We start from the raw sequence: 56,332 nt of genomic DNA on the forward strand, positions 1-56,332 counted from the left end.
CGCTATTCGCCGGCATATGTGATCGTGAATGCTGCCGGCGAAATGATGCACAGCTCAGGCGGCACGGGCAAATATCTGGAGCTCGCTTCCGGCGCCCCCAGCCACAGCGTCTTTTCCATGGCGCGTCGCGGGTTGCGCATGGATCTGAGGGCCGCGCTCCACAAGGCCGTAAGCACCGGACAGGTGGCAGTCCAGAATAAGATCAGCATCGGCACCAATGGCGGGCGTCAGACGATCAGCCTGGCTGTACAGCCGCTGCCGGGCGATGGTTCTTCCGACCCCCTCTATATGCTGGTCTTCCGGGATGTCGGCGGGATCAAGCCTGAAGCCGAGGACGACGCCATCCACATAACCGACGATGTTGAAAGCGCCAATGTCAGCCAGCTCGAAAGGGAGCTGAGGGAAACCAAGGAGCGTCTGCAGATCACGACGGAGGAACTCGAATCCTCCAACGAGGAGCTGAAATCCTCGAACGAGGAGCTTTCCTCGATCAACGAGGAGTTGCAGTCGTCCAACGAGGAACTGGAGACCTCGAAAGAGGAGCTCCAGTCGATCAACGAGGAGTTGCACACCGTCAATGCCGAGCTCAGTCTGCGCGTCGACGAGCTCACCCGCGCCAACAACGATGTGGCGAACCTGCTCGAAAGCACGCAGATCGCCACCGTCTTCCTCGACCGCGACCTCTGCATCAAGAACTTCACACCGACCGCGCGCGACCTGTTCCGGCTGGTGGAAAGCGATGTCGGACGGCCGCTGGCGCATGTCCGTCCACGCTTCCCGGCCGACGGCCTGCAGGCCGACATGGAACAGGTGCTGCAAAGGCTTGGCACGATCGAGCGGCAGATCGAGGGCATAGACAACGGCAAGAGCTATATCATGAGGGTGCTGCCCTACCGGACAGTCGACAACATCATAGCGGGCGTCGTCGTCACCTTCGTCGACATTACCCAGATCACGCAGGCCGAGAAAACGATCGGCGCACTCTCGCACGACCTGCGCAACCGCGTCGAAAGCCTCGGAACCCTGCTCGACCTCGTGCCGATCGGCATCTTCATCGCCGAGGATGACGCTGGCGTGCAGATCCGCGCCAACCGGCGCGCGGCGGAGCTGTTGGGTCGGCCCGCTGCCGGCACCAAGCTGATATCCGTGCCCGCAATCCTGCCGCTGACGCTCAATGGAACCAAGGTAGGCACCGACGACCAGCCACTGCTCAAGACAATGCGCACCGGCAGGGCAATTCCCGGCTATGAAGCGAGGGTCCAGCATGAAGACGGCACCGCAATCGACGTCATGATGTCGGCCAACCCGCTGTTCGACGAAAAGGGCAAGGTCCGCGGCGCCATCGCGGCGCTGGTCGACATATCCAGCCACAAGGAGGCCGAGCGCAGCCAGGAAAGGCTGCTGCACGAATTGCAGCACCGCGTGAAGAATATCCTGGCCACGATCACCGCGCTGACATCTCGCATGGTTCGCACATCCAGTTCGATGGGCGATTTTTCCACGTCCTTCCAGCAGCGGCTGCAGGCAATGGGTCGAACGCACGACGTGCTGTCTTCCTACAACTGGACAGATGCCGATCTCGAGCAGTTGCTGCGGGCAGTGCTGTCGCCTTACAGCAGCAAGCTGCGCCAGAATATCATCATCCTGGGAAGCCCTTTGCAGCTTGGCGCGAGCGCGGCCGCGACACTCGGCATGGTGTTCTTCGAGCTTGCCAGCAATGCCGCGAAATACGGGGCCCTATCGACAGAGGACGGTCGCGTCGAAGTAGCCTGGAACACCGACAAACCGGGCATTCTGTCGATCCGCTGGAGGGAAATCGACGGACCTGTCGTCGAAGAGCCGCCAAGGCGGAATTTCGGAACGAGCTTCATCCAGCAGAGTTTGGAGTACGAGCTGGGAGGGAAGGTCGATCTGAGGTTCGAACGCTCCGGGCTTGAATGCGACATAAAAATTCCGCTTGCGTCAGGCAAGGGTCGCTGACATTTGCCGCTGAGCGATGAGGAGTGGACACAACATGCTCTTGTCCGGCCTGAATGTCCTTGTGGTCGAGGACGTATTTATGCTTGCGGAGGATCTCACCGACCGGTTGACCCAAGCAGGATGCACAGTGATCGGCCCGGCACCTACGGTCAGACAGGCGCTTGCACAAATCGATGGTGTTGCCCTGGACGGAGCCGTGCTGGATGTGAACCTTCGAGGGGAGCAAAGCTTTCCGCTGGCCGAGCATCTCACGCTCGGCCGTGTCCCTTTCATTTTCCTTACCGGCTATGACAGCGTCACCGTCTTTCCCGACCAGTTTCGCGACAAGCCCAAGCTGTCGAAGCCGGTCGATTACAACCTGTTGATCGAAGCGGTGTCGCGGTTCCGCAAGAGCGATGCGCCGGACTGAGAAAGCCTGGCCTACGACGTGGTGCGATCGCCTATCAACCGGCTCGCAAGTTCGACCAGATGCCGGATCGGCGCAGGTTTCGGCAGAAAAGGCGCGCCATGGAAGACAGGGGACTGGAACGCCGGATCGTAGCCCGAATGGACGACGAAAGGCACACCCGCTTCCTTGAGGCGAGCGGCGGCGGTACCCCGTTGGCCGTCGAGCAATTTAATGTCGATGATGGCCAGATCGGGGTGGTTGTCGTCCAGCCATGTCGCGGCTGCCCGTTCCGAGGCCACGCACGCCACCTCGAAGCCGAGCGCCCTTAAGCCATCCGCCACGTCGCAAGCGATCAAATATTCGTCTTCAATGATCAGTGCCAAGGGCGCTTGCATAACGATCTCCTCAGACACGCTTACCTCCTCCTGGCACACGGCTTGATGTACTCCGCCGGCCAGGGAAGCGCACAATGTTTCGCCCGCAAACGGCTGCGCGGCTGCCGATAGGATTCGGGCCGGCTTGGTCCAAGCCTGCGTCCTCGCCCCGGCTAAGTTGGATCACGTCGGGGTCTGACAAGGCCGCGCGGGCCTCGAACAGTCGAAGGAATTGCGACCTCAGCCCATCGCCCCTTGCGGCGGCAATCGCGTGCAAGGGCATAAAGAGATTTATAGTCCGATCCTTCACAGACTTGCCTCCATCACAACGCCGCGGCCGCCTTTTCCCGCTTTGCCTCATCGATAGCGATGGACAAGATTACATCGCCGTCGCCGCCCCGAACCGCCCAGCCCTCCCGCCGAGGTTCGGCAGCCGGATCGTCGAGCAGATCGATCGCCGAGCGCAGCGCTTCATCATGTACAGCTTCGACGTTGGGGAATTCCACCCCATCAAGCCGCCTCAAACTGCCACCCTCGCGATATTCGAATGTATAGAGACCCACGTCGATTGGCCGCTCGTCGGCGGGCCGGACGGCATCCACGGTGCCGTCCTGGCTACCTTGCGCAGATCGGCCGCCGAATGCCGCGCACTGAACCATCAACTCTTTGGCGCGATCGACAAGTGCGGCATCGCCAGGCAAGCGGTCGGAGAGAACCATGGTGACAGCGATGTTTTCCCCGTCCTCGCCGAGAAATTCGACCGTCACGTGTCCAGTACCGGCATGTATCGCTGTGTCGAGAACTTGCATTCCTGCCTCTTCGTCTGCGCGTCGGGGATACAAAGCTCCCCTGCTCCCGAAAGTTCCGCCCCAGTTCAAGAATCGACTTAGATAGCCGCGCCTGACATCCCCAAAGCGCTCGCGATGAACTCGAAGGCGGCTCCCTGATCGATATCCATCCTAAAGGCCCGCTTGGAACAGCGGGGTCGGAAGCAGGTTTGGAAACAAAGGAGGTGCCGAATGTCACCCAACCAACGCACACCCGCCGAGGCCCGCGGCGAAATCCAGGCCGGCAGGACGCAGGACAAGACCCCCGGGTTCGACCCTGCGGCGGCGCCGCAGGAGACGGATGCCGAGGCCGGCGATGTCCCGACTTCCGCCAAGCCGGCCGGGCCGCGCAAACCGAGCTTCACCAACCATACAAGCTTTGCCAACGCGATGCGGCCGCCAGAGAACGCGCCCGGCCTGCAACCGCGCAGGAATGGCCCGGTGCTGGTGATCGTGGCGCTGGTTGTACTGGCCGCGGTTGTGTTTCTGCTCGCCGCGGTCTTCCGCCAGGTATGAAAGGAACATCATTCCCCGTCCCAGGTTGGATGGCGCAAGGAGGTAATTGCGATGCCGCGCTTGAGACGTTTGTTTCGTCATCTGTGGCGCTGGAAAGCACAGCCAACAACACACCCCTCTCCAGTCGACGCCATTGTGCGGGTGCTGCGCGAAGCCGAAAAGCAGCGCGGATCCCGACGTTCGGGGTGACAGAGCCCCCGCGGGTAGTGTCTCCGGGATCGAGCCGGAGTCACTTCTCGTCAAAGATATGCTCGTGGATGATGCCGAGGATCTGCAGCTTGACCGTTTCCCGCGCTTCGGGCTTCACGAAGGGCATCAGCAGATCGACCGTTTCCTCCACCCGCCGCGGCAGGTCGGCGCTCGGATCGCTCAGATAGCTTCCATGAGCATATAGGTTCTCGGTCAGCTTTTTGCTCAGGTCGGAAAAGAGTCCCATGCCATTGCTCCTTGCTGATCCAACAGCCTGAGCGCCCACGCGGTTCCCTCGGCCGACCGCATAGCAATCGGCCGCGCGCAAATCCTCCTTGCCCGAAATCCTACCCGCCCGAGGAACATTCGGTCCAACCGGATGTTCGGCCGAACCACTCAGGAGGATCGAATGGGAAACAGGAAACTGGCGGTCGTCACCGGCGCCTCGAGCGGCATCGGCAAGGCGCTCGCGAAACTCTGCGCCAAGGACGGCTACGATCTAGCCATTGTCGCCGATGAGCCGGCCATCGAGCAGGCCGCCGAGGCGCTCCAGTCGCATGGCGTCTCGGTCGACGCAGTGGAGGCCGACCTTGCAAGCGAGGACGGCGCCGACAAGTTGATCGCCAAGATCGGCGATCGCGACGTCGATCTTCTCTTCCTCAATGCAGGGCGCGGCCTGGGCCGCGGCTTTGTCGACCAGGACTGGAGCGAGGCACGCCGCGTAATCGACACCAACATCACCGGCACCGTCTATCTCGCCCATAAGCTCGGCCGCAAAATGGTGGAGCGCGGTCGCGGCCGGATCCTGTTCACCGGCTCGATTGCCGGCTTCATGCCGGGTACGTTCCAGGCGGTCTACAACGGCACCAAGGCTTTCATCGATTCCTTTGCCATCGCGATGCGCCACGAGTTGAAAGACAGCGGCGTGAGCGTGACCGTGCTGATGCCGGGGGCCACGCAGACGCGCTTCTTCGAGCGTGCCGACATGATGGACACCGAGGTCGGAACGCAGGAGAAGGACAACCCCGCGAATGTGGCGAAAGACGGCTACGATGCCTTGATGGCAGGCGAAGAACAGGTCGTCAGCGGCTGGAAGAACAAGATGCAGGTCGCCGCCGCCCATGTCACGCCGGCCGGCACGCTGGCCGAACAGCACCGCGAGATGGCCGAGCCGGGTTCGGCGAAAGAGGGCTGAAAATGATCCGGGGACATTCCCGCTCAGCGTCAGTTCCGCCGCATCGCTAGGACCCACAATTCATAGGAACAATCCCAATGAAAGCCCTGACATGGCATGGCAAAGGCGACATTCGTTGCGATCAGGTCGCCGCTCCGGCGATCGAGAACGACCGCGATATCATCATCAAGGTCACCTGCTGCGCCATATGCGGTTCGGACCTGCATCTGATGGACGGCTACATGCCGACGATGAAATCGGGCGACGTGCTGGGCCACGAGACCATGGGCGAAGTGGTGGAGGTCGGCCGCGCCCATACGAAGTTCAAGAAGGGCGATCGCGTCGTCGTGCCCTTCAACATCTCGTGCGGAGAATGCTGGTTCTGTCAGAACAGCCTGTTCTCGCTCTGCGACCGGTCGAATCCCAACGCCGAGCAGGCTGCCAAGGTCATGGGCCAGTCGCCCGCGGGCCTGTTCGGCTATTCGCATCTGGTCGGCGGCTACTGGGGAGGACAGGCCGAGTATCTGCGCGTTCCCTTCGCCGATGTCGGCCCCATCAAGGTGCCCGACGGCATCGATGACGAGCAGGTGCTGTTCCTCTCCGATATCTTTCCGACCGGCTACATGGCGGCCGAGAATGCCGGCATCCAGGAAGGCGACACTGTCGCCATTTGGGGTTGTGGACCGGTCGGCCAGTTTGCCATCCAGAGCGCGTGGATGCTCGGCGCCGGCCGCGTCATCGCCATCGACAAGGTGCCGGAACGGCTTGCCATGGCGCGCGACTACGGCAAGGCGGAAACGCTCGATTTCAGCAATTCCGATATTTACGATGCCCTGATGGCCATGACCGGCGGGCGCGGGCCGGACAGTTGCATCGACTGCGTCGGCACCGAGGCCGATGCCACCGCAACGACCGATTCCATGCTCGATAAGGCCAAGGCCACCGTCTATCTCGGCACCGACCGGCCGCATGTGCTGCGCGAGGTGATCTATTGCTGCCGCAAGGGCGGCACCATCTCGGTGCCCGGTGTCTATATCGGCCTGGTCGATCACATTCCCTTCGGTGCGGCGATGAACAAGGGGCTGACATTCCGCATGGGCCAGACCCACACCCAGCGCTATCTCGAGCCGCTCCTTCAAAAGGTCGAGAGCGGCGAGATCGACCCGTCCTTCGTCATCACCCACCGCGCCGGCCTCGAAGACGGACCCGGCCTCTACAAGACATTCCGCGACAAGCAGGACGGCTGCATCAAAGTGGTGATGCGCCCGCACGGCTGATAGCGCCGATAGCGAATGATAGGCTTTGCAGATCTCTGACTGAACCAGGAAGGTTCGAAATGGCTCAAGCGAAAGATACGTCCAAGCCTCCAGTGAAGTCGCCCGACCGCGGAGGTCTTCCACATCCGCGTCGCGATGCGCAGGGCAGCGATGCAGGCGCGAAGCCGATCGCTCCGAAGACCGCAGGCGCCCCGGAGCCATCGTCCTCGCCGCTCGATAACCGTGTTGCCAGCCGCAATGCTGGCCGGCGCCGCGAGGCCGGGCCGACACCCAGGCCGACGGACAAGCCGCTCGATTGAGCGGGACGAACAAATGCGGCAGCCTGACCGCCTGTCGCGGCGCCGTTGCAGGGTCTCCTCTCCCTTCAACGGCGCCATGACACTATCCTTGGCCGTCAGCTCTTCCGGCTGCGCTCGACGAATTTGTTGAAGCGGCTCGTTCCGCCGCCAGCTTCATCCTGATGCAGGAAGGCGAGATCGTTCTCGTCGAAGATGCGGAAGAATTCGTCCCATTCGATCGGTTCGAGCGTGTCTTCGGGCTCGCCGAAATCGATGCGCAGAATGCCGCCCTTGCCTTTCGTGCGAACGACAGCCGGCTGGCCATTCCGTTCTTCTACCCACTTCCGGATTTCGTCGTGGTTGGTGGTCGTCTTGGCCTCGGACATGGACTTTCCTTTCTGCAGCGGGGACCGATGAGCGGTCCTAACAGCAGCCAACAGGCAATGTTCCAGATGGTGGAACGGCTCTCTGACAAAGCTGCGGCACCTCCTGGGACGGGAACTTTGTTGAAGCAGGGAACAAACCTTTTGCCGCGCAGTTCGGGGCGCCGAAGCCAAATCCGCAAGGGAGTCATCGTGAAACGTGTATTGGTTACGGGAGGTTGCGGCTTCATCGGCCGCCACGTCGCCCAGGAACTCACCGACCATGGCTATCAGGTGCGCCTGCTCGACGCGCTTGTCGATCAGGTGCACGGCGCCGAAGCCATCAACCTCCCTACGGGGGCCGAACTGATCAAGGGGAACGTGCGCGACCGCGACGCTGTCGCTGAGGCGGTTTCAGACGTCGATGCCGTGATCCATCTGGCGGCCGAGGTTGGCGTCGGCCAGTCCATGTACGAGATCGCCCGCTATGTCGGCACGAACGATCTCGGCACGGCGGTGCTGCTCGAGGCACTCATCAAGAAGCCGGTCGAACGGATCGTCGTGGCGTCCTCCATGAGCATCTATGGTGAAGGCCTCTATCAGACTCCGGACGGCGAGCGGATCGACAATGCGCGCCGCAAGCCTGCCGATATAAGGGAGGGCCGCTGGGATTTGCTGTCGGCGACCGGCCAAACACTGTCGCCTCTTCCGACGGACGAGGAGAAGCGGCCTGATCTCGCCTCGATCTACGCGCTGACCAAGTATGCGCAGGAACGCGCGGTGCTGATCTTCGGCCAGGCCTACGGCGTCGATGCCGTTGCACTGCGCCTGTTCAACGTGTTCGGCGCCGGACAGGCGCTTGCCAATCCCTACACCGGCGTTCTCGCCAACTTCGCCTCGCGCCTTGCCAACGGCAAGCGGCCGACGATCTTCGAGGACGGCGAGCAGAAGCGCGATTTCGTGCATGTGCGCGATGTCGCCACCGCGTTCCGGCTGGCTCTGGAGCAGCGCCAGGCCGCCGGCCATGCCATCAACATCGGCAGCGGCCACGCCTATTCGATCAGGGACGTGGCCCGTCTTCTTGCCAAGGCTATGGGCATCCCAAAGCGGCCGCCCGAAATCCTCACCAAGGCGCGCTCCGGCGATATCCGCAACTGCTTCGCCGACATCGCCAAGGCCCGCGAACTGCTGGGCTTTGAGCCGAAGCGTCGGCTGGAAGATTCGCTCGGCGAATTCGCGGCATGGGTCCGCAACAGCGTCGTTATCGACCGGGGCGCGGACATGCGGCGCGAGCTGGAAGAGCGGGGATTGGTCTCATGACCCAGAGCCACCGCCATCCGCGGAAGGCACCGATAGCCGTCATTGGCGGCAGCGGCTTCATCGGCTCCAACCTGGCCGACAGCCTGCTATCCGATGGCGAGGCCGTGCTTGTCGTCGACAATCTCAGCCGCCCGGGCGTCGAGCAGAATCTCGACTGGCTGGCGCAAAAGCACGGCGACCGGCTGAGCGCCGAAACAGTCGACATACGCGATGCCAGCGCGCTGGCGGCGGCGCTGGCGCCGGCAAAGGCGATCTTTCACCTCGCCGCCCAGACCGCCGTGACGACCAGCCTGGTCGATCCCGCGCAGGATTTCGAAATCAACCTCAAAGGCACGTTCAACGTGCTGGAGACCGCTCGCAGCACCGGCGTCCCGGTAGTCTTCGCCAGCACCAACAAGGTCTATGGCGGCCTGCCCCAGATCGCGGTGCGGCAAGCCGACGATCACTGCGAGCCGCTTGACGAGAAGGTGCGTGCGAGCGGGGTCGATGAGAAGGTGGGCCTTGATTTCTGCACGCCCTATGGCTGCTCGAAGGGCGCGGCCGATCAGTATGTGCTCGACTATTCCAAATCCTACGGACTCCCGACAGCGGTGCTGCGCATGAGCTGCATCTACGGGCCGCGCCAGTTTGGCACCGAGGATCAGGGCTGGGTCGCGCATTTTCTACTCAGCGTCTTGTCCGGCCGGCCGATTACCGTTTACGGCGACGGCAGGCAGGTGCGCGACATCCTGCATGTGTCCGATGCCGTAGCCGCCTATCGCGGCGTGTTGGCCAGGATTGAGGACCTCAAGGGCCAGGCGTTCAACCTGGGCGGCGGCCCGAACAATGCGGTCAGCCTGCGCGTGCTGCTGGCGGAGATAGCCGAGATGACGGGCAGCGACGTCGCGCTTCGCCACGACCGCGAGCGCGTTGGCGACCAACCATTCTTCGTCGCCGACACGCGCAAGCTGCAAGCCGCGATCGGCTGGCAGGCGCGTATCCCATGGCGCGAAGGCGTCTGCGATCTCGCCAGCTGGCTGGTGCGACATCGGCTCCAGTCGCGCCCGGAAGCCACGAGGTACGTCGCATGAAAGTCGCCTTGGTCAATCCGTTCTGGACGTATGAGCACAGCATCTATTTCGGCTGCCGGCAGCCGCATCTGCCGCTGGAGCTCGGCTATTCGAAGGCAATGCTGGAAGCGGATGGTCACGACGTCCTGATGCTGGACGGGCAATTGCAGGTCCTCGACAACGCGGCGCTGGCAGAGCAGGTGGCGTCATTCGCGCCGGCCATGACCGTGGTCACCACCGCGCCGACCTATCTGTTCTGGCGCTGCGCGCCGCCTGAACTGCGCGTGCCGGGGGAATTCCTCAGCCATCTCGCCGGACGCGGCGGACGAACCGTGGCGGTCGGACCGCATGGCTCGGCGACGCCTGCACCGACCCTACGCAAGCTCGGCGTCGATGTCGTCGTGCGCGGTGAATGTGAGGACGTCGTGACGGAGCTTGCACGTCAGAGCGACTGGAGCAAGATTGCGCATACGGCCCGGCTCCAAAACGACCTTCCAGTGTGCAATGGCGGCGTGCATGCCAGCCCGTTCGTCGATCATGCTGCGCTCGCCTGGCCGTCCGACTGGATCGCCGCGCATGGCCACCACCACCACAGGTTCGATGCCCATCAGAAGGGCGCCGGCGCCGAGGTGGAAGCGTCGCGCGGCTGCCCCTATAATTGCAGCTTCTGCGCCAAGATCGATTTCCGCGATGCATATCGGCGCAGGAAGCACGACGCCGTCATGGCCGAGATCGACGGTTTGATCACTCAAGGGGTCGGCTATATCTATTTCATTGACGAGATCTTCCTGCCGCAGAAGGCGCTGCTGGAGGCCTTGGTCGAACGCGACGTCCAGTTCGGCGTCCAGACACGTATCGACCTCTGGAAGCCGGAACTGCTCGAACTGCTTGGCGCGGCCGGCTGCGTCTCGATCGAGGCCGGTCTTGAAAGCCTGACCGTCGAAGGCCGCGCGATGCTCGCCAAGCGCTGTCGGCTCGACACAGAGGATCTGGCTGCGCTTCTGGTTGACGCCCGCCGTCATGTGCCTTTCGTCCAGGCCAATCTGATTGGCGTGGTCGAGGACGACCCGACGCTGGTGGACTATTGGCGCAAGCACCTCATCGATCACGGCGTCTGGGCGAACGAGCCCGTGCCGCTCTATCCCTATCCGAGCTCTCCCAGCTACCGCGAATTGTGGGGCGAACCCGACGACCTCGCCTGGGAGCGCGCCCATGAGCACTACCTCGCCTCCTTCCGATCCTTCAGCGACATCCAGGACCAGCGGCCGCATGCGCTGGCTGAGTTGGAGTCCTCATGCTGCAATCACTGACCCATCGTCCGCGGCGCATCCTTATGACGACCGACGCCGTCGGCGGAGTCTGGCGCTATTCGCTCGATCTGGCGCGAGAGCTGGTGGCCAGCGGCGACAGCATCGTGCTTGCCGGGCTGGGACCCGAGCCTTCCCCCGAACAGGCTCGGGAAGCGCGGTCCTTCGCCGCGCTGGTTTGGCTGAAATGCCCGCCGGACTGGATGACGCGCGACACGAAAGATCTCGACCGGTTGCCTGGCGAATTGCAGGAGCTTGCGTCGGACTATGCAATCAATCTCGTACACCTCAATGCGCCGGCGCAGGCAGCCGGTCTCGAGCTGACTTGTCCGATCGTCGCGGTATCCCATTCCTGCGTGGTCACATGGCTGCATGCAGTGCGGGCGCAAATGCCCGAGGGCGATTGGGCGTGGCAACGAGAGCGCAACCGCGCCGGATTCGACCGCGCCGAAGCCATTGTCGCGCCGAGCCGAAGCCATGCCGCCATGCTCGGAGCTTGCTACGGTCCGATCGCGGGCTTGAGCGTCGTCCACAATGGTGCGCTCCCCGGCCCGGCAAGCGCGCATCGTGAGTCCTTCGTTCTCGCTGCCGCCCGCTGGTGGGATGAGGGTAAAAACGGATTGGCGCTCGATGCCGCGGCTGCCTTGTGTGGCCCTCCCGTTTTCGCCGCAGGCGAAACTGAAGGTCCGGATGGACAGCGCCTGTTCTTCGATCATTGCATCTCGCTTGGCTCGATCAGCCATTGCGAGGTTCGGCAATTGATGGCGCGGGCCAGCATGTTTGTCTCGCCGTCCATCTACGAGCCTTTCGGGCTGGCCGCCCTGGAGGCAGCCTCTGCGGGCACCCCCTTGGTGTTGGCGGACATCGCGACCTACCGCGAGATCTGGGAGGGAGCAGCGACGTTCTTCGACGCGCGCGATCCCCACGCGCTTGCCGGCTGCATCGCCAGGCTCTCGCGTGACGAAAGCTTGCGACGCCAGTTCGGTCAGCGCGCCGCCCGACGGGCGCGCAAATTCTCGCTCAGCGCCCAGACGGCGCGGATGCGAGAGGTCTACGATCGGGCGGCGACGGCCATGGCAGGGCTTTGACCATGCGCTTCGTGTTCTACACCCATTCCGCCGTTTCCGACTGGAATCACGGCAACGCGCATTTCCAGCGCGGCATCATGCGCGAGCTCGTCGCGCGCGGACATGAGGCGGTCGCGCTGGAACCCGCCGACGGCTGGAGCCGATCGAATCTGCTTGCCGAGCAAGGCCCTTTCGCCGTCGAGCGCTTCCGCAAGGATTTCCCGGAGCTGATCGCGCTGAGCTATGGCCCCGGCTTCGCGCACGAAGCCTGGCTCGCCGGCGCGGATGTCGTGATCGTCCACGAATGGACGGACAAGGATCTTGTCGCGCGCATCGGACAGGCGCGAGCCTATGGCAATTTCACGCTCCTGTTCCACGACACCCATCACCGCGCCGTATCGGCGATGCAGGCGATAGCGGCACTTCAGCTCGAGCATTACGACGGGGTGCTGGTCTTCGGCGAGGTGCTGCGCGAGAGCTATCTTCGCGCCGGCTGGGGCAAACGGGTCTTCACCTGGCATGAGGCGGCGGACGACCGGCTGTTCAAGCCGTGCCCGGATGTCGACCCCGTCTCCGACCTCGTCTGGATCGGCAATTGGGGCGACGACGAACGCAGCGCCGAGATCTCCGAGTTCCTGATCGAGCCGGCGAGCGCTCTCGCGCTGTCGGGAACCGTGCACGGCGTGCGCTATCCGACCGATGCCCGAGCCGCGCTTGCCGAGGCAGGGCTGCGCTATGATGGCTGGATTGCCAATGCCGACGTGCCGAAGAGCTTCGCCCGGCATCGCGTCACCATGCACATCCCCCGCCGGCCTTATCGGGAGAGCCTGCCCGGCATTCCGACCATACGCATGTTCGAGGCGATGGCCTGCGGCATTCCGCTGGTCTCGGCGCCATGGTCGGATGTCGAAGGACTGTTCCGTGCCGGCACGGATTTCCTGTTCGCCCGGAACGGCGCCGAGATGCGGGGTCACCTTCGCGACGTGCTGAACGACAGCCAGCGCGCGGAAGCGCTGGCCGCGTCCGGCCGGGAAACCATCCTTGCGCGCCACACATGCCGGCACCGCGTCGACGAGTTGTTCGACATTCTCGCCGCATGCGGCAATCGCGAGGTCGCTGAAATCAAACCTGCAAGGGAGGCCGTCGCATGAAGATCGCCTTTTACGGATCGAGCCTTCTGTCGTCCTACTGGAACGGCGCGGCCACCTATTATCGGGGCTTGCTCAAGGCATTGTCGAAGCGCGGCTATGACATCGTCTTCTATGAGCCCGATGTCTACGATCGCCAGAAGCATCGCGATATCAAGGCGCCGGACTGGTGCAGCGTCGTCGTCTACGAGCCGACAGCGCATGCGCTGATGCAGGTCGCCTCGCGCGCCGCGCAGGCAGAAGTCGTGGTCAAGGCAAGCGGCGTCGGCTTCGAGGACGAGGCGCTGCTGCATGCGGTTCTCGACAACGCTCGCCCGGATGCGCTGACCGTGTTCTGGGACGTCGACGCGCCAGCGACCCTAAGCGAGTTGCGCAATCATGCCGAACACCCCCTGCATGAGACGTTGAAGAGGATTGGCCTTGTTCTGACCTATGGCGGCGGCGATCCCGTGGTTTGGGATTATCGCGCGCTCGGCGCCGCGGAATGCGTGCCGATCTACAACGCGCTCGATCCCGAGACACATCATCCGGTCGCCGCAAATCCGGGCTTTGCCTGTGACCTCGCTTTCCTCGGCAATCGGCTGCCCGACCGCGAGGCGCGCGTCGACGCCTTCTTCTTCGACCCGGCCCGTGTGCTTGGCAGCCAACGCTTCCTGCTCGGTGGATCCGGCTGGGGCGACAAGCCCTTGCCGGCGAACGTTTCGTGGCTCGGCCATGTCGGTACGCGCGATCACAACGCCTTCAACGTCACGCCGAAGGCGGTGCTCAACATCAGCCGCGACAGCATGGCGGCCAACGGGTTTTCGCCCGCGACACGCGTCTTCGAAGCGGCGGGCGCGGGTGCATGCCTAATCACCGATGCCTGGCTCGGCGTCGAGCTGTTCCTGACCCCCGGCGAAGAGATCCTGGTCGCGCGGGACGGTGCCGACGTCGCCGAGATCGTGCGCACGCTGACGCCGACACGGGCGAAGGCGATCGGCGCCGCAGCGCTGCGGCGCGTTCTGGCCGAGCATACCTACACGCTGAGAGCCCGGCTGGTGGACGACATCTTCAAGGCGCATTTCGAGCGCCGGGCAATGGAGGCCGCGGAATGACGAAACCGCTCGACATCGTTTTCCTCGGACTTTCGTTATCCTCATCCTGGGGCAACGGCCACGCGACGACTTTCCGGGGGCTGCTGCGCGCGCTCAACGAGCTCGGCCATCGCGTCACCTTCCTCGAACGCGACGTGCCCTGGTACGCGCATCACCGGGACCTGCGTGACCCCGATTTCTGCGACTTGCGCTACTACCAGACGGTCTCCGAGCTGCGCCGCAATCACCGGCAGGAGTTGCAGCGGGCCGACGCGGTGGTGATAGGCTCCTTCGTGCCGGAAGGCAGGGTCATCATCGACGACCTCGCTTCGCTGTGCACTGGACAGTTCTGCTTTTACGACATCGACACGCCAGTGACGCTGGCGCGGGTTGCCGAGGACGATTGCGATTACCTTGCCCGCAGGCAGATCCCCTATTTCGACGTCTACTTCTCCTTCACCGGCGGACCGACGTTGCAGCGCCTCAGATCGGAGTTCGGCGCCCTCCGAACGGAGCCGCTCTACTGCTCGGTCGATCCAAAGCGACACCATCGCACCGGAGACGCGATCGAATGGGATCTCGGCTATCTTGGAACCTACAGCGCCGACCGGCAGCTCGCCCTCGAAACGCTGCTGCTGGAGCCGGCGCGGTGCCTGCCGGACCGCCGCTTCGTCGTCGCCGGCTCGCAATATCCATTCGACATCGCCTGGCCGGACAACGTCCAGCGGATCGAGCACCTGCCGCCCGCCGAACATGCCGCCTTCTACAGCCGCCAGCGTTACACATTGAACCTTACGCGGGCGTCAATGATCGCGGCAGGATGGTCGCCCAGCGTGCGGCTCTTCGAGGCCGCCGCCTGCTGCACACCGATCATCAGCGACCGCTGGCCCGGTCTCGATAGCTTCTTCCCCGAATCGACGATCGAGACCGCAGCCAGTGCCGGCGACGTGCAGGAAATCCTCACAGCGAAATCGGAGCGGGCCAGACTCGATATGGCCCGTTCGGCACGCGAGGCGGTGCTTGCAAGCCACACCGGCGGCGCTCGGGCGCGTGAATTCGTTCTGACTTTGACTCAGTCAGTCCATACGCGCGCGGCGATCGATCTGAACGTGGAAAGTGCAGCATGAATAGCAGACAGGAGACTTTGCAGATGCGGCGATCAAGAAAGGTTCAGCAGACACGGACGGCGCTTGTCGCCGGCGGTGCCGGTTTCCTCGGTTCGCATTTGTGCGAGGCCCTGCTTCACGACGGGTATCGCGTCATATGCGTCGACAACTTTCTTACGGGCCGAATGGAGAATGTCAGCTCGCTAATCGGCCAGGCCCGGTTCCGGCTGATCGAGCAGGACGTTTGCGTCCCGCTGGAACTCGGCGAGGCTGTCGACCGCGTTTTCAACCTGGCCTGCGCGGCATCGCCGCCCCGCTACCAGGCCGATCCGGTCCACACAACGCGCACCTGTGTGATCGGAACGCTCAATCTGCTCGAGCTCGCGGCAAGCAACGGCGCCCGCTTCCTGCAGGCCTCGACCAGCGAAGTCTACGGCGATCCAGAACAGCACCCACAGCGCGAGGACTATGTCGGCCACGTCAACTGCACAGGACCGCGCGCCTGTTATGATGAGGGCAAGCGCACCGCGGAGACGCTCTGCTTCGATTATCTGCGGGCCGAGATGGCCGATATTCGCGTCGCCCGCATCTTCAACACCTATGGTCCCAGAATGGACCCAGCCGACGGCCGCATCGTGTCCAACCTGGTCATGCAAGCGATCGAGAAACGGCCGCTGACGATATTCGGCGATGGCCGGCAAACCCGCTCATTCTGCTATGTCAGCGACATGATCGGAGGATTGCGACGCCTTATGGATGTCGATCCCAATCCGCGACAGCCGGTCAATCTGGGCAATCCCGGCGAGTTTTCGATCCTCGAATTGGCAAGGCTGGTTCGGGAACTGACCGGCAGCAGATCACCCGTGAAATTCCTGCCCTTGCCGCAGGACGACCCGCGCCGCCGGCGGCCCGACATAGGCCGCGCAAGAGCGCTTCTCGGCTGGTCACCGAAGGTGCCTCTCAGGCAAGGCCTACTGCAAACCATCGCCTTTTTCTCGAGGCTCGACGACCTTGCGATGGAGGCCATCGTACCGGTCAACAGGACTGAGGCCGGAAAAGCTCAGAACCTTCAGCTCTGAGGCGGTGGCTTCCTTCACCGTAGCGGAACAACCGACCGGGATTGCGGTTGGACATGACAACCGTCATGGAGAAGAACTGTGCAGCCGAAGCGACCAATCAAGGACATCGACCAGATGGCGGCGGCCGAAACCGCCGCGTTCCTGCGGCGAGCCTCCATCACCTATCTCGAATGTTGCGTCAGCCTGATGATGACACATCTGCGGCGCGAGGAAGTGGCCACAATTCTGGAGGAGGAAGCGGACATGCTGCGCAGGCTGGACTGATCAGGTCCTCGCGCGCTCGATAAAACGCGAAAGCCTGGTTTCGTAGCGGTCGGCGGCGCGCGTGGCTCTTATCCGCTCATCGCCGTGTGTCGACTGTCGGGCCATCGTCCACAGCCCAAGCTGGAAGGCGAGATAGCAGGGCTCCATGTAGTCCACCAAGGAATGATCGACGGCACGCGACATTTCTGCCTCAACGCCTTGGATGAGCCGCGAAAGCTCGGCGTCGGAAAGCTCATATTCCACCGTCGCGCCTGCAATGTCCCACGTTATGTCCTGACAGCCGACAATGTCGTGCGAGCGGCAATGGTCGACGGCGTCCGTCTTGAGCAGGGTTCCCTCCGGCCGAACCAGAAATTCCCACGGGTGCAGGCGTCCGTCGATCTCGATCCTCCGCAGGAAGGAATGTGAGGAGTGGCGGGCGAACCAACCCTTTAATGCTTGGGCCGGCTCTTCCCCCAAGGCTTCCCTGCAGTTTTGCATGGCCATGTCTGCAAGCCTCTCCAGCGACGCGCCGGCCTCTTCCGTCTGCAACTCGGCAGCGCGCCAGCCGAGATAGCGTCCAAGCCATTCGACCAGCAGGTCCCTGGCCAGCTCTGTCCGATCCAGCCTGTCCGCGTCTGTCCAACGCTCGATCAGGAAGCCGTGGCAGAGTCCGGCAGGCTGCGTTCCAAAACCGGCCCTGTGCACCGACCTTGCCGTGTGCAGCTTGTGCTGCCCGGTCCCGCCGAGACCGGCGAACTTGACCAACCAACGCTCCGTGCCCGCCAGTGCCAGGAATTTTCGCCGCTCAAATCCGGCAAACACCGGAGGCCAATGCTCCGGCGCCGTGGAAATATGCTTGCGCCATTCGCCGCCGGAAATGTCGCTGAGTTCGACATCGGCCTTGCCGAGGAGGTTCGCCACCCATCGGCGAAGGTTCGGCGCGACGCATCCATCGAAGGCCGCTTCGAAGTCCGCGACATGGCGCGAGCAGTGACTCCAAATAGCCTGCATGTCTGCCGAAGCTTGCACGCCCGGCCCGCCGCGGTGGCTTGGGAACAGATGAATGCGCTCCCGGTCGATGTCCTGCCGGCGCAGCCAGGCAACGACAGCATGAAAGGAACTGCCGGAGAGGCCCGGACCTTCATCAACGATGGCAAATTTGGCAAGAGGTCTGTCGCGCCAAGAGCCGAGGAGTTCGGGCGCGGCGCAAATGTGCCGGGAAAACGGATGGCCGATCGGTCGCACGCTAACAGGCGGCGGCGCATGCAGGGCGGCGGCGACCATCGCCGCCAAGCCGAGACCAATGCTGCGGATGCCGATGACGCATGTGTTTGCGTCGAGTCCCGACTGCAGCGCTGCAAGCAGATAGGTTTCCGGATATAGCGCATAAAGCGCGTAGCCTTCGGCCGGGCCGGTGGTTATTTCGTTGCCACAGTCCATACCGGCAAGCTTCGCAAGCAGCGACGCATCGAGCACTCCATGCCGGACAAATCCTTGTTGCCAGGATCGCAGCACTTCCTCCGACAACTCGACGAGAATTTCCGACCCCAGCTTCTGTCTCGAGGAATTCCAATCGCCGCCCTTGATGTCGAATTCCGCATCGGCAAGGCCTTGTATAAGTTCGGAAGCGCCGACGAAAAGATCGACCAGGGCAGCGTGGCGCTCGATGCCCGCGGGCAGATCGCCGATCGCTCTCGCGGCGGCCAACACAGCTTCCCTGAGCTGTTGTGCGCTGTGCGCTCGCTTGTGGTCGCCGAAGACGATCATGCGGCTCCTACCCGGCTGTCTGCCGCCAACGCGAACCGCGTCTCTTTTGATCCGCAACCCAGCCCAGCAATTTTCGGACGCCGGGCAATTTTTCGCGGCGCCACGGAACATTCGAGGCCGCTCCCGGTTCGGCGGCGAGGAACTTACCTCGAACCAAAAGGGGCAGCGGTTTCGTGACATCGAAGAAAGTTCGTATCGGCATCGTCGGCGTGGGCAATTGCGCGTCATCTCTTGTGCAAGGTCTCTCCTACTATCGCCACGTCAACGGCAACGAGCCGATCCCCGGGCTGATGCATGCCGACCTCGGCGGCTATCATGTCGACGACATTGAGGTCGTCTGCGCCTTCGATGTCGCGAAAAACAAGGTTGGACGCGATGTGGCGGAAGCGATCTACACCGCGCCCAACAACACCTTTCGTTTTGCTGATGTCGCGCCGACCGGCGTTCGTGTGGAGCGCGGTCCAACACTCGACGGCATCGGCAAATATCTCCGAGAGGAGATCGAAGAGTCGGATGAACCGGCCGCAGACGTAACCACCCGGCTCCGCGGGAGGGGGGTCGAGGTGCTGATATCCTATCTTCCGGTCGGCTCCGAACAGGCGACGCGCTTCTATGCCGAATGCGCGCTTGAGGCCGGCTGCGCTTTCGTCAATTGCATCCCTGTCTTCATCGCCTCGCGGCCGGAATGGCGCAAGCGCTTCGAGGAACGTGGCCTTCCCCTGGTCGGCGACGACATCAAGAGCCAGGTCGGTGCAACCATCGTGCATCGGCTGCTCGCCAATCTCTTCCGTGAGCGCGGCGTGCGCATCGATCGCACCTATCAGCTCAACTTCGGCGGCAACACCGACTTCCTCAACATGCTCGAGCGCGAGCGGCTGGAATCGAAGAAGATCTCGAAGACGCAGTCCGTCACCAGCCAGATCGACGTCCCGCTTGAGGCCGGCAACATCCATGTCGGACCCAGTGACCATGTCCCGTGGCTGACCGATCGCAAATGGGCCTATATCCGTGTCGAAGGCACTACTTTTGGAGGCGTGCCGCTCAATGCCGAGCTCAAGCTGGAGGTCTGGGATTCGCCCAACTCGGCCGGCGTCGTCATCGACGCCCTCCGCTGCGCAAAGCTCGCCCTCGACCGCGGCATCGCCGGCGCGCTCACAGGCCCCAGCAGCTACTTCATGAAGTCGCCGCCGGAGCAGTTCACCGACGCGGAAGCGCGCCTGCGCACGCTCGCCTTCATCGCCGGTAACGACAAGCCTATGCTGGACGCCGCCGAATGACCACGACGTTCTTTCTCATCCGCCACGCGGCGCATGATCATGTTGGCTCATACCTGGCCGGGCGGCTCGAAGGCGTTCGCCTCGGCGAAGCCGGCCAGGCGCAGGCACTGCACCTCGCGCGGCGACTGACGCGAGAGCCGCTCGCGGCGATCTTGAGCAGTCCGCGCGAGCGCACGCTGGAAACAGCGAAGCCGATCGCCATCGCTTGCGAGATTGAGAAGATCGCGATCTGCAAGGAACTCGACGAGATCGACTTCGGCGAGTGGTCCGGCAAGACATTCGAAGAACTGAGCGGCGATGCAAGCTGGCGGCTTTGGAACGACCAGCGCCAGAGCGCCCGCACGCCGAGCGGCGAGACCATGCTGGATGTGCAGCACAGGATGGTCGGCCTGATGGACGCGCTGCGCGAGAATGGACAGGGTCAGTGCATCGCGCTTGTCAGTCATGCCGATGTGATCAAGGCGGCTGTCTGCGCGATCCTCGGCCTGCAGCTTGGCGACTGCTTTCGCTTCGATATCGCGCCGGCCTCCATCACAACAGTCGTCCACGGCGACTGGGGCTCCAAACTGATCCGTTTGAATGAAGTTGCCTGAGGGAGTGGTCGCCCATGCGCATGGTCATATTCGGTCTGACCGTTACATCGTCATGGGGCAATGGGCATGCCACGCTCTGGCGGGGACTGATTAGCGCGCTAGCACCGCTTGGCTGGTCGATTAGCTTCTTCGAGCGCAATACACCGTACTATGCCGGCGCCAGGGACATCGACCGGTTGAGCGGCGGCGGTGTCGTTCTTTACCCGGATTGGGAAGATATCCGCCAAGAGGCCGAGGCCGCGATACGGCAGGCCGACGTCGTCATCGTCACCTCCTATTGTCCAGATGCCATGGAGGCCTCGCGGCTCGCCAACGACCGCTGTCGCGGCCTGAAAGTATTCTATGACCTTGATACACCGATGACGCTGGCGAGCATCGAGCGAGGTGACTATCCGGCCTATTTCGAGCCGGAAGGATTGCGCGATTTCGATCTGGTCCTCAGCTATACAGGAGGGCCGGCGATCGATGCGCTGAAGCGCATTCTCGGCGCGCGCCACGTCCTGCCGCTCTACGGCCATGTCGACCCCGACCGTCACCAGCCAGCGCAGCCAAGGCCCGAGTTCGAGGGCGACCTATCCTATCTCGGGACCTACGCCGAGGATCGGCAGGCAGGCGTCGAAATACTGCTTGTCGCTGCCGCCGCCCGGCTTCCAAACCGACGTTTCATCATCGGCGGGGCGCAATACCCGCAGGACTTCCCCTGGAGCGGCAACATGTATTTCGTCCGGCACCTGCCGCCCGCCGATCACCCTGCCTTCTTTTCCTCCTCGCGCCTGACGCTGAACGTCACCCGTGAAGCGATGGCGCGAAAGGGCTGGTGCCCATCAGGGCGTCTGTTCGAAGCAGCCGCATGCGGCGCCGCGATCATCTCCGACGACTGGGCCGGCCTGGACAGCTTCTTCACGCCCGGCAGCGAGATTCTGTTGGCACACACTACCGACGATGTCGTCGCCGCGCTTGGCCTGTCGGACAGCGAAATCGAGGCGCTTGGCCGCCGCGCCCGTGAACGCGTTCTCGACGAGCACACGTCCGCGCACCGCGCCGCCGAACTCGATCGCATCTTGAACGCCGCCGTGTCCACGGCAGGTGGAGCAATGGAGGAAGTCGTCTGATGTTGGGCATCGTGCCTGCCGCAGGTCGCGGCAGCCGCATTCAACCGCTGGGTTTTTCCAAGGAACTGCTGCCGGTCGGCAGCCGACTGGATGGCCAGACCGAACGCCCTTGCGCGGTGAGCGAATATCTGGTGCGGCGGATGGTCCGTAACGGCGTCGACCGCATCTGCTTCATCATCGGTTCCGGCAAGTCGGACATCCTCGAATACTACGCCGCCGGCTATGACGACGCCACGGCGATCTTCGTGGCGCAGCCTTCTCCGGTTGGACTGTGCGACGCGATCTTCCGCGCGACACCGCTTGTGACGCCGGAAGAAACGGTCCTGATCGGCCTGCCGGACACGATCTGGTTTCCTGAAGACGGCTTCTGCCACCTGGCCGACGACCAGCTTTCTTTCCTGATGTTTCCGGTCGATCGCCCCGACCTGTTCGACGCCGTCGTCCTCGATCGGAACGGGCGGGTCGAGCAGATCCAGGTCAAGCAAGCTGACGCAGCGACAAACTGGGTTTGGGGCGCCTTCAAGATGCCGGGTCGTATCTTCCTTCAACTGGCGGCACTGTGGCGCCAGCGCGACGGCGTGGACGAGTATTTGGGCACTCTGGTCAACGCCTATCTCGCCGGCGGAGGCGAGGCTTACGGCGTCAAGGCCGGGACGGCTTATGTCGATGTCGGTACTTTCAACGGCTATCGCACGGCACTCAGGCTGCTGGAAAACAACGGCGCCGCGGAAGACGAAGTCCCGCCGATGTTCGCCCGGCAAGACCGCTCGCCTGTGCCACTCCTCCCAAGCGAAGGAGCTTAGTCATGCCCCATTCCAGCACGGAGATACGCCGCCGCATCGACGCATTGGGGCCCTGGTTTCACAATATGGAGCTCGCGGGCGTGGAGACCGCTCCCGATCATTTCCTCGGCAACTACCCGCTGATCAAATGGCGCAAATTCGCGGATGCCATTCCGACTGATCTTTCGGGCAAGTCGGTGCTCGATATCGGCTGCAACGCCGGCTTCTACTCGATCGAAATGAAAAAACGCGGCGCCGCTCGCGTGCTCGGAATCGACTTCGACCAAGCCTATCTCGCCCAGGCCCGCTTCGCCGCCGAGATCGCCGACTGCGACATAGAGTTCCGAGAATTGTCCGTCTACGATGTCGGGGCGCTCGGCGAACGCTTCGACATCGTGCTGTTCATGGGCGTGCTTTACCACCTGCGCCACCCGTTGCTGGCGCTCGACCTGATCCGAGCGCATGTCGCGGGCGACCTGATGATCTTCCAGTCGATGCAGCGCGGCAGCGGCAAAGTCTTACCGCTCGAACAGAACTACCATTTCTGGACGCGCGATCTGTTCGACCGGCCAGAATTTCCAAAGCTGCATTTCATCGAGCATCGTTACGCCGACGACCCCACCAATTGGTGGATCCCGAACCGCGCCTGCACCGAAGCGATGCTGCGCAGCGCTGGTTTCGACATCCTGCTGCATCCGGAAGACGAGGTCTATTTCTGCCGCGCGTCCGACGAACCGACAGGCAGCGGCGCCGTCTATCCTTCGAAAGGAGAGACCGATGATTGAAGCCGCCATGATCTGGAACGAGCCCAACAACAAATCGCATTGGGACCCAGAGCTCGACCCCGACTGGAGCCGTTTTGCCACGATGGCGATCATGGCTGCCGATGCGATAGGCCGCGAGAACCCGGCAATCACTAAGGTCCTCGGCGGCATTTCCCCGATCGATGCTGGCTTCATGACGCGCATGAAGGAGTTCGGCGTGCTTGACCACGTCGATGCCGCCGCAGTGCATGGCTTCCCGCTCGACTGGAACCTCTGGCAGATCCACGAGTGGCCTCACAAGCTCGGTGAGATTGCTACAGTCGCCGATATTCCGGTCTGGGTCAGCGAAGTCGGTGTGTCTACCTTCGGCGCCGAGGAGGTGCAAGTTTGGGGCTTGCGCCGGACGGCGGACCTTTTGCTCAGCCTCGCGCCACGCGTGCAGTGGTACAGCCTCTATGATCTGCCGCGTTCCTGGGAGGCGACGACGCGCCATCGGGAAGCGGAAGGCTCGTCCTATTACAGGCACTTCTACATGGGCCTGCTGCGCGAGGACGGCACGCCCAAGCCGGCGCTCGAGGAGTTCGCGCGCCACACTCCGCAAATGGGCCTAGTGCAGTGGTTCCACTATGAGGACCATCGGCTGGATGATGCCGTTGCCTGGATGCACCGTCTGGGCGTTACGCACCTGCGCACAGGCCTATCCTGGGCCGACAGTTTTCGGCCGAATGCGCAGGGCTGGTTCGATCGTCAGATGGAAGCGCTTGCCGATTTCAACGTCACGGTCACCTTCTGCTTCACGCCGCAACATCGCGGTCTGCAGCCCCATCACACCAGCCCGCCCCAAGTGCCGGAGGAATTCGCCGAGTTCTGTGCGGCGATGATCCGCCGCTACGCTCCGGCGATCAGCGATGACATGGCACCAACGCTACGTGTGTCGGCAGCATGGTGAGTTCCGGCTCGATCGGCTATGACACTGACCGTCCTCAACGTCGCCTACCCCCTCGCGCCCGTCGGGCCGGATGCGGTCGGCGGCGCCGAGCAGGTGCTGTCGGCGCTGGACCGGGGGCTGGTTGAGAAAGGCCACCGGTCGGTTGTCGTCGCCTGCCATGGGTCAAAGACGGCTGGCGTCCTGGTGGAAACACCGGCCGAAGCAGGCGTGCTCGACAAGGCGGCGAAGGACCGGGCCCAGCAGGCGCATCGCGATGCGATCACGGCCGCCCGGGCGCGCTGGCACATCGACATCGTTCATCTCCACGGGATCGACTTCGATGCCTATTTGCCTTCCGAGGGCCCAACCCTGGTGACGTTGCACTTGCCGCTCGGCTGGTATTCGTCCGAGGTGCTTGCCCCGCCACGCGAGGACCTGTGGCTGCACGCGGTCTCGGGGGCGCAGCACAGGACGGCGCCGGCAGGGTCGAGACTTGCGAAGCCTATTCCAAACGGCGTTGATATCGAGGCGCTGAACCAGCCCCGATCGCGGCGCAATTTCGCGCTGGTGCTCAGCCGCATCTGTCCCGAAAAGGCCATCCATCTCGCGATAGAGGCAGCCAAGCGCGCCGGCATTCCCCTGGCGATCGCCGGCCAAGTCTATCCCTACGAGACCCATCTGCGCTATTTCGCCGACGAAGTGCACCCTCGGCTCGATCGGCAGCGGCGTTTCCTCGGGCCACTCGGCTTTTGTGCCAAGCGGCGCCTGCTCAACGCCGCCCGCTGCCTCGTCGTTCCCAGCCTTGCCGCCGAAACAAGCTCGCTTGTCGCGATGGAGGCGCTTGCCTGCGGCACGCCGGTCGTCGCTTTCCCGAACGGCGCCCTTCCCGATGTCATCGAGCATGGCAGGACCGGATTCCTGGTCAATGACGTCGAGGAAATGGCGAAGGCCATTGTCGCATCCGGAGCCTTGGACCACGAGGCATGCCGGGCCGAGGCGCGCCGCCGCTTCTCGCTTGAGCGCATGATCACATCCTACATGGATGCTTACGAAGCGCTGGCGAAGCTTGGCACCCGTCGCGCTTTGCTGGGAACCGGCTGATGGGCAGTCTGCGCACCGAGATCATTCGCGCACCCGGAACGTTCGAGGACCTGGAGCCGTGCTGGTGGCAGCTCTGGGGGCAAAGCATCTCGGCCACGCCGTTCCAATCTCCTGCCTGGCTCATCCCCTGGTGGCGTACATTCGCGCCGGGCGATCTCACGGCAATTGCCGTGTGGAGCGGAGACGATCTCGCCGGACTGGCGCCGCTCTATATCGAAAGGCATAATTGCGGTCAGCGCCTGCTCCCCATCGGGATTTCGCTGAGCGACTATCTCGACATTTTGTGCGCGCCGGAACTGCAGGCGGAGGCTGAGGCCGCCATAGCCGAGGCGGCGCTGTCGTTGGAATGGTCGCAGTGGATCCTGCCCGACCTCTCGGCCGATGCCATATCGCTGAGCTTTGAACTGCCGAATGCCGAAGAGCGCAGATCGATGGCCCACGCGGCCTGTCCTGTGCTGTCGCTCGATGGCAATCGGACTCTGGCCCGCTCGGTTCCGGCGAGACGAAGGCGTCAGTTGCGCCGTGCCGAGAGAGCTGCCCGGCGAAGAGGAGCCGTGATTATCAGCCGCGGCGAGTCCGATCCGCAGACATTTCTCGACAGGCTCATCCGACTGCATGGCGCGCGCTGGACTGGCCATGGCGGTGGCGTGTTATCCGACACGGCTGTGGAATTTCATCGCAGGGCCCTGCCGCGGCTTGCCGATAACGGCCTGGCGCGATGCTTGACGATCCAGATCGACGATGTCGTCGTCGGTGCCTATTACGGTTTTCATCACCGCGACCGGGCCTATGCGTACCTTGGCGGTTTCGATCCGGCCTATGCCGACGAAAGCCCCGGCGCGATTCTGATCGGGCATGCCATCACCGGAGCCGCCAGCGAGGGCGCGCTGGAGTTCGATTTCCTACGCGGCAGAGAAGGTTACAAATATGGCTGGGGCGCGAAGGACCGCTGGACGGCGCAGAAGGTGTGGACCAGGAGCGCGTCGCCGTGAACATCGCGAAGCAATCAGGCGCGATTGCCAGGCGCTGCTCGAGGATTGCATGACGGACAGCCTTTCCGTTGACAACGCGCTGGGCAGATTGGCTGTTTATATTGACAAGACGACCAGCGCGGCGCAACTGGCGGATATCGCGCTGGATATGCGTCCAAGCCATGCTCCCCGGCGATGCTGGCTGGAAGAGATCGCCACGATGCTTCGTGGCAAGGCGGATGCCTTCGACAAGGTCCGAAGAGCGGCTGCCTGCGTGTCGCATGACCGGCCGGATAGCGAACCGACCGCCATGACTGTCAAACGGCTGGCCGGCAGCTTCGATCGGGCGGCCGCCATATCTCCCGCGGCCAGCGTCCAATTGTCCTCGCTTGGCGACGAGCACAGGCTTTCGACTACGACCGCCGAGATTGTCTCATGGCTGGAACAGCAGGGTTTCCTTGGTGCCCATAAGCACATACTGGACATCGGCTGCGGCATCGGGCGTCTCGGACATGCGCTCGGCACCCAGGCAGGATATGTCGTCGGCATCGATATCTCGTCGCGGATGATCGAAATCGCGCGCCGGCGATGCGCCGGCCTTGTCAATGTGGAATTTCGCCTGACCTCGGGCCTTGATCTCGGTGATTTCGCCGATGCAAGCTTTGACGGCGTGCTGGCCCTGGACAGTTTTCCTTACCTGGTGCTCGCCGGGGTTGCCGAGCGGCATTTCAGCGAGATCGCGCGCGTCCTGCGACGGGGAGGAATGGCAGCGATCCTCAACTATTCCTATCGGACATCGCCGGGCATCGATTCCCGCGACATCAGCCGTCTTTCTCATGCATGCGGCATGGACGTTGCGGTCGACGGTGAAATGCCGTTCGGCAGTTGGGACGGCATGGTCTTCCTCGTCCGCCGTGCCGGCGGAACATAACGCACCGGCGGCAGTTCGGTCACCGAACAGTTCCACGCCTGCAGAACAGGGAGAAGGAAATGGCATCCGGCGGTAAGAAGCAGATGGGCCGCGGCAGCCAGGGCAAGGGTTCCGGAAGCGGAGCGAAGGCGACGCTTGCAAAGGACGTGGTCGGCGAGAACGACGTGCTGTCCAACCGGGACAAGAAGCAGCACACCGAGCAACGCGGTCTCGACGGCAACCGGATTAAGTCCGATCAGTATCAGGATCACGCGGCGAACCGCCTTCCCGAGGATTGAGCTGATGTTCCCAGATCACCTCTTGCCGCGAAATCCGGTGACAACGGACCGGAAATCCCACAGCCTGCGGCAAGCGCCTTGCAAAGGCTGGTCGGCTATGCCCCTGTGAGATTTGAAGGGGCCTCTATTTGTTAAGAGAATGCGATGTCTCACAGGAGTCAGCGCGATCTTTGCGCCCAGTTGATCCTGAGCTTGGACCAGGAGATCGCATCACTGTTGAATGCTATCGAGCGGGAAGAGGTCCCTGACCGGCTGACAAGGCTTGCGCTCGAACTGCAGAAGGCGCTGATCGAAAAGCGCAAAGGCGACATGACGGGTGAGCGCGGTTGAAGATGTCACCGGCAAGGATGCAGCATTACTCGGAGACGGGCAGGTATCAATATCGCCCGCTGTCGCGTGATCGGTGGAACCTTAACATAAGTGAATCGTTGTAGCCGTTTGGGGGGGTCATCCCGATGGCTGGCAGAACTCCGGAAGTGGACGAACTCGCTCGGCGGCTGGTCGCAAAGACGGGCATCACCGAAGCGCAAGCGCTCGAACTTGTTGCTCTGCTCGGCCTGAATTGGGCCTCGTTGATGAGAGAGGCGAAAGTCATGAGAGCAGCTCAGCGCCTGTAGGATTTGGCCGCGCTTAGCGCCTTGCGCCCTCAGTATCCCAATGGTTGTCCGAAAATTGACCTCGTGGCTCGATCAGCACTTGCGGCGAGGTTTCCCCAAGGAACTCCAGAACGCCGGCACGGGCGCGGTTGAGACGGCTTTTGACGGTGCCGACAGCGCAGCCGCATATTTGCGCGGTTTCTTCGTAGCTTACGCCCAGTACGCCGATCAGCATCAAAACCTCACGCTGATGGGAAGGCAGCTTCTGGATGGCTTGATGCACTTCCCTGCTTTGGACGGACCAGTCCTGGGACGGTTCCGAAGTCGGACGGCTGGAGGCGCAGTCGAGCAGCCCGGGCGCCTCCCTCGCCGCCGCTTTGATACGCGTGTAGTGCGTGTTGCGCATGATGGTGAAGAGCCAGGACTTCAGGCGCGTGCCGGGCTCGAATTTGTCCAGATTGCCAAGCCCCTTGGCCAACGTTTCCTGCACAAGATCGTCGGCATCGTCAGGCACGCGACAGAAGGTTCGGGCAAAAGCCCGTAAGGCAGGAATGAGATCGACGATGGAGATCTCCTCGGTGCTGGGGCTCGGCAGATTATGCTCTCTGGATGACAATGTTCCGGCCCCAGCAAGTAGGAATTACGAGGTGCAGACCAGGGAGAATGTTTGAAAAAAAGGAACGTTCCTGTTTTCCATCGCTCGGCCAGAAACTTTTGGCGACGTGGCGTGATCGAAGGGAGCGGCAACATTCAATGGGCCCCCTCGATCCTCGGTTCTTCGATATACCAGGGCATTGAAATGATCACGATGTCCGACCCGCCGAACTCGAGCAGTTTGGCGTGCAATCGGCGAGCGCGATGCGTATGCAGGATATATTGCCACCAATTGGGCGGCACGACCTCTGGGAGCAGCACTGCAATGGGACGGCCATCGAACTCTCCGCGCAACGTCCTGATCTCCTTCAGTAACGGCTCGTACATCAGCCGGTAGTCGGCATTGAGGAGAAGAAGACGCGGCGGGCGCAGGCCCGCCGCTCTCGCCGGCGCTTCCACATCCTGCGACCACCTTCCGCGAATTGCGCGCTCTTCATCGCTCTCTTCGCCCGACAGCCGCGCCACATGGACGGCGATGACATCTCCGGACAGGTGAAAGGCAAAGCTGAGCGCCTTGTCCGCCATCCTGTTCCATTGCTGGGTCACGACAAGAACGACAGCGGGCTCGGTGCTGCTCAAATCGACTTTGCCGGGCTCGCGCAGACTTGCCTCGAGCTGGTCGTAATAGCGCCGCACCAGCCGCAGGAGGAGGATCACCACCGGGATGACGATCACCGTGATCCAGGCCCCTTCCCTGAATTTGGCGACGACAATCACGATGAGCGCCAGCGCGGTGACTATGCCGCCGAACGCGTTGATCGCCAGATGCATGTGGTTGCCCGTCCGGTTCGTGTCCTTGGTCGTGCGAAGCGCCCTTACCCAGTGCATCACCATCCCGGTCTGCGACAGCGTGAAGGTCAGAAAGGCGCCGATGGCGAAGAGCGGGATCAGATGGTCGGTGATGCCGCCGAACACGATCAGCAGCAGTCCGGTCGACAAGGCGAGATAAAGGATGCCGATCGAGAAAACGAGCCGCCGGCCAACCATGGCGAAGGGTTTGGGAAGGTACCCGTCTTCCGCCACCATGCGGCAAAGGCGGGGGAAATCGACGAAGCTTGTATTGGCCGAAAGCGCCAGCACGCAAAGCAGGCTACCGATGGCGACGTAGTAGAAGACACCGTCGCCAACGACGGCATGCGCAAGCTGCGACAGCACGCTCTGATAGCCGTCCTTCTCCTGATCCATCGCGCCGATACGGTAGTGTGCCGACAGGAAACCGATGCCGCCGAGCAGCAGCCCAAGGATCAGACAGATCGCCGCCAGCGTGCGCCGGCCGTGCCTGACAGCCGGATCCTTGAAAGCGGTCATGCCGTTGCTGACCGCCTCCACGCCGGTCATCGCCGTGCAGCCGCTGGCAAAGGCGTGCATCAAGAGGAGCAGGCTTACGGTTTCGAACGGCTGCTGCAGGGGCGGCGGTGGAATTGCCGGCACCGGTTGACCGCCGGAGGCGACTGTCTTCGCGACGCCGATCGCCAGGATCGCCAGGAAGCTCGCGACGAACAGATAGGTCGGCAAGGCAAACAGCCGGCCGGCATCGAGCGTGCCGCGCAGATTGACGACGGTCACCAAAAGCAGGATCCCGAGGCAGATCCAAAGCGTGTAGGCATGCAGCGAAGGCAGCGCCGACACCAGTGCGCCGACGCCGGCAGAGATGCCTACGGCGACATTGAGCACGTAGTCGACCATCAGCGCGGCGGCGGCAAGCAGGCTGGCGTTGCGGCCAAGATTTTCGCGCGAGACGATATAAGCGCCCCCATTGCTGGGGTAAGCGGCGATAGTCTGGCGGTAAGAAAGATAAAGGACCGCGAGCAAACCGACTATGGCGCCCATGATGGGACCGATATAGCCCAGACCCGCCGCGCCGAGCGGGATCAGGATCGTGAGCGCCGCTTCCGGACCGTAGGCCGACGAACCCAGCCCATCGAGGCCCATGGCTGGCACGCCTTCGAAAACACCGATCTTGCGCTGCGACTGTTCCTGATTGGCCAGCCGGCGACCGAGAATCCAGCCCAGTATCGACATGTTGTGTGTCCCGGGAAACTCCTCCCGAATAGCGCGGAAAGAAGAATGTTCCTCGACTGCGACTTCCGACCCGGAGTGCAGGCGGGAATGCGCCGGTCGCTATAAATCACCAGTTCCCGTTGCTGGAGAGCGACCGAGCTCCCGATAGCGGCTCTTGTTGCCGCCCGTAACGGGACGTGACATTCGACCGTCCGTTGTATTTGCTGCAGATCGCGTCGCCTTGGACCGCAGCACGGCACGCGGTCACATACAGTGGCAAGTCCTTACGAGGAAAAACACGCCCACTCCATATGGGATAACGACGAGTGCGAGGGCAATCCAATAGCCCGGCTGCGCCATTGCCGCGAAATCTGAACGAAGCTGTTCCATTGCCATCGAACAACGCGCGCCTCATCGTTGTTCCAAGCGGGGCTCAAGACGGCAGTCCTGGGGCATGACGCCTTCTGAATTTGCCGGCAATAGAACATGTTCTTGAGCTTCCAGTTCGAGGCAGGACCAAAAGCAGTGGAGACGTTTGGTGGCTTCTATAACGCCAGAACAGGTAACGCGGCCCGTGTCCGGTTGACCTGTCCTCCGGTGCGGCTTGGAGCAAAATGTGATTTGAGCGAAGCGAGTGTTCGCGCGTTTGAGCGTGGTGGCCGTCCACCCGCCGGAAAGCTGCTTGCCATGCGCCAGGCATTCCAAGCCGCCGGCATCGTGTTTTTCGGACGGGATAGCTCCGGCAAGCCTGTCCTTCGATTGCAAAGCCCGGCTCGTGTTCCGGTCACCAATCTTACTGATGGCGAGGCTGGGATAATCGGCAACAGCGCAACGCAGCCACTCTCGCCATCTCGATCGGCGTGCCGAGCGGTTCGGGGAATTCGCGTGGCAGACAGAGTAAAGACAGTTTTGTAACCCTGCCGCGGTCGCAAAAACGGCCAAGCCCTGCCCCAATGCCGTGATCCGACCTGGCGCCGACACGTCTGATGCGGCCACTGATCCATACTGAATCGGTTGCTCGACGTCCTTCCACGCCAGCGGACTTGGTCGGCTACAAACGCCTTTCATGAAGGAGGAACAAAGCTGCCTGTTGCCAGTTTGAATAGCCTCAACAGAGTGCTTCGAGGCCATGGCTCATCGTCGGTTTTCGTCACTGGGTCTGGGTTTCCTGGTCTTGGCGTTTGGCTCGATGCCGCAAGGCACTGCTCAGGCCCAGGCGCCCTGCTCGGCCGATCACGATAAGCTGCTCTCGGCGTTGAAGGCTAATGTCAAGGCAAGTGGCGGCCCCGCGAATGGCGGCTTCGAGAACAATGAATGGGCAGCGATAGTCGCCCGCGACGGTACCGTCTGTGCCGTTGCCTTCAGTGGACCTACCGCCGATGCGCAGTGGCCGGGCAGCCGGCTGATCGCGGCCGAGAAAGCCAATACGGCCAACGGGCTCAGCCTGGCCAACATGGCGCTGTCGACAGCCAATCTCTATGCCGGGGTGCAGCCGGGCGGGCCGCTGTTCGGTCTCCTGGCCACCAGCCCCGTCAACCAGGCAGCAGCCTATGCCGGTGACCCCAAGACTTTCGGCAGCGCCAACGACCCGCTTATTGGCAAGTCGATCGGGGGCGTCGTCGTGTTTGGCGGGGGACTGGCTCTTTACGACGGCAAGACAATCGTCGGGGCGCTCGGCATCAGCGGCGATTCCTCCTGTGCCGACCACAATGTCGCCTGGCGCGTTCGCGCCGCTCTCGGCCTCGACAAGGTTCCGGCGGGCGTCAATCCCAATCGCAAGGACGCCATCATCTACGATCTTGATCCCGGGGGGAAAAGTGCCTCCGGCTGGGGTCATCCGCTTTGTGCCGGTCGCGAGGCCGATATTGCGGCGGAAATCGGTTCCGGCGTCGGAGGTTCGACGCCGAAATGAAGCAAGCAACCGAAACTGCAACATTCTGCGGTGATGCCGCGTATTCCGACCGCCCGGCCGTATCTCAAAAACGTTTTGGCGTTCTTACAGCCATGCTGCTGGTCTGCGCCCCCTTGCTGACAGCCGCTTCGGAAGCTCCCCCATCGCCGGCGATATCTCCGCCTCCCGCGGCCGCGCCGCCTGATGACGGGCAATGGACGATGCCCGCCAAGAACTACGCCTCGACCCGTTATAGCGAACTCGCGGAAATCAACGAGGGTAACGTCAAGAACCTGCAGGTCGCCTTCACCTTTTCGACCGGGGTGAACAAAGGCCAGGAAGCAGCGCCGCTGGTGGTCGGCAGCACCATGTATATCGTGAGCCCGTTTCCCAACATCGTCTACGCGCTCGACCTTTCCAAGCCCGGCGCGCCGATGAAATGGAAATACGAGCCCAATCCTGAGCCGGCCGCTCAAGGGGTTGCCTGCTGCGACGTCGTCAACCGCGGCGCGGCTTTCGCGGACGGGCGCCTCTTCTTCAACACGCTCGACGGCCACACCATCGCGCTCGATGCGGACAGCGGCCAGCCGCTCTGGAACGCCCATATCGGCAACATCAATATCGGCGAAACCATCACCATGGCGCCGCTTGTGGTGAAAGGCAAAGTGCTGGTCGGCAATTCCGGCGGCGAGATGGGCGTTCGCGGCTGGGTCAAGGCGTTGGACGCCGGCGACGGTCACGTCGTCTGGACGGCCTATGGCACCGGGCCGGACAAGGACGTGCTGATCGGACCGGACTTCAAGCCCCACTACGATATGGACAAGGGCAAGGACCTCGGCGTCACCTCATGGCCGCCCGAGGCCTGGAAGATCGGCGGCGGCAATATGTGGGGCTGGATTTCCTACGATCCGGACCTCAACCTGATCTTCCACGGCACTGGCAATCCCGGCCCCTGGAATCCGGATCTGCGGCCCGGCGACAACAAGTGGACATCGGGAATTTTCGCCCGCGATCCCGATACCGGAGCGGCGAAATGGTTCTATCAATGGAGTCCACACGACCTCCATGACTATGACGGCATCAACGAGCAGGTCCTGCTCAACATGAACTGGCAGGGCAAGCCGCGCAAGGTGCTGGTCCGTCCGGAACGCAACGGCTACCTTTATGTCCTTGATCGCACCACCGGCGAGGTCCTGTCTGCAAAACCTTATGGTCCCGTCAATTCCAGCAAGGGCGTCGACCTTAAGACCGGCCGGCTGATCGAAAACCCTGACAAGCAGACCGGCACCGGCAAAGTCGTCCGCGACATCTGCCCGACCGCGTCGGGCCTCAAGGATTGGCAACCTTCCGCCTTCTCGCCGAAAACCGGCCTGCTCTATATCCCGCACAACAATCTGTGCATGGACGAAGAAGGCGTCGAGGTGAACTACATCGCCGGCACGCCTTATGTGGGGATGAACGTGCGCATGATCCCCGGGCCGGGCGGCAATCGCGGCGCTTTCACCGCCTGGGATATCGCGGCTGAGAAACCCGCCTGGAGCCTCAAGGAGAACTTCCCGGTATGGAGCGGCGCGGTCGTGACCGCCGGCGACGTGGTCTTCTATGGAACGATGGAAGGCTGGTTCAAGGCAGTGAGCGCAAAGACCGGCGACCTGCTTTGGCAATTCAAGACTTCGTCCGGCATCATAGGCCAACCCATCACCTATCGCGGCCCAGACGGCCACCAATATGTCGCCGTCTTATCCGGCGTCGGCGGCTGGGCGGGCGCCATCGTGTCGGGCGACCTCGACCCGCGCGATGCCAGCGCCGCGCTCGGTTTCGTCAATGCAATGAAGGACCTGAAGAACGCGACCACGGCGGGAGGCACGCTCTATGTGTTCCGGCTGCCCTGATGCGTTCGGCTTGATCCACGGCGTGGCACGGAAGGCGTTCCCACGAATGGCGCTCGGCACCGTCGCACTCGCCTTGCTGCTCTTGCCGGCGACGGCCGGCGTTCGTGAGTTCAGGGTCTGCGCCGACCCGAACAACCTGCCCTTTTCCAATGCGGCCGGACAAGGATTCGAGAACAGGATCGCCGAAATCATCGCCGCCGATCTCGGCGCGAAGCTGACCTACACCTGGTGGGCGCAGCGCCGCGGCTTCGTGCGCAACACGCTGAAGGCGGGTCTCTGCGATCTCGTGCCCGGCACGCCGGCCAATCTCGAAATGCTGCGCACCACGAGGCCCTACTACCGCTCCTCCTATGTCTTCGTGACTCGCCAGGACGACCCCGACGTCGCCTCCTTCAACGACCCGCGGCTGCGCGACTTGCGCATCGGCGTTCAGCTCATCGGCGACGACGGCGCCAACTCGCCTCCTGTCCAGGCGCTTGGCCGCCGCGGCATCATTGGGCATCTAATCGGCTACCCCGTCTATGGCGACTACTCCGCTCCCAATCCTCCGGCGCGTATCGTCGAAGCAGTGGCGAGCGGCGATATCGACCTCGCGGTGGTCTGGGGTCCGCTCGCCGGCTATTTCGCCCAGAAGCAGAAGGTGCCGCTCCGGATCACGCCGGTTACGCCTCGCATCGACGGGCCGCAATTGCCGCTGATGTATGACATCTCGATGGGCGTTCGGCGCGAGGACGATGCGCTGCGCAGCGATGTGAACAGCGCGCTTGCCAGACACAAAGCCGAGATCGACGCGGTTCTGACGCAATATGGAGTGCCTCGTCTCGACGTGGCCGGGAGCCCGGTGCGATGAGATCGACCGCCGCCATGCTTCTCTTGGCGATTTTAGCGCTGGCGGCCTGCCAGCGCGAGGAGCGGGACACACGGCCGCAGTCGGCGCTCGGCTCCGGCGAGCAGCCGACACCGGTGACGACTCTGGAACCCGGCGGGCAGCGGCCCTCTCCCACAGACAACAAGGCGGCGAGCTTCGAGGCCAATGCCTTCCATCTGAGCGAAGGCAAGCGCCTGTTCGGCTGGTTCAACTGCTCAGGATGCCATGCCAATGGCGGCGGCGGCATGGGCCCTGCGCTGATGGACGAAAAGTGGATCTATGGCAGCTCGATGGAAAGCATTCACGCCACGATCCGCGACGGTCGTCCGAACGGCATGCCGAGCTTTCGCGAGAAGATCCCTGACGACCAGATCTGGGAGCTCGCAGCTTTTGTTCGCTCGCTGAGCGGCAACGCGCCCTCCTCCGCCGCGCCTTCCCGAAATGACGATATGATGGTGCATCCGTCGGAAAACCGCATGCCGGACGCCGCCACGCTGGGGAAGTCGCCGTGAAACGCTTCGCCTCGATTGCGTTCGCCACGGCAATCGCCCTGCTTCTTCAGGGATGCGCAGGCTGGCAATCGGCGCTCGACCCGAAGGGCCCGGCGGCGAGCGAACTGGCATGGCTGATCTGGTTCTTCACCGGGCTTTGCGCGGTGGTGTGGGTGCTGGTGATGATCGCTCTTGCCGCGCCGCTGATGATGCGGCCGCGGGAACGGTTGGAGCCGCTTGTGCTTGACGCCGGCGCGGACAATCGGAAGCTGCGCGTGGTGACGGCCGCCGTCGGGCTGACCGCCGTCATCCTGATCGGGCTCACTCTGCTGAGCTTCTTCGCCAACAGGACGCTCGCCGCGATCGGCTCGGACGCCGCGCTGACCATTCGCGTCACCGGCCATCAATGGTGGTGGGAGGTGCGCTATGAGGACGCCACGCCGAGCCGCATCCTGACGACGGCGAACGAGATCCACATTCCCGCCGGCGAACCGGTTCGGCTTCTCCTCACCTCGACCGATGTTATCCATTCCTTCTGGGTCCCGAGTCTTTCCGGCAAGCTCGACCTCATTCCCGGTCACATGAACGTGCTCGACATCAAGGCGGATAAGCCCGGCGTCTATCGCGGCCAATGCGCCGAGTTCTGCGGCGCGCAGCACGCCAATATGGGTACCTTCATTATCGCCGAGCCGCGGGCAAAGTTCGACGCCTGGTGGAACGACCAGTTGCAGCCGGCCGCTGGCCCGGCGAGCGACGAGGCAAAGACCGGCGAAGACCTCTTTCTCAAGCGGCCCTGCGTGATGTGCCATAGGATCGGGGGCACCCCCGCCGGAGGAACGGTCGCTCCCGACCTGACGCATATAGGCAGCCGGCAAACGCTTGCGGCCGGAACATTGACGATGAGCCGCGGCAATCTCGCCGCCTGGATAGCCGATCCGCAAGGCATCAAGCCGGGTTCTCACATGCCGGTTGTCGATCTGAGCGGCGACGAGCTCAACGCCATCGTCGCTTATCTCGAGGGGCTGAAATGAGCAGCGCGGATCTCACCAGCGAACGCGATCTGCCGCCCGAGCGCGAGGTGTCCGCCAAAGGCGATCTTGCACCCGAGCGTGATGGGCCGCGCGACACCGGCTTGGATGATGCCAGCCTGCATCGCTGGCTGGCGCGGACGTGGCGCACGCCCCCCGGCATCATCGGTGCGCTCTCGAGCGTCGATCACAAGGTGATCGCACGGCGCTACCTCATCACCGCCTTCCTGTTTCTGTGCTTGGGTGGGCTCAACGCCGTCGTCATGCGCATCCAGCTCTCGGGCCCGCAGCGCGGGCTCATCGGCCCGGATCTCTACAACCAGCTTTTCACGATGCATGGCGTCACCATGATGTTCCTGTTCGCCGTGCCCATCGTGCAGGCGACCGGTATTTATCTGGTGCCGTTGATGGTCGGCACCCGCAACATTGCCTTTCCGCGCCTCAACGCGTTCAGCTACTGGGTCTATGTCTCGGGGGGTATCTTCGCCTGGGTATCCTTCGCCCTCTCGATGGCGCCCGATGTCGGCTGGTTCGCCTATGTGCCGCTGTCCGGGCCGGAATACAGTCCCGGCAAGCGCGCCGATGTATGGGCGCAGATGATCACCTATACCGAAGTGTCCTCGCTGTCGGTCGCCGTCGCCACCATCGTGACGGTGCTGAAGCAGCGCGCGCCCGGCATGTCGCTGGACAAGATACCGCTTTACGTCTGGGCGTTGCTGGTCACTTCCTTCGTCATCGTCTTCGCCATGCCGGCGGTGATGATCACGTCGACCTTCCTCATTCTCGACCGGCTCGTCGGCACGCACATCTTCAACCCGGCGGAGGGCGGCGATGCGCTGCTGTTCCAGCATCTGTTTTGGTTCTTTGGGCATCCGGAGGTCTACATCATCTTCCTGCCGGCGACCGGCATGGTCTCCTCCATCATTCCAGCCTTCGCGCGGCGCCCGGCGTTCGGTCATTTGGGGCTGGTGCTGTCGCTCATCGCTGTCGGTTTCCTGTCGTTCGGCCTTTGGGTCCACCACATGTTCGCGACGGGACTGCCGAAGCTCGGCGCCAGCTTCTTCACCGCATCCAGCATGATGATCGCCATCCCCAACGGCGTGCAGATCTTCTGCTGGCTGGCGACATTGTGGGACGGCAGACCGGTTGTCCGCACGCCGCTGCTGTTCGTCTTCGGCTTCTTCTTCATCTTCGTCATTGGTGGCCTCACCGGCGTCATGCTCGCCTCGGTGCCGCTCGACCTGCAGGTGCACGACACCTATTTCGTCGTCGCCCACTTCCACTACGTGCTGATCGGCGGCTCGGTCTTCCCGCTGCTGGCCGCAGCCTATTTCTGGTTCCCCAAGATCACCGGCCGCATGATAAGCGAGCGCCTTGGGCGCTGGCACTTCTGGCTGGCCCTGATCGGCTTCAACGCTGCTTTCTTCCCGATGCATATCGTAGGCCTGTGGGGCATGCCACGCAGGGTCTACACTTATCCAGCCGAGCTTGGCTGGGGCAACATCAATCTTTTCATCACCGCCGGCGCGGTGCTGTTCTTCCTGAGCTTCGTGCTGTTCACCTTCAATCTCGTGCATGGCGCATTGCGCGGCGCGCCCGCCGGCGACAATCCATGGGACGCCGGCACGCTCGAATGGGCAACCTCCTCTCCGCCACCCAGCTACAATTTCGCGCGCATTCCGGTCGTGACAAATGTCGAGCCGCTGTGGGCCGAACGCGAGGCGCTCCCGGTCGCGACCGGGCTTCGCGTCGACGTGCGCGAGTTGGTGATCTCGACGGTGGCGGAAGCCCATCCAGACATCCGCGAGAAATCGGCGACGCCGTCGATCTGGCCGCTGCTGGCTGCGATCGCGGTCGGCGGCACCTTCCTTTATTCGATCTTCACGCCCTGGGCCATCGTCTGGGGCGTGGGCCCGATCGCCATCACCCTGATCGGCTGGTTCTGGCCCAAGGACGATCCGGAGGACGAGGAATGAACCAGCGTCCCGCCGCAGATCTTTCCGGCCTCCCGACCTTTGGACATGGTCCGGGCAGTCCCACCTGGTGGGGCACGCTTGGCTTCATGGCGCTGGAAGGGACGGGCTTTGCACTGGCGGCCGGCGCTTACCTCTATCTGGCGACCTTGTGGCCCAACTGGCGTCTGAGCGCTCCGGAACCCAACCACTGGCCGGGAACGATCGTGACGCTGCTTCTCATCGTCAGCCTGGTGCCGAACCACATGCTCAACCGCTACGCCAAGGAATGCACGATCGGGCCGGTGCGGATCGGCATGGTGGTGATGTCGTTGCTCGGCATTGCGCCACTCATTGTGCGCTGGTTCGAGTTTCCGGCACTGAATATTTATTGGGACACGAACGCCTATGGCTCGATGCTGTGGGTGCTGCTTGGTCTCCACACCACGCATCTCATCACCGACGTCGGCGACACGATCGTTCTGACGGTGCTGATGTTCACGCACCATGGCTATAACGGCCGGCGCTTCGGCGATGTCGGCGACAATGTTTTCTACTGGGACTTCGTGGTCCTCACCTGGATCCCGATCTACCTGCTCATCTACTGGCTGCCGAGGTGGGGCTGACATGCGTGCGCTGCGGCTAGGCACGTCCTGGGGTGGTTTGTTGTCGGGGCCTTTGGCCTGGGCAATCTCGACGCAGCTGAACTACGCGCTTGTGCACTGGCAGTGCAATCGTCAGGTGCAGGTCGTGCTCCCGGCGGCGCTGTTGCTCGCCGTGTTTTCGCTGCTCGGCGGCGCGCTGTCATGGCGGGCGAAGCGGCAGGGCGGCGCCGCGTTCAAGCCGGAGCGCACGCGCAGCACCGAACGTTTCGTCGCCGATCTCGGCATGCTCGCGGCTCTGTTGTTTGCCCTCGTCATCGTCATGCAGGGCAGCGCGGCGCTTATCCTCGACGAGTGCCTGCGATGAGCTTCGATGCGTTCTTCTCGACCTCGATATGCTACGGCGCCGGCGCGCCCGAGGCCGGATGGACGTTGGCGTTTCCTATTACGCTTCCCTTGGCTGCAATCGCGCTCATCTATGGGATCGGCGCAGGCCGGCTGTGGCGCCGCAGCGGCCGAGGCCGACCCGAGCGGCTTCGCCAGGCTCTTTTGTTCGCCGCCGGCTGGGGCGTGTTGACGGGAGCGCTGGTGAGCCCGATCCATGCGCTCGGCGAGCGGGTGTTTTCAGCCCACATGATCGAGCATGAATTGCTGATGGCCGTGGCGGCGCCGCTTCTTGTCGCCGCCTGCCCGAGCGCGGCCTTGATGTGGGCGTTGCCGGCCACACTTCGGCGGGGGACAGGAAAACTCACCCATGGCAAGATGCTCCAGGCGGTCTGGGCGTTCGCCGCTCGCCCGCTCTACGCGACGATCCTTCACGGGATAGCGATCTGGATCTGGCATATTCCAGCGCTGTTCGAGGCAGCGCTACAGCAGGGCGTGCTGCATTATGCGCAACATGCGAGCTTCCTCGGCACTGCCTTGCTGTTCTGGTCGGTGCTTCTGCCGCGCTCTGGCCGACAGCAAACCTATGGTAGCTCCATCATGCATCTTTTCTTCACGTCGCTGCATACCGGCCTGCTCGGCGTCCTGCTGCTGGTATCGCCCAAACTCTGGTATCCGGAGAATGCCTCCGGCGCCGCGCTCTGGGGTCTGAGTCCCATCGAGGACCAGCAGCTCGCCGGGCTGGTGATGTGGGTTCCGGCCGGGCTCATCTATGGCGGAGCGGCCTTGCTGATCGCCGGCCTTTGGATAAGCAACAGCGGAACCAGGGAGGCAACGCATGCGCTCCGACCTGGCTAGGCTTATCGGCGGCGCCCTGGCCATGAGCCTGCTGCTCGCCGCGGTCGGCCTGGCGGCCTTATGGACCGACCGGCGCGATCGCGTCCGGCACGAGTCGGATGTCGCGACTGGCGGCGTGGGCGCACGCGCCATTCCGATCATGACCGCGAATGGCTGTTCCGGCTGCCATACGATTCCCGGCGTGCCGGGAGCGCAAGGCCAGGTCGGGCCGCGCCTCGACGGCAGCCTCGCCGGCCGCGTCTATATCGGCGGGGTGCTGGCGAACAATCCGGAGAATCTGATCCGCTGGATCCGCTCGGCAAGGGAAATCAACCCGCACACCGCCATGCCATCGATGAGGATTACCGACCAGCAGGCGCGCGATATCGCGGCCTATCTATACGGGCTGAGATGATCAGCAAGGGAACCGAGATCGCAAGCCGCGTGCAAGATCACCGCGGTTCCAGGATGAGAATGACGAATAGGCAGACAGGCAGGCCGCTCGTCCGCGGTTCCGCCCGGAATTGGGTCAAAACAAGAAGATGAGGCGGTTCGCCGTTTCCGTGAAACAGTGAAATGCTCCACCTCCTTGTTTTGACGCAATTCCGGGCGGAAAACCGCTCAGACTTTTCCTGGAATTGATCTAACCGCCGTCTCAGCGCTTGGCGCTGTCGCTATCTGCGTCCGCACGCGTCAGGAACGTCTGGGTGACCTGCGGAAGGTGGTCCTTCAGCCACTCGGCCATGGCTTCCTCTTCGCGCAGGTTCTATTTGCACACGCGGGCAATCTCGGCTTCGCCCACGGCATTGGCCGCGGCGATGAGGATCGTATAGGACGCGATTTCCATATGCTCGAATGTGTAACTCGCCAGAGAGCCTTTCATCACTTCGTCACCGGCGAAGACGCCGCTGATCGACTGCGCGGTGGCGGTCAGCTTGCCGCCTGCGTCCTTCAGCATGGACGATCCTTCGTCGAGGCCATCCAGGCAGGTCTTCAGCCGTCTGGCCTGCTCTTTCGTTTCTTCCAGATGGCTACGGATTCGCTCGTTGAGTTCGGGGTAATTGTCTATCCGACTCAATTGGCCCGACAGCATCGTCTCGGCCTGTTCCTCCATTGCGTGAGCGTCCCTCAACCATTGAACAAGCCATTCGCGCGATTCAGCCATTGCGGTGTCTCCATCAATTTGACGCCGCCCGAACCGAGGGTGGCCCGCATTGTTCCTTGAACGTGATGAAAAGCGTCTACGATTTCCGGGACGAGGACGGGTCGGAACCGGAGAGTTTCTCCCGCATCGATTTGTCGGTCTTGTCGGCCGCGGCTTTGACAACGCCGCCGGCCTTGTCGGCCAGCGTGCCCTCGCTCGAGGCCTGACGTCCGGCTTCGTCGCTCGCCGTCTGGTAGGCTTCGGCCGCGACTTGCTTTGCAGTGTCGAGGCCTTCTTTCAAAGTGTCTTCGGCACTGTCCCGAAGCCTCTCGCGATAGGCACCCAATCGCTCATCCTCGACCTCGGTGTGGGGCAGCATGGCGCCGATCGCAGCTCCGACGGCGAGGCCGATGGCGGCTGCTGCGAGAGGCTGGTCCTGAAGCAGACCATGCGCCGATCGGCTGGCGCTCGTCGCCATATCGGCCGCAGCCGCCGCCGAGCTCGCCAGTGTGTCGGCTGCGCTGCTTGCCAGGTTCGACACCGTGCCGGCTGCTTCGCTTGCCATTCCCGAAACAGTTTCGGCCGCTCCGCTGGCGGCTTCGGCAACAGAGCCTGCCGCATCCGACGCGCTCGAAGCCATTCCAGCGCCGAATGCGCCATGATCGAGGCCAGGACCGCGCCGCGTCACACCATTGGTACCAGCCGGGGTGGCGGAGGCGCCGCTGCCCAACATCAGCCAGGCCAGGCCCGCGCCGATCACGGTCAGCGGCAACGGATTGTCCCGTACCTGGGCCTTCAGGTTGTGAAGCATGTCGGAGCCCGCGCCGCCTCTGAAAAGCCCGGTGAACTCGTCGAAGAGCTGCCCGGGGGTCATCTTGTCGCGAATGGAGTCGGCGGTCGCCACCACCCTTGCGCGTGTGGCTTCCGCCTCGCGTTCGAGCTCGGCTGCGGATCTCTCGGTCATCTCGCTTGTTCCTTGATCACGTTCACGTCACGCTTGAGCTGTTCCTGTGTGCGGTCCGGCGCGAGCTCGGAAGGCGCCATGCTCGCCATGCCGGTCCGCAACAGGATGACGCCGAGCACGGCAACGACCACGCCGACGAGCAAAGCGGACCACCCGGCGCCCAGACCAAGGCGAGCCAGGGCGATGACGAGTGCCTGCAACAAAACCAGCAGCGCGGCGAGCAGACATATCGCGCCGCCCAGCACCTCCACGGCGCCTGCGCCGGCCTTGGTCGCGTTCTCCGATATCTCCGCTCTTAGGAGCCTCGCCTCCGTTTGCACGAGCGTGCTCACCTGCTGCGCCAGATCGGCGACCAATGTGCCGAGACTTGGATTGTCCTCAGTGCTCATTTCTTCAGCTCCGCTGCCTTCCCGGGTATGCCGCCATCGGAACCCCAATTTGCTGGAGCGTTATGCCGGCGCGCGCTCGTTCCCATGCCGGTTTGTCGGGGGTGATCGGGCGTTGCCGCGCCCTGCGTCGGGCGGCGCGTGCCGGGCGGCGAAGCCTTCATGAAGCGGCCAAGTGCCAATCCCGCCAGAACCGAACCGGCAAGAAGCGCCCCAGGATTCTGGCGGCCAAAAGACTGGACGTCTTCCAGCACCTGTCCGAACGGCTTCTCTTTCAACGAGGAGGACAGCCGCTCGAGCCCGCTTGCGGCCTCCTGCATGAACTTCGAGGCCGCAGTCTGGTCGCTGTTAGCCAAGTGATTGCTCGCGGCGCGCAGGGCGCCGCCGAAAGCCGAAAGGCTCGATCCGATATCGCGCTGCGTCTGCTCGGCCTTTTCGGAGACGGCCTGCTGGGCTTCGGCGGCATACGCTCCAGCCCTGCGGGCAACCTCGTCGCGGGCATCGTGGAGAGCTTCGCCGGCGCTCTGCGCTTCTTGCCGGATCCGGTCGGAAATGTCGTCCTTCGCTTTGGCAAAGTCGGCGGACTGGGGGTCCCGATCATCCTCGCGCTGCATGGTGCCTCCTAGTGAAAGCCGAGGAAGGAAAGCACTGCGAGCACAACGACGATCAGACCAATGAGATAGATGACACTGTTCATGATGCAGCCTCCTCGATGCAGTCCGAACTTCCCGCCGGCTGCGATGTTCCCCTGGACGAGCGGCTTTTTAGCAAATTCTCATTTGCTCTCGGGCTTTGCCCTCAAAGCGGCAAGCTCCTGGTCCGGGCAAAGCAGCCGGGGGCGTGTCGGATCGGAAATATCGATCTTGTCCCAGGGAATGCGATAAAGGCCCTCATGGCGCCTCAGCGCGAAGAAGTCGAGCAATGCAGCGCCGATAGTCGAAGCGGACAAGCGCTCGAACGCGGCGAAGATGCCGACATGAAATTCGGTGGCGACGAGGTCGTCGCCATCCCGCTCGGCGACGATCTCTTCGATATAGCCGATGCTCTTGCCGCGCTCGGAGAATACGGGCCTGCCGGCAAGATGCTCGAGATTTACAGTCGCCATCCTCAGGCTCCCGGGATTCGGCCGACGACATGTTCGCGCAGCCAGTCCTGCCAGGCGAAGATCTTGGTGCGTCGCACGTCGATGTCGAATTCGATGTCGACACCGATGTCGCGCACCTTGTGCCACGCGATCCGGTGCGGCCGTGCCTGGCGCTTGCCGCCAAGCTTTGCCGCGAGCCGCGCGGTCCATCGGCCGGGCCGCGCGCCAAGCCGACGTGCCAGCGCGATCGAGCCAAGCTCGATCGCAATGAGCCTGGGCGGCTTACCCGGCCTCAGCTCGGCGACCAGGCCATCAACCTTGCCGATCTTGACCTGCTCGCGATCGACGACCTGTTTGTCCAGGATATCGCGCAGCAGCTGCATCACGTGCCTCCGAATATCTGCAGCGGAATCGTCACGAGCGCCAGCACGAAGCCGAGCGCGATGACGAAAATCACGGCCGCGTTCGAGATGACGCCGTTGCGATGCTTGCCTACATAGCGGTCGTCGTTCAGCAGGAAGAGGAACGGCACAACCGTCAGCGGGAGGCTGGCCGCTGTCAGCGCCATCGAGAAGATAGTGAGCTTCAACGGGTCTAGACCGAGCGCTATCGGGACCGCGGCGAGGAAGAGCGTCAATGTGTAGATGAGGCTGAATCCGGGATCGTCGCGCGGCTTCAGATCCTCGCCCCAGGTCCAGCCGAATCCCTGCGCGACGAGATAGGCCTGCTGCAAGGCCACTTCGAGCGCAGCGCCGAAGCAGGCGATGGCCAGCGACGCGACGAAAAGGACGAAGCCCCAGAAGCCGAACATCGGAATCAACATCAACGGAAGCTGGTTGTAGTCTTCCACTTCGGTAACGCCATGAGCACCAAGAACCAGCGCCGCCACGATCAGAACGCCCACCGAGATCGTGCCGCCGAAACTCATACCGAGCCCGGCTATCGCCCGATTGGCGCCGAGATAGCTCTTGTCCCACTGATCTTCGATCGCGCCAGAGGAATAGAACATGAAAAGGTAAGGCGATATCGAGGCGCCGAGAATGCTGACGGCCATGAACCAGTATTTTGCCGTGTCGTGCTGCGGCAGGCTGGGCACGGCCCCCACCGCCACCTCTTTCCATTCGGGGCGGAGCATCACGGCTGCGACGACGAAGCAGAGCGTTACCAGACCAAGCATCGACACCCCCTTCTCGATGAGCCCGAATGTGCCTTTCCACAACAGCAGCCAAGCCACGAAAGCGACCGGCAAGGCCCACCATTGAAAGCTGATCCCCGTGGCAAGCTCGGCGGCGATAGCCACCCCGCCGATCTCGGCGGAAAGCACCAGGAAGTTGACCAGCAGGGTGGCAAGGAGCGGCCAGATGAACGCATTGAAGCCGAACCGTTCGCGGATGCCGTCGGCAATGGTGTGATGGCTGACCGCGGCGAAGCGACCGGCCATCTCGACCAGGAAGATGATGCAGATGGTACCGAGCACCACCGCCCAGATGAGCCGGAAACCGAACAGTGCGCCGGCCTGCGCCGCCGTCGCCATCGATCCGACCTCCAGGAAGCCGCCGACGCTGGTGACGACACCAAGCGAAATCTCCAGCAGCTTCTTCATCGTTTCGGCGAGAAATAGTTTCGATAGGCTGTTGCGAGATCGCCTTGCGCGGCCCGAAGCTCCTGTTGCGCCTGACCGACCTGCGCATCCTGTCCGGCCTCGACCGCGTCCTTGGCCCGCCTTGCCGCATTCGACAGCCGGCTAACAGCGGCCGCCAACGCATCTCGCTTTCCCCGGTCGGACGGAGACGCCGATTCCACTTGCCGGCCAGCGTCGGCGAGTGTCTCGGCAAAGGACTGCAATGCTGAGGACGCATAATGGGACGGCGCTGCGCCGGAGAGCCAGGCGTCGCTCACCAGCACTGCCGCCTGTGCCGTCGAGGCCGCAAGCTTCGATTGCTGGTCAACGGTTTCAGACGAGGAACAAGAGGCAAGCGCCAGCGCCAGCAGGGGCAGGAAGGCCCGGCTCGGCCGGGCAACGGTGCGCAACATCTTCCCCTCGCTGCAATCGCTTCAAATCCCGAAGATAAAGCCGCAGCCACGCGAAAGTTCCTCCGTGTTCGGGATTTGCGGCATCGAGGCTGGCCGGTTCCATGTCCGACTGAGCTCGCAATGTTTCAGCTTTATCGGGACGATCGTGAACGCGACATAGCCAAGACATGGCTTGAGCGCGCCAGAGCCCGCGCAATCTCGCTCACTTAACAGAAAAGCGTCACCGGCAGGCAGGGCGGTGCTGCGTTCGGTCGATGGCCGGCAGCGTAGTTGCGGGAGGATCCAGCCTTCCGTCATGTGGAATATCTGGCGAACGAGTCCGGCCTGGAGAGGCCGGCATTGCGTGACGATACTGCTTCGTGGGACCAGCAGCTCGACCGTGCTCGCGACCGCTCATTGCGACACGATGGCGATGCGCGACTATGGCGAGCTGGAAAATCTCGCCACCGTCCTGACGCTTTGACAGGGGCGTTGCGCGGCTCCCTGGCCGAAGCCGACCTGATCCCGCTGGCGCTAACTGTCGGACTTCGCTTTGTCAGCCCTGGCCGATGGCTTTTGCCGGCCGAGTTCGCGATCCACAGCCTTGCGTGAACCTTCCGCGGGATCTTCTTGCGGCAAGCGCCCGTGCGTCTCGGGCTCAACGGCTTCCAGCGCATCGGCGCCAGCGAACTCTCCTCATCGGGATTCGCTCGGCGGCTCTGTCGAGCACGCGTTGGAGCATTCATGGAGCACCTCCTCGCATCGACTTAACCGGGCCGTGACGCCGATGTTCCCACAAACTCGAAGCACGAGGAACGAACGGACGGATGGAAGGTTGCAGCTCCAAGACCCGGCGAGGCATTCCATGACTTCCGACACGACAGCGCTTCACGGCAGCAGGACGGCCCGAATCAGGCAACACTCCTTTTCCAGCCGCCCACCATCTCCATCAACGGCGTGATTGATAGCGAGACGGTCAGCTTGTTCGGTTGTCTGGAACGCGATGTTTCAACACGACGGTCTTGTCGGAACTTCAGGTCCCCGGGCGGATTAGGAAAGAGCGCTGCAGGCGCACGATCGCAACCGCAAAGGAGCGTAAAAATGCCGAAGAAAGCTTCGTCCGCGACCTCGAAGGGCTTGGAAAGCCTCTTCCTGGACGGACTCAAAGACATCTACTATGCGGAAAAGAAAATCTTGAAGGTATTGCCAAAGCTGGCGAAAGCAGCACAGTCCGAAAAGATAAGCGCTGCCTTCGAAAAGCACCTCAAGGAAACTGAAGCCCAGGTCGATCGCCTGGAGCAAGTCTTCGACATACTCGGCAAGCCGGCCCGGGGCAAGACCTGCCCGGCCATTGATGGAATCATCGAGGAGGGCTCGGAAATCCTCGAGGAGTACAAGGACGAACCGGCGCTCGACGCGGGTCTGGTGGGCGCCGCACAAGCGGTCGAGCATTACGAAATCGCGCGCTACGGTACGCTGATTGCATGGGCCGAGGAGCTCAGACTCAAGGATGCTCTCCCGCTGCTCCGTCAGACCTTAAAAGAAGAGTCCGACACCGACGAGGCGCTCAACGCTCTCGGCGAGAACGATGCCAATCGACGTGCTCTGCAGGCGGCCTAGCGCCACGACGGAGTTGCAGCGGTCCTGCCGGCCACAGGACCGCTCACGCGAAAGACTGACTGGCTGCCCTCCCGCCCGCGGATGGTCACGAAACGCTTGCCCGTAGCTTGTGTCAAAGCAAGAGTCGTTGTCAGCTAAGGCTGGTTCGTCGAACATTGGGAACTGCGGTCGCTTTGAAGTGAGCCGCTGTTCGCGAGGAACGGGGTCGAGATCGGCGAGGCCGAGTCGCTGGTCGACCTACGTGATCGCCGAGGAACACGATGAAGAAGACCTGAAAGAAACCGACCATGCTTCAGGTCGCCGCGGGTTTCGAGATCTCGCGATAACTGCCCGCAGAAATCCGCCCAAGAAGTAGTCTGCAAGTCTGCATGTCCCTTTCAACGGAGGCATGCAATTCCTGCCATAAAACGGCGCTGTCGAGGGCGCGCTCGCGAACGGCTGCGCCATCGCCGAGCTACACCACCTGCGGGGGACACGACCCGCGTTTTTGTGGGCCAAAATCACGAAGCTTCGCGTGTCGTTCCCTATGCTTCCGCGAGCAACCAGCGAGGTACCACCGAAAGTCTCCATCGCCTCGCCCTCTAGACCTGGTCCATAGGTTCAAATCACACCCAAAATCAAGCACTGACGTGGCGCTCGGCGCGTCCGACTGCTTAAATGAGCCTCCCCGCGCGTTCAGCTCTCCTTCTCGAGCTCCTGAAGAGCATTTCGAATGGCTGCGACTAGCGTCGCTATCGAATAGGGTTTCTGCACCCAGCCCAGCGGTCTGGCCGCTTCGGCTCGAAGCCGCACGTCGCGATCGCTATGGGCCGTCGTAAAGACGCACCGTATGCCCAACTCGCGGTACAATTCCACGGCCGCGTCGATGCCGTCCCGCTTGCCGAGCAAGCGGATATCCATCAGGGCAAGCACCGGCTTGGTCGAGAGCGCCATACTTATCGCCTCATCGGCGCTGGTCGCGAGGCCCGCCAGCGAGAAGCCTTCGGCCAGCAGTCCCGCCACTACATCCAGCGCGATCAGGTAGTCGTCTTCGACGATCAGAATCGGCTGGTTCAGAGCGGTTTCGGGGTGTCCTCCGCTCACATCATCTCGGGAGAAGACTACCTGCGGCTTGAAGGGCCGATTGATGTCCCCCGCACGGCTCAACTCAGGTATCGCTGCTTTTGGTCGCAAGGCCAATCTCCTGAGGCATCTGAGAAAAAATAATGGTGCATCTGGACGGGCTCCGGCTGACTTCGAACGTCGCGCCGATCTGTCGCACCAGGCCTTCGACAAGTCGCAGGCCGGACGACGACGAGCGTACCGAACTCAGTTCGAAGCCCGGGCCCTCATCCTCTACCACAAGGCTAATCGCCCGGCCGTTCTGTCTGATGGAAACGCGAATAGTTCCATGCTCATTTCCGGGCAAGCCATACTTCACGGCATTGATCAAAAGCTCGTTGATAATAAGCGCCAGCGGCATCGCAACGTCGTTCGGCAGTTGGATCGGATCTGCCTCGCAGACCAATTGAACGGCTGCGGGAAACATCTGTTTTGCTGTCTCGCAAACAGCTCCCAGGAAAGGTTCGGCACCGAAGTTGATGGCATCGGGCGTGTCATAGAGGACCCGCTGAGCGGCAGCCATGGCGGCCACCCGCTTGCTGGCCTCATGCAGAACGGTTTGAGCCTCCGAACTCTTGCTGGTCCTTGCCGCCATGGAAAGCAGGGACTTCAGCATCATCATGTTGTTCTTCACGCGATGATTGAGCTCGTCGAGCAAGATCCGTTGCTGGCTTTCTGCCTGCTTACGCTCGCTCACATCGACCAGCATGTTTATGGCGCCGGTGATGTTTCCCGCGGCATCGCGCATCGGTGTGGGATAGGGAATGAATGGAACCCGGGTACCATCCGGCCGCTCGGCCACCGCTTCATATCCCCGGAGGGGCCGCCCTTCGCGCAGTGAGATGGCCATGGGACACTGATCGTGGGGGAGCGGCGTTCCATCCGGCCAGTAGAGCTTCCATGTCACGCACCATTCGTCGGTGCCAATGACGGGCGTTCGGCCGGCAAGTTGCACCGCCGCTTCATTGAAGTAGGTGATCTTACCGTCGCCATCCGTGGTGTAGATCGCGGCAGGAATGGCCGCGAGCAGGTCTTGAAGGTGGCGCTCGCTGTCTTGTATCTTCGCTTCCGCTACCTTTTTGTCGGTTATGTTCCGGGCGATTTTGGATGCTCCGACGATATGGCCTGACGCATCCCGCACCGGCGATATTGTGAGAGAGATATCTACCAGCGTTCCGTCTTTGCGGCGGCGAACCGTTTCGAAATGATCGACGAGTTCGCCGTTGCGGATGCGGCCTAATATCAGCGGCTCCTCGTGCTGCCGACCCTCGGGAATGATAGTGGTGATGGGCTTACCGACCATCTCCGCGGCCGTATAGCCGAACAACCGCTCGGCGCCGCGATTCCAGGTCGAGACGACGCCTCTGAGATCCTTGCTTACGATGGCGTCATGGGACGACTCCACGATTGCCGCCAATTGCCGGGTCGCATTCTGTGTCTTGACACGCTCAATGCCAAAGCCGAGCTGGCGTGCAATTGTCCGGGCGACTTCAACCTCTTCGGCCGAGCATTCGTGCGGCTCGTCGAAATAGGCCATGAACTTGCCCAACAGACGCCCACCTTCGGTTATCGGAATGAAGCAGACCGCGTCGATGCCTTCTGTTCGGATTGCCTGTCTCAAGCCGTCGGGGAGTTCGGCCTGTTCCACATCGCGCATGCAAATCGGCTGCGGATCGCGGTCTGCCGCGGACCAGGGCGAATGGCCTTCCACGGCGCCTCGATATGCCTTCGACAAGCCCCGCCAGGCGACAAACTTCATGATCCCGCCTTCCAAGAGCAGAACAGAAGCACGCTGACATCTTAGCCCGCGCTGGATCGCGTCGAGCGCCGCCTCGTAGACGTCTTCGCGGGTACGGGCGTGCTGTAGCATTTCCGTTAATTGATGCAGCGCAGCCTGCTCCTCGGCCCTTTGGGCGAGCGTCGCCTCAATCTCTTTCCGCTCGGTGATATCGTGCTGCACCCGTACCGCGTAGTGAAACCGCCCACTGCCGTCGTAGACGCTGGAAGACGTCACGACAGCCCAGAAAAGCGACCCGTCCTTGCGCACGAACCGCTTCTCGATCGTGTAGCTTTTGATCTCGCCAGCGACCTGTTGGCGATATTTCATGCGATCCGCCTCGACGTCGGGAGGAAAGGTCCGATCGAAAATAGATCGGCCAACAAGGTCCTCCTGCGTACAGGCCAAAAGACGGCACAAATGTCCGTTCACCCGCAGCAGCCGGCCTTCGGCGTCAGCTTCCACGATTCCCACACCAGCGCTGTGATAGGTCAGGGCAAGCCTCTGCTCCTGTTCGCGCAACAACTCTTCCGCTTCGACCTTCTCAGTCACGTCGATGGTGATGCAGCGCGTATTGAGGAACTGACCACCAACCGAACGCACATTCGATGTTATCTCGACCCAACGCATGGAGCCTTCTTTGGCGCGCAACCTCGCACGATAATGTCGAAGCTGCTCATGCCGAGAAAGGCGGTGCAAAATGTCTTCGATCGCGGCGGGATCGGCGTGGAATTCGCGGATGTTCCGGCCGATGTATTCCTCCGCGGCATAGCCGAGCAAGTCCAGTTCGGCTCTATTGGCGCGCAAAATCGTGCCATCATTCGCGACCAGGTGGAGAGCCACGGCTGCATTCTCGAAGAAATCTTCCATATCGCTGCCGGGGAGCAGGACCGCACGGGGCCCTTCGACGTCCCTTTCATCGGCGAAGGATTTCGCGCCAGAAATGCTGGAGGGCAAAGCTCGTTGTTCCATGAAAGATTGAATTCCCCTAAACGCAGCTTAACACTCGATTTCACAAGAGGTTCCAACGGGCTGCACAATTCACCCGGCCATTAACGGCAGGTGTTATGCTGGAAGGCGTTCGCGGGCGCCGGACCAGCAAATCCGGCGACTCGATGATGCCGCTATTTTTTGAGCCGTCGCAGCACGCTTGCACGGCACCGCGACCTGACGCTTATCCAGACCTATGCGGAAAGCAGCCAGTCAAAGATCCGGTTCCCGGCTTGGCTTTTGCCGAGAAGCCGCCCGCTCCAAGGACATGCGCAACGGATGCTGCGGAGCGTTAATATTCTTCTGGACGCTAGTACAAGCCGCTACATATTTAACGATCGGGCAGCTGTCGGAGACCTTCTAGGCACACGACTGCCGACCAAAAGGATGATCCGCTGATTTCGGGATGGAGAAAGGCCGTGGAAGATCGCGCCGGCTCGCTGCCCAACGTAGCTGACTTCGTCATTCACAAGGTTCTGGATACGTTCGAATACTCCGACCGCGGCGCGGTGATCACGATGGTCGATCCGCAGGGCGCACGCATCCGTCTCCACGTCAACATCGTCACCGGGGAGTTGCTTTGCGAACACATTGCCGAAGCGCTGGAGCAGCGATACGGGAAATAGAACGTCTACTTCAACAGCGTCATCGTCCTGTCGACGGCGCGATGCAATAGTCGGCCCAATTGTCGATCAGGAAGTCGGCGATGAACGACGGCCGGTCAATCACCTTTTTCACATCGCGAACCGCCGAGTTGGGGCAGACGAAAATGTAGCTGGTGGGCAGCGTGAATTCGCCCTGGCCCGCATGGTAGAAAATTTCCCGAGCTCGGTGACGAACTCCGCCTTGCCCAAGGGTGATTTCAGGTGCTTACACTGATAATTGTGCCATTCGCCGTCGTAGCGTTGTTGGACAGGAATCCGACGGCGGCGCGACCCATGTCCGCTGATCGCGTGGGACGCTCAAATCCGATATAGCTGCTTTCGAGGCGTGCGAACCACTTTTTGATTAAATCTTCCAGTTCGCTGTCGGTCAGATTCAGGACAAAGCGGTCTTCGTTAAACGGCATTGTGCGCTATTCCACCTTCGCACAAGAAGTGGCGAATATTCTATTCGTTCTCAAGCTGTATTCGCCCAAGGTGACGCGGCGGCGGGGATTATATAGGGGCGCTTCAAGCGCAGCGAGCGCTCTCAATGCGGCTGACGCCGGCAAACTCGTATTCCAGTTCCCAAGCTCGAAGCGGACGGGGTTGGCCGCCAGTTGCCAATCTCGGCAGGCCAGTTCGAAGGCCTGCCGTTTTGCGCCTCGTGTCCGCAACCGCCAGACGGCTTGCGGGCCCAAGCCATGGTGCTGCCGACACCGCACCTCGCCTGGCCGATCAAGGCAGCGGAAACTCATATGGGCCATTCTCATTTCGATGATGCTAGCCGAGGGCGAGCCGCGTTGAATGCGGCAAGAACTTGAGCGCCTATCCGACGTAGCGCGGACGGCCGCTTCAACGCGCTCGGTGGGTTGCTGACCCGTCGGTCTTTCGACTGGGAACCGGTCAGTCCGGCATCGAACTGCTGACGTTGGCTTAGCCCCAGAAGCGTTAATCATGCATCGCCTATTTCGAAAGCGGCGCTACCGCAGCTGCTCGCTCGAACTCTGTAATGGAGCGCGCAGGCGGCCGACCGTAGGCGTCCAGCAGAGCATTCCAGAATCGCAGCAGGAGCGCGCGCCGTTCATCCGGCGTCCAAATCTCCAGCTCTTCGTTCACGTCCACCCAAGGGCTCACAGCCGGGAAGCGTTGCGTTTGGTATTGGCCAGGCAAGACAGTCCCGGTCAGATCACCAGCGCCAAGTTTGATTCCGATCGGACCCTTGCCGCCCATCGCCCTGATGGCGGCGACGTCTCTTACTCACGGGGATTTCTTTCCCACGTCTCTTGGCGAGCAATGCATGGGAAAATGGGCTCTGTTCGTTCGATTGTCTTCCCTTTGCATGGTTATTGATTTTCCTCTCGCAGGAACATGATGCGGTCGCCGCTGGCGAAAGCTCTCGCGCCGCGTTCCACTTCCACTTGAAATATCTTCGTCGAGATCGCCTGCAGCGCGCATGCGCTCGCGTGCTGCCTGGTTGAGCGCGCGCACCTCGTCGTTTGTGTGGGTGAGAATGATCCGGCTTGCCTCAGGCTGCGTCTGCCTGTCGCGATCCCAGCGTTCGACCAGACCGCTGCGCGCGTCGTCCCGAGTCGCCGCCTGACGCACCATGCCTTGCGCCTCATAGGCGTCGATCGCTGCGCCGATCCTGCCGGTTGCCAAATCGCAGGTGGCATCACGCTGCCAGTCCTCGCGCTGCTTGCGCACCTGGCCGATTTCGACGCCGCAGTGACGTTCGTGGATCGAACGGAACGCAGCACCCGCCTCGATCGCGTGCAGTTGCTGTGGATCGCCGACCAACCATACGGGGCACAGCGCTACTCATCCAAAGTGGCCGAGACTCTCGGCTCGAGTTCTCCAACGCCTCTCGCGGCGCGGGCGCGGCCGGAGACCTCCCAACAAAGCGGCGCGGACGATTCCACGCCCGGCATTCACCCAACTTGGTGGCTGATTGAACGTTCCATTAGCGATTGCTTGACTAAACCGCTGCCCGCTCCAGACTCCCTTTATGGCGAAGGGCAGCATCAAAGTCGGCGACGAGGTCGCCATCACCGCTAAGGTGCGGGGTCGCGTGACGGAGATCGCGTCAGCGTGACGATCCCCTCATACGACTTTCCCCACTCGATTATCGACCGAACGACAAAGATCACGCATGGCCAGGAGATCGAACTGACCGGCGACGTCACTCATGTCGACGAAGCGAAGGTCACGGTCAACCTGGGCATTCCCGTTACGGTCAACGCCGATACGGTAAGGCTGGTCATGCGCAACGTGCCGCCGAAGCGGAAGACTCCTCTGATGGACAAGGCGACATGACGAAGCTTTCGGAGCTCGGCCCATTCGAAGCTCACCTCAACGGAAGGATTTGCGAGCACGAAAGTGAGTATTTCTACCGCTGCCCCCGGTGCGGTCAGATGGTGGATGAGCGGGACGCGCGGCAGGTGGTCTGGCACTCTTTCTCGGAGCATCGGCGGCTGATCATCGATGGTGAGGCGCCTCACTTGCCATAAGCGACGAATTGTAGCTGGCAGCCGAAGCGTGCCGACCAAAAAAACTGGCAACCGACGGCGGCCGTTTGAGGCGCCCCCATTCGAGCGCCTGCCGGCTGAACCTAGCCATCCTGCTCCTGCGGTAGGCCGTCGGTTAGATCGTAGAAATCGGACTTCGAGCCGACGAAAATATGCTTGGCAAGGCGCAGGCCGGTCGGTCGGTCAAGGGTTCCAGCAGCGACGAAGGTTTCGATGCCCGGAGCCGCCTTCCAGAATAGATTACCACCGCAGCGCGAGCAGAAGCCCCGCTCGACGTCATCTGACGACCGGTACCAACTGAGAGTCGACGACGCTTGCAGTCGGAGATCCTCCGAGCGACAGGCCGCCATAGCCGCGAAGTTGCCGCTTGTGCGGGCGCATTGGGTGCAGTGACAGGCTATAGGCTGTGCAAGCTCGCCCGCTATTTCGTAACGCACAGACCCGCATAGACAACGACCCGATGGCATGGAGACCTTACCCGCAGAGGAGGATATTGTTCCATGAAGTTGCAAGCTATTAGAGTCATGGGCTGAAGTAGCGGCCGGAGTCTAAGGCGTCTTCTGAATCCGCTCGCGGCTACGGCGAAAGGCTTCAGATAATGTAAATCGCATACGCCGCTCGACCAGCTTGGGTTGCTAGTCAGCCAAATCGCTCCGCTCCAAAATGCGCACAAAGTAGCTGATCAGGCGGCGGGATCGCTGTCGCTCAGATCGGAAGAACCTTCGGCATTAGAGGATTGGTTGAGTTGGGCCATCTGCTTTGCCTGGGGCGCGCGCCGTCATGTTCTGTTCCTCGAAGGCAACCCGGCCACGTATCTCTGATTGTGCGGCGAAGCTTCCGATTGGCCGGCCGGTGACTAGCAGGATAGAAAACGACTTGGCCGACCAGACCCAAACAACGAGCTAATCAACTTAACCGCAGACATCGTCTCCGCATATGTCGGCAACAATCCCCTCCCCGTATCGGGGCTGCCCGACCTCATTGCTTCTCTCGATACATCCGGCATTCGCCAGCCAAGGCACCAGAGCAACCTGCGTTGGCGCCCACGGTCAATCCGAAGCGATCGGTGCTCCCCGACTACATCATCTGCCTCGAGGACGGGAAGAAGTTCAAATCGCTGAAGCGGCATCTTGCGTTGCACGGCCTGACGCCCGACGAGTACCGCGAGAAATGAGGCCTTGGCTTGTTACTATCCGATGGTAGCGCCAAATTATGCCGCGCAGCGGTCGGCACTGGCGAAGGCGAGCGGACTCGGTTCGCAAGCCTGGGGCCAAGCCAGGGGGATCGCCGGTAAAAAGCGCTCGGGCCGGTGATTGTACGCGTCGTCGTTGCGTGGGCGACTGCGGCGCATCCGGCCCGGTCTGCATCGACGAATTGAACACTGTTAGAAGCTGGAATCGCCGTTCCGCTACGCCCGCGTCAGCCACCCGCTGAAACGTTGCTGCTCCGCGCGGGTGTGTATCATTTTAATACAATCCTCAATTTGTAGACTGCTGCGATGCATTGGCGGCTATTGGTTCTGGCCGTCATTTAGGAGGGAAAAGCCGCGCGGGAGGAATACCAATGACCATCCAAAAGGAAGACTATCGAACCAACAGAGCCGACTATGCCATCGCATCGATGC

Annotated in this window: 56 protein-coding genes and 3 pseudogenes (1 of these 59 cut by a window edge); 39 read left to right on the forward strand and 20 right to left on the reverse strand. The window is 62.4% G+C overall.

Annotation, left to right across the window (positions count from 1 at the left end):
• Positions 1–1,980: the 3' portion of a CheR family methyltransferase gene (locus tag FJ414_RS21620; RefSeq protein ID WP_140646344.1), read on the forward strand. It extends 1,593 nt beyond the left edge of the window; 1,980 of the gene's 3,573 nt are visible here — the last part of the coding sequence; its start codon lies beyond the left edge, outside the window; the stop codon is at positions 1,978–1,980.
• Positions 1,981–2,014: 34 nt separating this feature from the next.
• Positions 2,015–2,389: a response regulator gene (locus FJ414_RS21625; RefSeq protein WP_140646346.1), complete on the forward strand. Its 375-nt coding sequence runs from the start codon at positions 2,015–2,017 to the stop codon at positions 2,387–2,389.
• Positions 2,390–2,400: 11 nt separating this feature from the next.
• On the opposite strand, the gene FJ414_RS21630 is transcribed toward FJ414_RS21625, so the two are convergent.
• Entirely contained in the window at positions 2,401–2,781 is a 381-nt protein-coding gene (locus FJ414_RS21630; RefSeq protein ID WP_140646348.1) for a response regulator, read from the reverse strand.
• Between the two features lie 284 nt (positions 2,782–3,065).
• Positions 3,066–3,551, reverse strand: coding sequence for a hypothetical protein (locus FJ414_RS21635; RefSeq protein WP_140646350.1), 486 nt, complete (start codon positions 3,549–3,551; stop codon positions 3,066–3,068).
• A gap of 210 nt (positions 3,552–3,761) precedes the next feature.
• Here FJ414_RS21635 and FJ414_RS21640 point away from each other — a divergent pair, with 210 nt between their 5' ends.
• Positions 3,762–4,085, forward strand: coding sequence for a hypothetical protein (locus FJ414_RS21640; protein ID WP_140646351.1), 324 nt, complete (start codon positions 3,762–3,764; stop codon positions 4,083–4,085).
• A 229-nt stretch (positions 4,086–4,314) separates the two neighbouring features.
• Here the strand turns inward: FJ414_RS21640 and FJ414_RS21645 are convergent, their stop codons facing one another.
• A complete protein-coding gene (locus tag FJ414_RS21645) occupies positions 4,315–4,521 on the reverse strand; it encodes a hypothetical protein (protein WP_140646352.1) in 207 nt (68 codons plus the stop codon).
• A gap of 162 nt (positions 4,522–4,683) precedes the next feature.
• Between FJ414_RS21645 and FJ414_RS21650 the strand changes: the two genes are divergently transcribed.
• Both FJ414_RS21650 and FJ414_RS21655 read left to right on the forward strand, forming a co-directional pair.
• Entirely contained in the window at positions 4,684–5,469 is a 786-nt protein-coding gene (locus FJ414_RS21650; RefSeq protein WP_140646354.1) for an SDR family NAD(P)-dependent oxidoreductase, read from the forward strand.
• Between the two features lie 77 nt (positions 5,470–5,546).
• Entirely contained in the window at positions 5,547–6,725 is a 1,179-nt protein-coding gene (locus FJ414_RS21655; protein ID WP_140646356.1) for a zinc-dependent alcohol dehydrogenase, read from the forward strand.
• Positions 6,726–7,119: 394 nt separating this feature from the next.
• Here the strand turns inward: FJ414_RS21655 and FJ414_RS21660 are convergent, their stop codons facing one another.
• Complete coding sequence (locus FJ414_RS21660; RefSeq protein ID WP_140646358.1) at positions 7,120–7,389, reverse strand: hypothetical protein; 270 nt, start codon at positions 7,387–7,389, stop codon at positions 7,120–7,122.
• 189 nt (positions 7,390–7,578) lie between these two features.
• Here FJ414_RS21660 and FJ414_RS21665 point away from each other — a divergent pair, with 189 nt between their 5' ends.
• From FJ414_RS21665 to FJ414_RS21705, 9 genes are all read left to right on the forward strand, one after another.
• On the forward strand, positions 7,579–8,685 hold the full coding sequence (locus tag FJ414_RS21665; RefSeq protein ID WP_140646360.1) for an NAD-dependent epimerase/dehydratase family protein: 1,107 nt from the start codon (positions 7,579–7,581) through the stop codon (positions 8,683–8,685).
• Entirely contained in the window at positions 8,682–9,755 is a 1,074-nt protein-coding gene (locus FJ414_RS21670) for an NAD-dependent epimerase/dehydratase family protein (protein WP_140646362.1), read from the forward strand. The genes FJ414_RS21665 and FJ414_RS21670 overlap by 4 nt, the downstream gene beginning before the upstream one ends.
• Positions 9,752–11,044 (forward strand): TIGR04295 family B12-binding domain-containing radical SAM protein, encoded by a 1,293-nt coding sequence (locus FJ414_RS21675; RefSeq protein WP_140646363.1) that lies wholly within the window; start codon positions 9,752–9,754, stop codon positions 11,042–11,044. The genes FJ414_RS21670 and FJ414_RS21675 overlap by 4 nt, the downstream gene beginning before the upstream one ends.
• Positions 11,029–12,129, forward strand: coding sequence for a glycosyltransferase family 4 protein (locus tag FJ414_RS21680; RefSeq protein ID WP_140646364.1), 1,101 nt, complete (start codon positions 11,029–11,031; stop codon positions 12,127–12,129). Before FJ414_RS21675 ends, FJ414_RS21680 begins: the two co-directional genes overlap by 16 nt.
• 2 nt (positions 12,130–12,131) lie before the next feature.
• On the forward strand, positions 12,132–13,259 hold the full coding sequence (locus FJ414_RS21685) for a glycosyltransferase (protein ID WP_140646366.1): 1,128 nt from the start codon (positions 12,132–12,134) through the stop codon (positions 13,257–13,259).
• Positions 13,256–14,350: a glycosyltransferase gene (locus FJ414_RS21690; protein ID WP_140646368.1), complete on the forward strand. Its 1,095-nt coding sequence runs from the start codon at positions 13,256–13,258 to the stop codon at positions 14,348–14,350. The genes FJ414_RS21685 and FJ414_RS21690 overlap by 4 nt, the downstream gene beginning before the upstream one ends.
• The gene (locus tag FJ414_RS21695) at positions 14,347–15,456 is read left to right on the forward strand and encodes a glycosyltransferase (RefSeq protein ID WP_140646369.1); all 1,110 of its coding nucleotides are present in this window, start codon (positions 14,347–14,349) and stop codon (positions 15,454–15,456) included. Before FJ414_RS21690 ends, FJ414_RS21695 begins: the two co-directional genes overlap by 4 nt.
• Before the next feature lie 23 nt (positions 15,457–15,479).
• Positions 15,480–16,514, forward strand: coding sequence for a UDP-glucuronic acid decarboxylase family protein (locus tag FJ414_RS21700; protein ID WP_140646370.1), 1,035 nt, complete (start codon positions 15,480–15,482; stop codon positions 16,512–16,514).
• A 78-nt stretch (positions 16,515–16,592) separates the two neighbouring features.
• Positions 16,593–16,778, forward strand: coding sequence for a hypothetical protein (locus FJ414_RS21705; protein WP_140646372.1), 186 nt, complete (start codon positions 16,593–16,595; stop codon positions 16,776–16,778).
• Here FJ414_RS21705 and FJ414_RS21710 read toward each other — a convergent pair whose 3' ends face one another.
• On the reverse strand, positions 16,779–18,527 hold the full coding sequence (locus FJ414_RS21710) for a hypothetical protein (protein ID WP_140646374.1): 1,749 nt from the start codon (positions 18,525–18,527) through the stop codon (positions 16,779–16,781).
• Between the two features lie 173 nt (positions 18,528–18,700).
• On the opposite strand from FJ414_RS21710, the gene FJ414_RS21715 reads away from it, so the two are divergent.
• From FJ414_RS21715 to FJ414_RS21765, 11 genes are all read left to right on the forward strand, one after another.
• Entirely contained in the window at positions 18,701–19,804 is a 1,104-nt protein-coding gene (locus FJ414_RS21715) for an inositol-3-phosphate synthase (protein WP_140646376.1), read from the forward strand.
• Positions 19,801–20,397: a histidine phosphatase family protein gene (locus FJ414_RS21720; RefSeq protein WP_140646378.1), complete on the forward strand. Its 597-nt coding sequence runs from the start codon at positions 19,801–19,803 to the stop codon at positions 20,395–20,397. The genes FJ414_RS21715 and FJ414_RS21720 overlap by 4 nt, the downstream gene beginning before the upstream one ends.
• A 14-nt stretch (positions 20,398–20,411) precedes the next feature.
• The gene (locus tag FJ414_RS21725; RefSeq protein WP_140646381.1) at positions 20,412–21,509 is read left to right on the forward strand and encodes a glycosyltransferase; all 1,098 of its coding nucleotides are present in this window, start codon (positions 20,412–20,414) and stop codon (positions 21,507–21,509) included.
• Entirely contained in the window at positions 21,509–22,312 is an 804-nt protein-coding gene (locus FJ414_RS21730; protein WP_140646384.1) for a sugar phosphate nucleotidyltransferase, read from the forward strand. Before FJ414_RS21725 ends, FJ414_RS21730 begins: the two co-directional genes overlap by 1 nt.
• A gap of 2 nt (positions 22,313–22,314) precedes the next feature.
• A complete protein-coding gene (locus tag FJ414_RS21735; RefSeq protein ID WP_140646387.1) occupies positions 22,315–23,076 on the forward strand; it encodes a TIGR04290 family methyltransferase in 762 nt (253 codons plus the stop codon).
• Positions 23,069–24,004, forward strand: coding sequence for a beta-xylosidase (locus tag FJ414_RS21740; protein ID WP_140646389.1), 936 nt, complete (start codon positions 23,069–23,071; stop codon positions 24,002–24,004). Before FJ414_RS21735 ends, FJ414_RS21740 begins: the two co-directional genes overlap by 8 nt.
• 18 nt (positions 24,005–24,022) lie before the next feature.
• Positions 24,023–25,084, forward strand: a complete 1,062-nt coding sequence (locus FJ414_RS21745; protein ID WP_140646391.1) for a glycosyltransferase family 4 protein — start codon at positions 24,023–24,025, stop codon at positions 25,082–25,084.
• Positions 25,084–26,076 (forward strand): GNAT family N-acetyltransferase, encoded by a 993-nt coding sequence (locus FJ414_RS21750; protein WP_140646393.1) that lies wholly within the window; start codon positions 25,084–25,086, stop codon positions 26,074–26,076. Before FJ414_RS21745 ends, FJ414_RS21750 begins: the two co-directional genes overlap by 1 nt.
• A gap of 49 nt (positions 26,077–26,125) precedes the next feature.
• Positions 26,126–26,986 (forward strand): class I SAM-dependent methyltransferase, encoded by an 861-nt coding sequence (locus FJ414_RS21755; protein ID WP_246672466.1) that lies wholly within the window; start codon positions 26,126–26,128, stop codon positions 26,984–26,986.
• A gap of 59 nt (positions 26,987–27,045) precedes the next feature.
• A complete protein-coding gene (locus FJ414_RS21760; protein WP_140646397.1) occupies positions 27,046–27,264 on the forward strand; it encodes a hypothetical protein in 219 nt (72 codons plus the stop codon).
• 192 nt (positions 27,265–27,456) lie between these two features.
• Positions 27,457–27,594, forward strand: a complete 138-nt coding sequence (locus tag FJ414_RS21765) for a hypothetical protein (protein ID WP_319023005.1) — start codon at positions 27,457–27,459, stop codon at positions 27,592–27,594.
• Between the two features lie 300 nt (positions 27,595–27,894).
• On the opposite strand, the gene FJ414_RS21770 is transcribed toward FJ414_RS21765, so the two are convergent.
• Positions 27,895–28,476 (reverse strand): sigma-70 family RNA polymerase sigma factor, encoded by a 582-nt coding sequence (locus FJ414_RS21770; RefSeq protein WP_246672467.1) that lies wholly within the window; start codon positions 28,474–28,476, stop codon positions 27,895–27,897.
• A 134-nt stretch (positions 28,477–28,610) separates the two neighbouring features.
• A complete protein-coding gene (locus tag FJ414_RS21775) occupies positions 28,611–30,536 on the reverse strand; it encodes an APC family permease (RefSeq protein WP_140646401.1) in 1,926 nt (641 codons plus the stop codon).
• Positions 30,537–31,704: 1,168 nt separating this feature from the next.
• Here FJ414_RS21775 and FJ414_RS21785 point away from each other — a divergent pair.
• The 10 genes from FJ414_RS21785 to FJ414_RS21830 all read left to right on the forward strand — a co-directional run bounded on the left by FJ414_RS21785 (position 31,705) and on the right by FJ414_RS21830 (position 40,875).
• Complete coding sequence (locus FJ414_RS21785) at positions 31,705–32,427, forward strand: heme-binding protein (RefSeq protein WP_140646403.1); 723 nt, start codon at positions 31,705–31,707, stop codon at positions 32,425–32,427.
• A gap of 92 nt (positions 32,428–32,519) precedes the next feature.
• Positions 32,520–34,298, forward strand: a complete 1,779-nt coding sequence (locus FJ414_RS21790; protein ID WP_181175578.1) for a methanol/ethanol family PQQ-dependent dehydrogenase — start codon at positions 32,520–32,522, stop codon at positions 34,296–34,298.
• A gap of 46 nt (positions 34,299–34,344) precedes the next feature.
• Positions 34,345–35,148, forward strand: a complete 804-nt coding sequence (locus tag FJ414_RS21795; RefSeq protein WP_246672469.1) for a substrate-binding domain-containing protein — start codon at positions 34,345–34,347, stop codon at positions 35,146–35,148.
• Positions 35,145–35,678: a c-type cytochrome gene (locus FJ414_RS21800; protein ID WP_140646410.1), complete on the forward strand. Its 534-nt coding sequence runs from the start codon at positions 35,145–35,147 to the stop codon at positions 35,676–35,678. The genes FJ414_RS21795 and FJ414_RS21800 overlap by 4 nt, the downstream gene beginning before the upstream one ends.
• Positions 35,675–36,688, forward strand: coding sequence for a cytochrome c oxidase subunit II (gene coxB / locus FJ414_RS21805; protein ID WP_181181673.1), 1,014 nt, complete (start codon positions 35,675–35,677; stop codon positions 36,686–36,688). Before FJ414_RS21800 ends, coxB begins: the two co-directional genes overlap by 4 nt.
• The gene (gene ctaD, locus FJ414_RS21810) at positions 36,685–38,661 is read left to right on the forward strand and encodes a cytochrome c oxidase subunit I (protein ID WP_140646412.1); all 1,977 of its coding nucleotides are present in this window, start codon (positions 36,685–36,687) and stop codon (positions 38,659–38,661) included. The genes coxB and ctaD overlap by 4 nt, the downstream gene beginning before the upstream one ends.
• A complete protein-coding gene (locus FJ414_RS21815) occupies positions 38,658–39,263 on the forward strand; it encodes a cytochrome c oxidase subunit 3 (protein WP_140646414.1) in 606 nt (201 codons plus the stop codon). The genes ctaD and FJ414_RS21815 overlap by 4 nt, the downstream gene beginning before the upstream one ends.
• Position 39,264: 1 nt before the next feature.
• Positions 39,265–39,606, forward strand: a complete 342-nt coding sequence (locus tag FJ414_RS21820) for a hypothetical protein (RefSeq protein ID WP_140646416.1) — start codon at positions 39,265–39,267, stop codon at positions 39,604–39,606.
• A complete protein-coding gene (locus FJ414_RS21825; RefSeq protein ID WP_140646418.1) occupies positions 39,603–40,481 on the forward strand; it encodes a cytochrome c oxidase assembly protein in 879 nt (292 codons plus the stop codon). The genes FJ414_RS21820 and FJ414_RS21825 overlap by 4 nt, the downstream gene beginning before the upstream one ends.
• A complete protein-coding gene (locus FJ414_RS21830) occupies positions 40,462–40,875 on the forward strand; it encodes a c-type cytochrome (RefSeq protein ID WP_140646420.1) in 414 nt (137 codons plus the stop codon). The genes FJ414_RS21825 and FJ414_RS21830 overlap by 20 nt, the downstream gene beginning before the upstream one ends.
• 240 nt (positions 40,876–41,115) lie before the next feature.
• Here FJ414_RS21830 and FJ414_RS21835 read toward each other — a convergent pair.
• The 8 genes and pseudogenes from FJ414_RS21835 to FJ414_RS21870 form a co-directional block, all read right to left on the reverse strand.
• Positions 41,116–41,625 (reverse strand): annotated as a pseudogene (locus tag FJ414_RS21835) (DUF892 family protein).
• 76 nt (positions 41,626–41,701) lie between these two features.
• Positions 41,702–42,508 carry a hypothetical protein gene (locus tag FJ414_RS21840; protein ID WP_246672470.1) on the reverse strand — a complete coding sequence of 269 codons (807 nt, stop codon included), beginning with the start codon at positions 42,506–42,508 and terminating at the stop codon, positions 41,702–41,704.
• Positions 42,509–42,564: 56 nt separating this feature from the next.
• Positions 42,565–42,957 (reverse strand): phage holin family protein, encoded by a 393-nt coding sequence (locus FJ414_RS21845; protein ID WP_140646422.1) that lies wholly within the window; start codon positions 42,955–42,957, stop codon positions 42,565–42,567.
• Complete coding sequence (locus tag FJ414_RS21850; RefSeq protein WP_140646423.1) at positions 42,954–43,568, reverse strand: hypothetical protein; 615 nt, start codon at positions 43,566–43,568, stop codon at positions 42,954–42,956. The genes FJ414_RS21845 and FJ414_RS21850 overlap by 4 nt, the downstream gene beginning before the upstream one ends.
• 161 nt (positions 43,569–43,729) lie before the next feature.
• Positions 43,730–44,059, reverse strand: coding sequence for a PRC-barrel domain-containing protein (locus tag FJ414_RS21855; protein ID WP_140646425.1), 330 nt, complete (start codon positions 44,057–44,059; stop codon positions 43,730–43,732).
• Between the two features lie 2 nt (positions 44,060–44,061).
• On the reverse strand, positions 44,062–44,421 hold the full coding sequence (locus FJ414_RS21860) for a hypothetical protein (RefSeq protein ID WP_140646427.1): 360 nt from the start codon (positions 44,419–44,421) through the stop codon (positions 44,062–44,064).
• Complete coding sequence (locus FJ414_RS21865) at positions 44,421–45,641, reverse strand: divalent metal cation transporter (RefSeq protein WP_140646429.1); 1,221 nt, start codon at positions 45,639–45,641, stop codon at positions 44,421–44,423. Before FJ414_RS21865 ends, FJ414_RS21860 begins: the two co-directional genes overlap by 1 nt.
• On the reverse strand, positions 45,638–46,069 hold the full coding sequence (locus FJ414_RS21870) for a hypothetical protein (RefSeq protein ID WP_140646430.1): 432 nt from the start codon (positions 46,067–46,069) through the stop codon (positions 45,638–45,640). Before FJ414_RS21870 ends, FJ414_RS21865 begins: the two co-directional genes overlap by 4 nt.
• 1,083 nt (positions 46,070–47,152) lie before the next feature.
• Here FJ414_RS21870 and FJ414_RS21875 point away from each other — a divergent pair.
• On the forward strand, positions 47,153–47,671 hold the full coding sequence (locus tag FJ414_RS21875) for a ferritin-like domain-containing protein (RefSeq protein WP_140646431.1): 519 nt from the start codon (positions 47,153–47,155) through the stop codon (positions 47,669–47,671).
• A 675-nt stretch (positions 47,672–48,346) separates the two neighbouring features.
• On the opposite strand, the gene FJ414_RS21880 is transcribed toward FJ414_RS21875, so the two are convergent.
• Together FJ414_RS21880 and FJ414_RS31885 are read right to left on the reverse strand one after the other, a co-directional pair.
• Positions 48,347–48,844, reverse strand: coding sequence for a response regulator (locus tag FJ414_RS21880; RefSeq protein ID WP_246672471.1), 498 nt, complete (start codon positions 48,842–48,844; stop codon positions 48,347–48,349).
• Positions 48,819–51,521 carry a PAS domain S-box protein gene (locus tag FJ414_RS31885; protein ID WP_246672472.1) on the reverse strand — a complete coding sequence of 901 codons (2,703 nt, stop codon included), beginning with the start codon at positions 51,519–51,521 and terminating at the stop codon, positions 48,819–48,821. The genes FJ414_RS21880 and FJ414_RS31885 overlap by 26 nt, the downstream gene beginning before the upstream one ends.
• A 437-nt stretch (positions 51,522–51,958) precedes the next feature.
• Between FJ414_RS31885 and FJ414_RS21905 the strand changes: the two genes are divergently transcribed.
• Positions 51,959–52,165: a hypothetical protein gene (locus FJ414_RS21905; RefSeq protein ID WP_140646433.1), complete on the forward strand. Its 207-nt coding sequence runs from the start codon at positions 51,959–51,961 to the stop codon at positions 52,163–52,165.
• Positions 52,166–52,401: 236 nt separating this feature from the next.
• Here FJ414_RS21905 and FJ414_RS21910 read toward each other — a convergent pair whose 3' ends face one another.
• Both FJ414_RS21910 and FJ414_RS21915 read right to left on the reverse strand, forming a co-directional pair.
• Positions 52,402–52,608: a hypothetical protein gene (locus FJ414_RS21910; RefSeq protein ID WP_140646435.1), complete on the reverse strand. Its 207-nt coding sequence runs from the start codon at positions 52,606–52,608 to the stop codon at positions 52,402–52,404.
• Between the two features lie 933 nt (positions 52,609–53,541).
• A pseudogene (locus FJ414_RS21915) lies at positions 53,542–53,980 on the reverse strand (AAA family ATPase); the annotation flags it as partial.
• A 291-nt stretch (positions 53,981–54,271) separates the two neighbouring features.
• On the opposite strand from FJ414_RS21915, the gene FJ414_RS21920 reads away from it, so the two are divergent.
• The gene (locus tag FJ414_RS21920) at positions 54,272–54,496 is read left to right on the forward strand and encodes a hypothetical protein (protein WP_348640016.1); all 225 of its coding nucleotides are present in this window, start codon (positions 54,272–54,274) and stop codon (positions 54,494–54,496) included.
• 295 nt (positions 54,497–54,791) lie between these two features.
• On the opposite strand, the gene FJ414_RS21925 is transcribed toward FJ414_RS21920, so the two are convergent.
• On the reverse strand, positions 54,792–55,175 hold the full coding sequence (locus FJ414_RS21925; RefSeq protein ID WP_140646436.1) for a GFA family protein: 384 nt from the start codon (positions 55,173–55,175) through the stop codon (positions 54,792–54,794).
• A 438-nt stretch (positions 55,176–55,613) separates the two neighbouring features.
• Here FJ414_RS21925 and FJ414_RS21930 point away from each other — a divergent pair.
• Positions 55,614–56,021: pseudogene (locus tag FJ414_RS21930) on the forward strand (MucR family transcriptional regulator).
• Positions 56,022–56,332 lie beyond the last annotated feature (311 nt).

Source organism: Mesorhizobium sp. B3-1-6 (genome assembly GCF_006439555.1).
Lineage (GTDB): Bacteria > Pseudomonadota > Alphaproteobacteria > Rhizobiales > Rhizobiaceae > Mesorhizobium.

Bases quoted from the DNA above. Each gene is read 5' to 3' on its own strand.
- FJ414_RS21625 (WP_140646346.1), top strand. From the start codon at position 2,015: ATGCTCTTGTCCGGCCTGAATGTCCTTGTGGTCGAGGACGTATTTATG.
- FJ414_RS21635 (WP_140646350.1), bottom strand. From the start codon at position 3,551: ATGCAAGTTCTCGACACAGCGATACATGCCGGTACTGGACACGTGACG.
- FJ414_RS21640 (WP_140646351.1), top strand. From the start codon at position 3,762: ATGTCACCCAACCAACGCACACCCGCCGAGGCCCGCGGCGAAATCCAG.
- FJ414_RS21645 (WP_140646352.1), bottom strand. From the start codon at position 4,521: ATGGGACTCTTTTCCGACCTGAGCAAAAAGCTGACCGAGAACCTATAT.
- FJ414_RS21650 (WP_140646354.1), top strand. From the start codon at position 4,684: ATGGGAAACAGGAAACTGGCGGTCGTCACCGGCGCCTCGAGCGGCATC.
- FJ414_RS21655 (WP_140646356.1), top strand. From the start codon at position 5,547: ATGAAAGCCCTGACATGGCATGGCAAAGGCGACATTCGTTGCGATCAG.
- FJ414_RS21660 (WP_140646358.1), bottom strand. From the start codon at position 7,389: ATGTCCGAGGCCAAGACGACCACCAACCACGACGAAATCCGGAAGTGG.
- FJ414_RS21670 (WP_140646362.1), top strand. From the start codon at position 8,682: ATGACCCAGAGCCACCGCCATCCGCGGAAGGCACCGATAGCCGTCATT.
- FJ414_RS21675 (WP_140646363.1), top strand. From the start codon at position 9,752: ATGAAAGTCGCCTTGGTCAATCCGTTCTGGACGTATGAGCACAGCATC.
- FJ414_RS21680 (WP_140646364.1), top strand. From the start codon at position 11,029: ATGCTGCAATCACTGACCCATCGTCCGCGGCGCATCCTTATGACGACC.
- FJ414_RS21685 (WP_140646366.1), top strand. From the start codon at position 12,132: ATGCGCTTCGTGTTCTACACCCATTCCGCCGTTTCCGACTGGAATCAC.
- FJ414_RS21690 (WP_140646368.1), top strand. From the start codon at position 13,256: ATGAAGATCGCCTTTTACGGATCGAGCCTTCTGTCGTCCTACTGGAAC.
- FJ414_RS21695 (WP_140646369.1), top strand. From the start codon at position 14,347: ATGACGAAACCGCTCGACATCGTTTTCCTCGGACTTTCGTTATCCTCA.
- FJ414_RS21700 (WP_140646370.1), top strand. From the start codon at position 15,480: ATGCGGCGATCAAGAAAGGTTCAGCAGACACGGACGGCGCTTGTCGCC.
- FJ414_RS21710 (WP_140646374.1), bottom strand. From the start codon at position 18,527: ATGATCGTCTTCGGCGACCACAAGCGAGCGCACAGCGCACAACAGCTC.
- FJ414_RS21720 (WP_140646378.1), top strand. From the start codon at position 19,801: ATGACCACGACGTTCTTTCTCATCCGCCACGCGGCGCATGATCATGTT.
- FJ414_RS21725 (WP_140646381.1), top strand. From the start codon at position 20,412: ATGCGCATGGTCATATTCGGTCTGACCGTTACATCGTCATGGGGCAAT.
- FJ414_RS21730 (WP_140646384.1), top strand. From the start codon at position 21,509: ATGTTGGGCATCGTGCCTGCCGCAGGTCGCGGCAGCCGCATTCAACCG.
- FJ414_RS21735 (WP_140646387.1), top strand. From the start codon at position 22,315: ATGCCCCATTCCAGCACGGAGATACGCCGCCGCATCGACGCATTGGGG.
- FJ414_RS21740 (WP_140646389.1), top strand. From the start codon at position 23,069: ATGATTGAAGCCGCCATGATCTGGAACGAGCCCAACAACAAATCGCAT.
- FJ414_RS21745 (WP_140646391.1), top strand. From the start codon at position 24,023: ATGACACTGACCGTCCTCAACGTCGCCTACCCCCTCGCGCCCGTCGGG.
- FJ414_RS21750 (WP_140646393.1), top strand. From the start codon at position 25,084: ATGGGCAGTCTGCGCACCGAGATCATTCGCGCACCCGGAACGTTCGAG.
- FJ414_RS21755 (WP_246672466.1), top strand. From the start codon at position 26,126: ATGACGGACAGCCTTTCCGTTGACAACGCGCTGGGCAGATTGGCTGTT.
- FJ414_RS21760 (WP_140646397.1), top strand. From the start codon at position 27,046: ATGGCATCCGGCGGTAAGAAGCAGATGGGCCGCGGCAGCCAGGGCAAG.
- FJ414_RS21775 (WP_140646401.1), bottom strand. From the start codon at position 30,536: ATGTCGATACTGGGCTGGATTCTCGGTCGCCGGCTGGCCAATCAGGAA.
- FJ414_RS21785 (WP_140646403.1), top strand. From the start codon at position 31,705: ATGCCGCAAGGCACTGCTCAGGCCCAGGCGCCCTGCTCGGCCGATCAC.
- FJ414_RS21790 (WP_181175578.1), top strand. From the start codon at position 32,520: ATGCTGCTGGTCTGCGCCCCCTTGCTGACAGCCGCTTCGGAAGCTCCC.
- FJ414_RS21795 (WP_246672469.1), top strand. From the start codon at position 34,345: ATGGCGCTCGGCACCGTCGCACTCGCCTTGCTGCTCTTGCCGGCGACG.
- FJ414_RS21800 (WP_140646410.1), top strand. From the start codon at position 35,145: ATGAGATCGACCGCCGCCATGCTTCTCTTGGCGATTTTAGCGCTGGCG.
- ctaD (WP_140646412.1), top strand. From the start codon at position 36,685: ATGAGCAGCGCGGATCTCACCAGCGAACGCGATCTGCCGCCCGAGCGC.
- FJ414_RS21815 (WP_140646414.1), top strand. From the start codon at position 38,658: ATGAACCAGCGTCCCGCCGCAGATCTTTCCGGCCTCCCGACCTTTGGA.
- FJ414_RS21820 (WP_140646416.1), top strand. From the start codon at position 39,265: ATGCGTGCGCTGCGGCTAGGCACGTCCTGGGGTGGTTTGTTGTCGGGG.
- FJ414_RS21825 (WP_140646418.1), top strand. From the start codon at position 39,603: ATGAGCTTCGATGCGTTCTTCTCGACCTCGATATGCTACGGCGCCGGC.
- FJ414_RS21830 (WP_140646420.1), top strand. From the start codon at position 40,462: ATGCGCTCCGACCTGGCTAGGCTTATCGGCGGCGCCCTGGCCATGAGC.
- FJ414_RS21845 (WP_140646422.1), bottom strand. From the start codon at position 42,957: ATGAGCACTGAGGACAATCCAAGTCTCGGCACATTGGTCGCCGATCTG.
- FJ414_RS21850 (WP_140646423.1), bottom strand. From the start codon at position 43,568: ATGCAGCGCGAGGATGATCGGGACCCCCAGTCCGCCGACTTTGCCAAA.
- FJ414_RS21855 (WP_140646425.1), bottom strand. From the start codon at position 44,059: ATGGCGACTGTAAATCTCGAGCATCTTGCCGGCAGGCCCGTATTCTCC.
- FJ414_RS21860 (WP_140646427.1), bottom strand. From the start codon at position 44,421: ATGCAGCTGCTGCGCGATATCCTGGACAAACAGGTCGTCGATCGCGAG.
- FJ414_RS21865 (WP_140646429.1), bottom strand. From the start codon at position 45,641: ATGAAGAAGCTGCTGGAGATTTCGCTTGGTGTCGTCACCAGCGTCGGC.
- FJ414_RS21875 (WP_140646431.1), top strand. From the start codon at position 47,153: ATGCCGAAGAAAGCTTCGTCCGCGACCTCGAAGGGCTTGGAAAGCCTC.
- FJ414_RS31885 (WP_246672472.1), bottom strand. From the start codon at position 51,521: ATGGAACAACGAGCTTTGCCCTCCAGCATTTCTGGCGCGAAATCCTTC.
- FJ414_RS21910 (WP_140646435.1), bottom strand. From the start codon at position 52,608: ATGCCGTTTAACGAAGACCGCTTTGTCCTGAATCTGACCGACAGCGAA.
- FJ414_RS21925 (WP_140646436.1), bottom strand. From the start codon at position 55,175: ATGCCATCGGGTCGTTGTCTATGCGGGTCTGTGCGTTACGAAATAGCG.